49 protein-coding genes (2 of these 49 running past the window's edge) are annotated in these 56,398 nt (G+C 74.2%); 21 read left to right on the top strand and 28 right to left on the bottom strand.

The window, feature by feature from the left end; genetic code table 11:
* Nucleotides 1–666: the 5' end (the start) of a GH92 family glycosyl hydrolase gene (locus ACZ6CZ_RS09320; RefSeq protein WP_469017039.1), read on the bottom strand. 2,601 nt of this gene lie to the left of the window's left edge; 666 of the gene's 3,267 nt are visible here — the first part of the coding sequence; the start codon lies at nt 664–666; its stop codon lies beyond the left edge, outside the window.
* A 664-nt stretch (nt 667–1,330) separates the two neighbouring features.
* Nucleotides 1,331–4,129 (bottom strand): aconitate hydratase, encoded by a 2,799-nt coding sequence (locus tag ACZ6CZ_RS09315; RefSeq protein WP_469017037.1) that lies wholly within the window; start codon nt 4,127–4,129, stop codon nt 1,331–1,333.
* A 606-nt stretch (nt 4,130–4,735) separates the two neighbouring features.
* On the opposite strand from ACZ6CZ_RS09315, the gene ACZ6CZ_RS09310 reads away from it, so the two are divergent.
* From ACZ6CZ_RS09310 to ACZ6CZ_RS09290, 5 genes are all read left to right on the top strand, one after another.
* The gene (locus ACZ6CZ_RS09310) at nt 4,736–5,101 is read left to right on the top strand and encodes a hypothetical protein (protein ID WP_469017035.1); all 366 of its coding nucleotides are present in this window, start codon (nt 4,736–4,738) and stop codon (nt 5,099–5,101) included.
* Between the two features lie 108 nt (nt 5,102–5,209).
* A complete protein-coding gene (locus tag ACZ6CZ_RS09305; RefSeq protein WP_469017034.1) occupies nt 5,210–5,410 on the top strand; it encodes a DUF4236 domain-containing protein in 201 nt (66 codons plus the stop codon).
* Nucleotides 5,411–5,474: 64 nt separating this feature from the next.
* Entirely contained in the window at nt 5,475–7,004 is a 1,530-nt protein-coding gene (locus ACZ6CZ_RS09300; RefSeq protein ID WP_469017032.1) for a helix-turn-helix domain-containing protein, read from the top strand.
* A gap of 139 nt (nt 7,005–7,143) precedes the next feature.
* Complete coding sequence (locus ACZ6CZ_RS09295) at nt 7,144–7,299, top strand: hypothetical protein (RefSeq protein ID WP_469017030.1); 156 nt, start codon at nt 7,144–7,146, stop codon at nt 7,297–7,299.
* Nucleotides 7,300–7,446: 147 nt separating this feature from the next.
* On the top strand, nt 7,447–10,710 hold the full coding sequence (locus ACZ6CZ_RS09290) for an AAA domain-containing protein (RefSeq protein ID WP_469017028.1): 3,264 nt from the start codon (nt 7,447–7,449) through the stop codon (nt 10,708–10,710).
* 24 nt (nt 10,711–10,734) lie between these two features.
* Here ACZ6CZ_RS09290 and ACZ6CZ_RS09285 read toward each other — a convergent pair whose 3' ends face one another.
* The 5 genes from ACZ6CZ_RS09285 to ACZ6CZ_RS09265 form a co-directional block, all read right to left on the bottom strand.
* The gene (locus ACZ6CZ_RS09285) at nt 10,735–11,352 is read right to left on the bottom strand and encodes a TOPRIM nucleotidyl transferase/hydrolase domain-containing protein (RefSeq protein ID WP_469017026.1); all 618 of its coding nucleotides are present in this window, start codon (nt 11,350–11,352) and stop codon (nt 10,735–10,737) included.
* 98 nt (nt 11,353–11,450) lie between these two features.
* Nucleotides 11,451–12,170 carry an alpha/beta fold hydrolase gene (locus tag ACZ6CZ_RS09280; RefSeq protein WP_469017025.1) on the bottom strand — a complete coding sequence of 240 codons (720 nt, stop codon included), beginning with the start codon at nt 12,168–12,170 and terminating at the stop codon, nt 11,451–11,453.
* A gap of 21 nt (nt 12,171–12,191) precedes the next feature.
* Nucleotides 12,192–13,163 (bottom strand): alpha/beta hydrolase, encoded by a 972-nt coding sequence (locus tag ACZ6CZ_RS09275; protein ID WP_469017024.1) that lies wholly within the window; start codon nt 13,161–13,163, stop codon nt 12,192–12,194.
* 160 nt (nt 13,164–13,323) lie between these two features.
* Nucleotides 13,324–13,665 (bottom strand): GNAT family N-acetyltransferase, encoded by a 342-nt coding sequence (locus ACZ6CZ_RS09270; protein ID WP_469017023.1) that lies wholly within the window; start codon nt 13,663–13,665, stop codon nt 13,324–13,326.
* 94 nt (nt 13,666–13,759) lie between these two features.
* Entirely contained in the window at nt 13,760–14,704 is a 945-nt protein-coding gene (locus ACZ6CZ_RS09265) for a pirin family protein (RefSeq protein ID WP_469017890.1), read from the bottom strand.
* 86 nt (nt 14,705–14,790) lie between these two features.
* Between ACZ6CZ_RS09265 and ACZ6CZ_RS09260 the strand changes: the two genes are divergently transcribed.
* Nucleotides 14,791–15,291 (top strand): carboxymuconolactone decarboxylase family protein, encoded by a 501-nt coding sequence (locus tag ACZ6CZ_RS09260; protein WP_469017022.1) that lies wholly within the window; start codon nt 14,791–14,793, stop codon nt 15,289–15,291.
* A 5-nt stretch (nt 15,292–15,296) separates the two neighbouring features.
* Here the strand turns inward: ACZ6CZ_RS09260 and ACZ6CZ_RS09255 are convergent, their stop codons facing one another.
* The 3 genes from ACZ6CZ_RS09255 to ACZ6CZ_RS09245 all read right to left on the bottom strand — a co-directional run bounded on the left by ACZ6CZ_RS09255 (nt 15,297) and on the right by ACZ6CZ_RS09245 (nt 19,510).
* Nucleotides 15,297–16,310, bottom strand: a complete 1,014-nt coding sequence (locus ACZ6CZ_RS09255) for an AraC-like ligand-binding domain-containing protein (RefSeq protein WP_469017021.1) — start codon at nt 16,308–16,310, stop codon at nt 15,297–15,299.
* 229 nt (nt 16,311–16,539) lie between these two features.
* Nucleotides 16,540–18,930, bottom strand: coding sequence for an ATP-binding protein (locus tag ACZ6CZ_RS09250; protein ID WP_469017020.1), 2,391 nt, complete (start codon nt 18,928–18,930; stop codon nt 16,540–16,542).
* Nucleotides 18,931–19,084: 154 nt separating this feature from the next.
* Entirely contained in the window at nt 19,085–19,510 is a 426-nt protein-coding gene (locus tag ACZ6CZ_RS09245; protein WP_469017019.1) for a DUF6299 family protein, read from the bottom strand.
* Nucleotides 19,511–19,788: 278 nt separating this feature from the next.
* Between ACZ6CZ_RS09245 and ACZ6CZ_RS09240 the strand changes: the two genes are divergently transcribed.
* Nucleotides 19,789–19,989, top strand: coding sequence for a DUF5999 family protein (locus ACZ6CZ_RS09240; RefSeq protein ID WP_469017017.1), 201 nt, complete (start codon nt 19,789–19,791; stop codon nt 19,987–19,989).
* A gap of 28 nt (nt 19,990–20,017) precedes the next feature.
* Here the strand turns inward: ACZ6CZ_RS09240 and ACZ6CZ_RS09235 are convergent, their stop codons facing one another.
* Nucleotides 20,018–20,416, bottom strand: coding sequence for a RidA family protein (locus ACZ6CZ_RS09235; protein ID WP_469017015.1), 399 nt, complete (start codon nt 20,414–20,416; stop codon nt 20,018–20,020).
* Entirely contained in the window at nt 20,413–21,564 is a 1,152-nt protein-coding gene (locus ACZ6CZ_RS09230; protein ID WP_469017013.1) for an acyl-CoA dehydrogenase family protein, read from the bottom strand. Before ACZ6CZ_RS09230 ends, ACZ6CZ_RS09235 begins: the two co-directional genes overlap by 4 nt.
* Nucleotides 21,565–21,738: 174 nt before the next feature.
* Here ACZ6CZ_RS09230 and ACZ6CZ_RS09225 point away from each other — a divergent pair, with 174 nt between their 5' ends.
* Both ACZ6CZ_RS09225 and ACZ6CZ_RS09220 read left to right on the top strand, forming a co-directional pair.
* A complete protein-coding gene (locus ACZ6CZ_RS09225) occupies nt 21,739–23,331 on the top strand; it encodes an AMP-binding protein (RefSeq protein ID WP_469017011.1) in 1,593 nt (530 codons plus the stop codon).
* A 15-nt stretch (nt 23,332–23,346) separates the two neighbouring features.
* Complete coding sequence (locus ACZ6CZ_RS09220) at nt 23,347–24,159, top strand: PaaX family transcriptional regulator (protein WP_469017010.1); 813 nt, start codon at nt 23,347–23,349, stop codon at nt 24,157–24,159.
* Nucleotides 24,160–24,197: 38 nt separating this feature from the next.
* Here the strand turns inward: ACZ6CZ_RS09220 and ACZ6CZ_RS09215 are convergent, their stop codons facing one another.
* Nucleotides 24,198–26,525, bottom strand: coding sequence for a bifunctional salicylyl-CoA 5-hydroxylase/oxidoreductase (locus tag ACZ6CZ_RS09215; RefSeq protein ID WP_469017009.1), 2,328 nt, complete (start codon nt 26,523–26,525; stop codon nt 24,198–24,200).
* A complete protein-coding gene (locus tag ACZ6CZ_RS09210) occupies nt 26,522–27,349 on the bottom strand; it encodes an enoyl-CoA hydratase family protein (RefSeq protein ID WP_469017006.1) in 828 nt (275 codons plus the stop codon). Before ACZ6CZ_RS09210 ends, ACZ6CZ_RS09215 begins: the two co-directional genes overlap by 4 nt.
* 339 nt (nt 27,350–27,688) lie before the next feature.
* On the opposite strand from ACZ6CZ_RS09210, the gene ACZ6CZ_RS09205 reads away from it, so the two are divergent.
* Complete coding sequence (locus ACZ6CZ_RS09205; RefSeq protein WP_469017003.1) at nt 27,689–28,141, top strand: ATP-binding protein; 453 nt, start codon at nt 27,689–27,691, stop codon at nt 28,139–28,141.
* On the opposite strand, the gene ACZ6CZ_RS09200 is transcribed toward ACZ6CZ_RS09205, so the two are convergent.
* From ACZ6CZ_RS09200 to ACZ6CZ_RS09190, 3 genes are all read right to left on the bottom strand, one after another.
* Nucleotides 28,101–29,549 carry an amino acid permease gene (locus tag ACZ6CZ_RS09200; RefSeq protein WP_469017000.1) on the bottom strand — a complete coding sequence of 483 codons (1,449 nt, stop codon included), beginning with the start codon at nt 29,547–29,549 and terminating at the stop codon, nt 28,101–28,103. The two genes, ACZ6CZ_RS09205 and ACZ6CZ_RS09200, sit on opposite strands and share 41 nt — an antisense overlap.
* Nucleotides 29,550–29,646: 97 nt before the next feature.
* On the bottom strand, nt 29,647–30,654 hold the full coding sequence (argF, locus tag ACZ6CZ_RS09195) for an ornithine carbamoyltransferase (RefSeq protein ID WP_469016998.1): 1,008 nt from the start codon (nt 30,652–30,654) through the stop codon (nt 29,647–29,649).
* A 63-nt stretch (nt 30,655–30,717) separates the two neighbouring features.
* Nucleotides 30,718–31,941 carry an arginine deiminase gene (locus tag ACZ6CZ_RS09190; RefSeq protein ID WP_469016992.1) on the bottom strand — a complete coding sequence of 408 codons (1,224 nt, stop codon included), beginning with the start codon at nt 31,939–31,941 and terminating at the stop codon, nt 30,718–30,720.
* Between the two features lie 134 nt (nt 31,942–32,075).
* Here ACZ6CZ_RS09190 and ACZ6CZ_RS09185 point away from each other — a divergent pair, with 134 nt between their 5' ends.
* Together ACZ6CZ_RS09185 and ACZ6CZ_RS09180 are read left to right on the top strand one after the other, a co-directional pair.
* Nucleotides 32,076–33,089 (top strand): SPFH domain-containing protein, encoded by a 1,014-nt coding sequence (locus ACZ6CZ_RS09185; protein WP_469016989.1) that lies wholly within the window; start codon nt 32,076–32,078, stop codon nt 33,087–33,089.
* On the top strand, nt 33,086–33,985 hold the full coding sequence (locus tag ACZ6CZ_RS09180) for a hypothetical protein (RefSeq protein WP_469016986.1): 900 nt from the start codon (nt 33,086–33,088) through the stop codon (nt 33,983–33,985). The genes ACZ6CZ_RS09185 and ACZ6CZ_RS09180 overlap by 4 nt, the downstream gene beginning before the upstream one ends.
* 11 nt (nt 33,986–33,996) lie before the next feature.
* On the opposite strand, the gene ACZ6CZ_RS09175 is transcribed toward ACZ6CZ_RS09180, so the two are convergent.
* The 7 genes from ACZ6CZ_RS09175 to ACZ6CZ_RS09145 all read right to left on the bottom strand — a co-directional run bounded on the left by ACZ6CZ_RS09175 (nt 33,997) and on the right by ACZ6CZ_RS09145 (nt 41,891).
* A complete protein-coding gene (locus ACZ6CZ_RS09175) occupies nt 33,997–36,582 on the bottom strand; it encodes a polynucleotide kinase-phosphatase (RefSeq protein WP_469016984.1) in 2,586 nt (861 codons plus the stop codon).
* Entirely contained in the window at nt 36,579–38,060 is a 1,482-nt protein-coding gene (locus tag ACZ6CZ_RS09170; protein ID WP_469016981.1) for a 3' terminal RNA ribose 2'-O-methyltransferase Hen1, read from the bottom strand. The genes ACZ6CZ_RS09175 and ACZ6CZ_RS09170 overlap by 4 nt, the downstream gene beginning before the upstream one ends.
* Nucleotides 38,061–38,147: 87 nt before the next feature.
* A complete protein-coding gene (locus ACZ6CZ_RS09165; protein ID WP_469016978.1) occupies nt 38,148–39,071 on the bottom strand; it encodes an LLM class F420-dependent oxidoreductase in 924 nt (307 codons plus the stop codon).
* Between the two features lie 86 nt (nt 39,072–39,157).
* Nucleotides 39,158–39,628, bottom strand: coding sequence for a DUF6099 family protein (locus ACZ6CZ_RS09160; protein ID WP_469016975.1), 471 nt, complete (start codon nt 39,626–39,628; stop codon nt 39,158–39,160).
* A 179-nt stretch (nt 39,629–39,807) separates the two neighbouring features.
* A complete protein-coding gene (locus ACZ6CZ_RS09155) occupies nt 39,808–40,188 on the bottom strand; it encodes a nucleotide pyrophosphohydrolase (protein WP_469016972.1) in 381 nt (126 codons plus the stop codon).
* Nucleotides 40,185–41,384 carry an AAA family ATPase gene (locus ACZ6CZ_RS09150; RefSeq protein ID WP_469016969.1) on the bottom strand — a complete coding sequence of 400 codons (1,200 nt, stop codon included), beginning with the start codon at nt 41,382–41,384 and terminating at the stop codon, nt 40,185–40,187. Before ACZ6CZ_RS09150 ends, ACZ6CZ_RS09155 begins: the two co-directional genes overlap by 4 nt.
* A gap of 87 nt (nt 41,385–41,471) precedes the next feature.
* Entirely contained in the window at nt 41,472–41,891 is a 420-nt protein-coding gene (locus ACZ6CZ_RS09145; RefSeq protein ID WP_469016966.1) for a cell division protein SepF, read from the bottom strand.
* A 360-nt stretch (nt 41,892–42,251) separates the two neighbouring features.
* On the opposite strand from ACZ6CZ_RS09145, the gene ACZ6CZ_RS09140 reads away from it, so the two are divergent.
* The 4 genes from ACZ6CZ_RS09140 (at nt 42,252) to meaB (ending at nt 49,103) form a co-directional block, all read left to right on the top strand.
* Nucleotides 42,252–43,940: a hypothetical protein gene (locus tag ACZ6CZ_RS09140; protein WP_469017887.1), complete on the top strand. Its 1,689-nt coding sequence runs from the start codon at nt 42,252–42,254 to the stop codon at nt 43,938–43,940.
* Between the two features lie 182 nt (nt 43,941–44,122).
* Nucleotides 44,123–45,931: a methylmalonyl-CoA mutase family protein gene (locus tag ACZ6CZ_RS09135; RefSeq protein WP_469016963.1), complete on the top strand. Its 1,809-nt coding sequence runs from the start codon at nt 44,123–44,125 to the stop codon at nt 45,929–45,931.
* A complete protein-coding gene (gene scpA, locus ACZ6CZ_RS09130; protein WP_469016960.1) occupies nt 45,931–48,105 on the top strand; it encodes a methylmalonyl-CoA mutase in 2,175 nt (724 codons plus the stop codon). Before ACZ6CZ_RS09135 ends, scpA begins: the two co-directional genes overlap by 1 nt.
* A 5-nt stretch (nt 48,106–48,110) precedes the next feature.
* The gene (gene meaB / locus ACZ6CZ_RS09125) at nt 48,111–49,103 is read left to right on the top strand and encodes a methylmalonyl Co-A mutase-associated GTPase MeaB (RefSeq protein WP_469016957.1); all 993 of its coding nucleotides are present in this window, start codon (nt 48,111–48,113) and stop codon (nt 49,101–49,103) included.
* 103 nt (nt 49,104–49,206) lie between these two features.
* Here the strand turns inward: meaB and ACZ6CZ_RS09120 are convergent, their stop codons facing one another.
* A complete protein-coding gene (locus ACZ6CZ_RS09120; protein WP_469016954.1) occupies nt 49,207–49,893 on the bottom strand; it encodes a GAF and ANTAR domain-containing protein in 687 nt (228 codons plus the stop codon).
* Between the two features lie 142 nt (nt 49,894–50,035).
* Nucleotides 50,036–50,458 carry an ATP-binding protein gene (locus ACZ6CZ_RS09115; RefSeq protein ID WP_469017885.1) on the bottom strand — a complete coding sequence of 141 codons (423 nt, stop codon included), beginning with the start codon at nt 50,456–50,458 and terminating at the stop codon, nt 50,036–50,038.
* A gap of 233 nt (nt 50,459–50,691) precedes the next feature.
* On the opposite strand from ACZ6CZ_RS09115, the gene ACZ6CZ_RS09110 reads away from it, so the two are divergent.
* The 5 genes from ACZ6CZ_RS09110 (at nt 50,692) to ACZ6CZ_RS09090 (ending at nt 53,300) form a co-directional block, all read left to right on the top strand.
* Nucleotides 50,692–51,057 carry an STAS domain-containing protein gene (locus ACZ6CZ_RS09110; RefSeq protein ID WP_469016951.1) on the top strand — a complete coding sequence of 122 codons (366 nt, stop codon included), beginning with the start codon at nt 50,692–50,694 and terminating at the stop codon, nt 51,055–51,057.
* An 88-nt stretch (nt 51,058–51,145) separates the two neighbouring features.
* Entirely contained in the window at nt 51,146–51,700 is a 555-nt protein-coding gene (locus ACZ6CZ_RS09105) for a phosphatase PAP2 family protein (RefSeq protein WP_469016949.1), read from the top strand.
* Nucleotides 51,701–51,817: 117 nt separating this feature from the next.
* Nucleotides 51,818–52,159, top strand: a complete 342-nt coding sequence (locus ACZ6CZ_RS09100; RefSeq protein WP_469016947.1) for a hypothetical protein — start codon at nt 51,818–51,820, stop codon at nt 52,157–52,159.
* 161 nt (nt 52,160–52,320) lie between these two features.
* Nucleotides 52,321–52,692 (top strand): phage holin family protein, encoded by a 372-nt coding sequence (locus ACZ6CZ_RS09095; RefSeq protein WP_469017882.1) that lies wholly within the window; start codon nt 52,321–52,323, stop codon nt 52,690–52,692.
* Complete coding sequence (locus ACZ6CZ_RS09090) at nt 52,689–53,300, top strand: DUF3618 domain-containing protein (RefSeq protein WP_469016944.1); 612 nt, start codon at nt 52,689–52,691, stop codon at nt 53,298–53,300. The genes ACZ6CZ_RS09095 and ACZ6CZ_RS09090 overlap by 4 nt, the downstream gene beginning before the upstream one ends.
* A 63-nt stretch (nt 53,301–53,363) precedes the next feature.
* Here the strand turns inward: ACZ6CZ_RS09090 and ACZ6CZ_RS09085 are convergent, their stop codons facing one another.
* Nucleotides 53,364–55,988: an ATP-binding SpoIIE family protein phosphatase gene (locus tag ACZ6CZ_RS09085; RefSeq protein ID WP_469016942.1), complete on the bottom strand. Its 2,625-nt coding sequence runs from the start codon at nt 55,986–55,988 to the stop codon at nt 53,364–53,366.
* A 314-nt stretch (nt 55,989–56,302) separates the two neighbouring features.
* Nucleotides 56,303–56,398 carry the 3' end of an RNA polymerase sigma factor SigF gene (locus ACZ6CZ_RS09080; protein WP_469016940.1) on the bottom strand. Its footprint extends 744 nt past the window's final position, so the window shows 96 of its 840 coding nt (coding positions 745–840); its start codon lies beyond the right edge, outside the window; it ends in the stop codon at nt 56,303–56,305.

Below are 56,398 nucleotides of genomic sequence, written 5' to 3'. Positions count from 1 at the left end.
CTCGGGGTCGAGGTAGCCGCAGAAGTCGCCCGAGGTGACGGAGCCGGAGACGGTCCGGGCGGCCGGGTCGATGGTGACCGTCGAAGCGCTGGATCCCACCTCGGAGTTGGCGGTGCGCACCAGCAACGAGGCGGGCTTGTCCGCCGGGTAGGTGAAGCGGGCGGCGCCGGTGCGGGCGGTCGCGGTGAGGTCGGCGGTGACGCCGGAGGCGAGGCCCACCCGGTAGTGGCCGGGCTCGGCGCTCTCGTCGGCGTGGCTGAAGTCCGAGGCGTAGACGGCGTCCCGGGTGTCGCTCGCCGGGGAGGAGGCGACCTCGCCGGCGTACGGGAAGAACGGGATGTCGCCGCTGCCGCCCGCGCAGCCGGTGCCGGACATGTGGGTGAGGCTGAAGCCGCGGATGCGGGTGGCGTCGTACTGGTAACCGCCCGGCGCGGCCGTCCTGGTGGCGTCGCCGCGGGTGTTCTCCGGGCTCCAGGACAGCATGCCGAAGGGGACGACCGCGCCCGGGAAGACGTTGCCGCCGTTCTTGGTGCCGATCAGCGGATCGACGTAGGCCGTGGGGTCCTTGACCAGGTGCGGGGGTGGCGCGGCGGGCGCCGCGAGGGCGGGGGTGGCACCGCCGGTCGCGAGCAGCGCGGCCAGCAGCAGGGTGGGGCACAAACGCATGACGCGGCCCTTCCTCCTCGGTCGGGTCGCGCACCACGGGTCGCACAAGCCGCAGGGACAGTAGCGTGCGCCAGCGGTACCACGGAAGACCGCGTACGCCCGCGCAGGCACACCGGCGCCCCACACGGCCGTCACCCGCACGGTCTCGGTGAACTAGCTTGACATCGTTGTCCGTTGAGGCGGTAAAGTCGGAGGCGGACGATAGGACAACGTTGTCGCGCCCTCCGGCGTCGCCACAAGCCACGCTCCATCCGGGCAGGTCACTCCCACCCCCCTCACCTGCCCGGCTCGCGGACCCGGTGCCAACCGTCACCGGGTCCGCCCAGAGCCGACCGCACAGAGCCGATCGCACCGGTGACCGGTCGCCGGTCGGCCGCTCGCCCCGCGGAGAAACGTGCGGTGGGAGCGGGTCCGGTCCAGCGGGTTCCGGTCCGCCGGGTGGGAGCGCTCCCACCACACGCTTCCGGGAAGCTAGCGCGGAGTGCGGCGGCTGTAAACGCCCGGCGCGCGAGTTGTTGCGGAGACCGTCACCGAAGCCCAGGCATCGCCGGACGTCGACGAGCGCGGTACGGCGAAGGGCCGCACCCCCGGTGACGGGGGTGCGGCCCTTCGCCGCCGTGCCGGTCCGCGGGTCCGCTCGCGGACCGGACTCGCGGGGCGCCGCCTACTTGCGGATCAGGCTGCGCAGCACGTACTGCATGATGCCGCCGTTGCGGTAGTAGTCGGCCTCGCCGGGGGTGTCGATGCGGACGACCGCGTCGAACTCGACACCGCTGTCGGTGGTGACCTTGACCGTGCGCGGCGTGGTGCCGTCGTTCAGCTCGGTGACACCGGAGATGGCGAAGGTCTCCTCGCCGGTCAGACCGAGGGACTCGGCGTTCTGGCCCTCCGGGTACTGGAGCGGGAGCACGCCCATGCCGATGAGGTTGGAGCGGTGGATGCGCTCGTACGACTCGGCGATGACGGCCTTGACGCCCAGGAGCGCGGTGCCCTTGGCCGCCCAGTCGCGGGACGAACCGGAGCCGTACTCCTTGCCGGCCAGGACGACCAGCGGGACGCCCTGCTCGATGTAGTTGCGCGAGGCGTCGTAGATGAACGACACCGGCGCGTCCGGCTGCGTGAAGTCGCGGGTGTAGCCGCCCTCGGTGCCCGGCGCGATCTGGTTGCGCAGGCGGATGTTGGCGAACGTGCCGCGGATCATGACCTCGTGGTTGCCACGGCGGGAGCCGTAGGAGTTGAAGTCACGACGCTCCACACCGTGCTCGGTGAGGTACTTGCCGGCCGGGGTGTCGGCCTTGATGGCACCGGCCGGGGAGATGTGGTCGGTGGTGACCGAGTCGCCCAGCTTGGCCAGGACGCGGGCCCCGGAGATGTCGGTGACCTCGGTGGTCTCCATCGTCATGCCCTCGAAGTACGGGGGCTTGCGGACGTAGGTGGACTCCGGGTCCCACTCGAAGGTGTTGCCGGTGGGGATCGGCAGCGCCTGCCACTGGGCGTCGCCCGCGAAGACGTCCTGGTAGGACTTGTTGAACATGTCCTCGCCGATGGCGTTCGCCACGACGTCGTTGACCTCGGCCTCGGAGGGCCAGATGTCCCTCAGGAAGACCGGGTTGCCGTCCTGGTCGGTGCCCAGGGCGTCCCGGGTGATGTCCACCTTCATGGAGCCCGCGAGCGCGTAGGCGACGACCAGCGGCGGGGACGCCAGGTAGTTCATCTTGACGTCGGGGTTGATACGGCCCTCGAAGTTCCGGTTGCCGGAGAGGACCGAGGTGACGGCGAGGTCGTTGTCGTTGACGGCCTTGGAGACCTCCTCCGGCAGCGGGCCGGAGTTGCCGATGCAGGTGGTGCAGCCGTAGCCGACCAGGTTGAAGCCGACCTTGTCGAGGTACGGGGTCAGGCCCGCCTTGTCGAAGTAGTCGGTGACGACCTTGGAACCCGGGGCGAGGGTGGTCTTGACCCACGGCTTGCGGGTCAGGCCCTTCTCCACGGCCTTCTTCGCGACGAGCGCGGCGGCGACCATGACGTACGGGTTGGAGGTGTTGGTGCAGGAGGTGATCGCGGCGACGGTGACGGCGCCGTGGTCGATCTCGTACGTCGAGCCGTCGGGGGCCGTGACGGTGACCGGGTTGGACGGGACGGCCGCGCCGGTGCCCTCGCCGTGCTGCGGCGCGCCCGCGCCGTTCTCCTGGCTGCCGTAGGCCGGGGCGTCGGAGGCCGGGAAGGACTCGGCGCTGGCCTCGTCCACCGGGGAGGCGGCCGCGCCGGCGGTCTGCCCGACGGGGGCGTCGACGTAGTTGAGGACGTCCTTGGCGAACTGCTGGGCGGCCTCGGCCAGGACGATGCGGTCCTGCGGGCGCTTCGGGCCGGCGATGGACGGCACGACCGTGGAGAGGTCCAGCTCGAGCTTCTCGGAGAAGTCCGGCTCGGCCTTCGGGTCCAGCCAGAGACCCTGCTCCTTGGCGTAGGCCTCGACGAGCGCGACCTGCTGCGCGGAACGGCCGGTCAGGCGCAGGTAGTTGAGGGTCTCGCCGTCGATCGGGAAGATCGCGGCGGTGGAGCCGAACTCCGGCGACATGTTGCCGATGGTGGCGCGGTTGGCCAGGGAGGTGGCGGCGACGCCCTCACCGTAGAACTCGACGAACTTGCCGACGACGCCGTGCTTGCGCAGCATCTCGGTGATGGTGAGCACCAGGTCGGTGGCGGTGGTGCCGGCCGGCAGCTCGCCGGTGAGCTTGAAGCCGACGACGCGCGGGATGAGCATGGAGACCGGCTGGCCGAGCATGGCGGCCTCGGCCTCGATGCCTCCGACGCCCCAGCCGAGGACGCCGAGGCCGTTGACCATGGTCGTGTGCGAGTCGGTGCCGACGAGGGTGTCGGGGTAGGCCTGTCCGCCCCGGACCATGACCGTACGGGCCAGGTGCTCGATGTTCACCTGGTGGACGATGCCGGTGCCGGGCGGGACCACCTTGAAGTCGTCGAAGGCGGTCTGGCCCCAGCGCAGGAACTGGTAGCGCTCCTTGTTGCGGCCGTACTCCAGCTCCACGTTCTGCGCGAAGGCCTCGCGCGTGCCGAACTTGTCCGCGATGACGGAGTGGTCGATGACCAGCTCGGCCGGGGAGAGCGGGTTGACCTTCGCCGGGTCGCCGCCCAGCTCCTTCACGGCCTCGCGCATGGTGGCGAGGTCCACCACGCAGGGCACGCCGGTGAAGTCCTGCATGATCACGCGGGCCGGCGTGAACTGGATCTCCTGGCTGGGCTGGGCCTGCGAGTCCCAGAAGCCGAGGGCGCGGATGTGGTCGGCGGTGATGTTCGCGCCGTCCTCCGTGCGGAGCAGGTTCTCCAGCAGGACCTTGAGGCTGTACGGCAGGCGGGCCGAGCCCTCCACCTTGTCCAGCCGGAAGATCTCGTACGACTCGTCGCCCACCTGCAGCGTGCTGCGGGCGTCGAAGCTGTTCGCCGACACGACAGTCTCCTTCATTGATGTGCGCGTACCACCACGATCCTGCCGCCACGGCGTCTCGGCCGGTCCGCTGAGGCAAGGCTAAGTTAGGGTCGCCTTACCGGGGTGGCGGCTGCGGTGCACCTTCGGCAGATATCTCGATGTCGAGATAACTCTAGTACATGAGGCCGCGATGGTCATGCCCGGGCTTCGCCGCGCCGTTCCGCGTCGCACCCCACCGTTCCGCGTCGCACCCCGCCGGCCGGCGGCGGCCCGGCCAGTGGGTGGTGGCGGTGGCGGGGGCGGTCCGGCTACGCATGGCCGGTAGCCGTCTGGTCGGGGGGCGGCGTCCGGCTCCGCATGGCCGGTAGCGGTCTGGCCCCGGGGGCGACGGCACGAGGAGGCCGGCCGGCAGCGGTCCGGCCCGGGGGCGACGGCACGAGAAGGCCGGCCGGCAGCGGTCCGGCCCGGGGGCGACGGCACGAGAAGGCCGGCCGGCAGCGGTCCGGCCCCGGGGGGCGGTACGAGAAGGCTGGCCGGTAGCGGTCTGGTCCGGGGGCGGCGGCACGAGGAGGCTGGCCGGTCGAGGAGCCGGGCGCGGGCCCGGCGCACCGACCGGAGGGAATCGCCATGGGACAGCTCGTGCGCCGCACGACGGCGGTGGGCGTGGCGGCGGTGGCCGCGGGGGCCGTCGCGCTCGGGGCGCCGGCCCCGGCCGCGCAGGCGTCGACCACGACCCACTGCCCGACATCGAACTCGATCGCCTTCCTGCCGGCCGGCAGCGGCTACCTGTTCCCCAACCTCATCACGTCGGTCTCGGGCTGCGGATTCGCCGACGGCGGCGCGCCCTACCACTTCACCGTGGACACGGCGACGTCGAACGCCCAGACACCCACGGGGCAGCACACCTACGTCGTCCACAACCTGTCGGTGGTCTGCTCGTCCGTGACGGTCAACGGCGACTCCCTGTTCGCCTCCGGGTGCCAGCCGGGCTGAACCTCCGGGGGCCGGCAGGAAGTAGCGCCGCGCCTGCCATTGCCGGGCGCGGCGGGGGTATCCGTCGGATGCCGGGGCCCGCCCGGCGTCCGAGGGAGGGAGAGATCCGTGCCGCTCACGTTCCGCAAGAGCTTCCGCATCCTGCCCGGGGTGCGACTGAACATCAACAAGCACTCCTGGTCCATCACCACCGGCGGCGGCAGCCACGGCCCGCGCCACACCCACAGCAGCACCGGACGTCGTACGACATCGATGGATCTGCCCGGACCTTTCGGGTGGCGCCGCACCAGCCGCAGCAAGGGGCACTGACGCCGCGTCACCCGAACGGACCCCTCAGGAGGTGCCATCTCATATCTGAGATAACCTCAACCCCATGGCAGACGATTACCTCGTACGCATCGGCAAGCTCATCCGTGACGCCCGGCAACACCGGGGCTGGACACAGGCACAGCTCGCGGAGGCGCTCGGCACCAGCCAGAGCGCCGTCAACCGCATCGAGCGCGGCAACCAGAACATCAGCCTTGAGATGATCGCCCGCATCGGTGAGGCCCTGGACAGCGAGATCGTCTCACTGGGCTACGCGGGCCCGATGCATCTGCGGGTCGTCGGCGGGCGCCGGCTGTCCGGCGCCATCGACGTCAAGACCAGCAAGAACGCCTGCGTGGCCCTGCTGTGCGCCTCGCTGCTCAACCAGGGGCGCACGGTGCTGCGCCGGGTGGCCCGCATCGAGGAGGTGTACCGCCTGCTGGAGGTGCTCAACTCCATCGGCGTGCGCACCCGCTGGATCAACGACGGCGTGGACCTGGAACTGGTGCCCCCGGCCGAGCTGGAGATGACGGCGATCGACGCCGAGGCGGCCGTGCGGACGCGGTCCATCATCATGTTCCTCGGCCCGCTGCTGCACCGCGTGGACCGCTTCAAGCTGCCGTACGCCGGTGGCTGCGACCTCGGCACCCGGACCATCGAGCCGCACATGATCGCGCTGCGCCGGTTCGGGCTCGACGTCGCGGCCACCGAGGGGCAGTACCACGCGGTGGTGGACCGCTCGGTGCGGCCCGGCCGCCCGATCGTGCTGACCGAGCGCGGCGACACCGTGACCGAGAACGCGCTGCTGGCGGCCGCCCGGCACGACGGCGTCACGGTCATCCGCAACGCCTCCTCCAACTACATGGTCCAGGACCTGTGTTTCTTCCTGGAGGCGCTGGGCGTCGAGGTCGAGGGCATCGGCACCACCACGCTCACCGTGCACGGCGTGCCGAACATCGACGTCGACGTGGACTACTCCCCCTCCGAGGACCCGGTCGAGGCGATGAGCCTGCTGGCCGCCGCCGTCGTCACCGAGTCGGAGCTGACGGTGCGCCGGGTGCCGATCGAGTTCCTGGAGATCGAGCTGGCGGTCCTCGAGGAGATGGGCCTCGACCACGACCGCACGCCCGAGTACACGGCGGACAACGGCCGTACCCGCCTGGTGGACCTCACCGTCCGGCCCTCCAAGCTGGAGGCGCCGATCGACAAGATCCACCCGATGCCGTTCCCCGGCCTGAACATCGACAACGTGCCGTTCTTCGCGGCCATCGCGGCGGTCGCCCAGGGCCAGACCCTGATCCACGACTGGGTCTACGACAACCGGGCGATCTACCTCACCGACCTCAACCGCCTGGGCGGCCGCCTGCAACTGCTGGACCCGCACCGGGTCCTGGTCGAGGGCCCCACCCGCTGGCGCGCCGCCGAGATGATGTGCCCGCCCGCCCTGCGCCCCGCCGTGGTCGTCCTGCTCGCCATGATGGCCGCCGAGGGCACGTCGGTGCTGCGCAACGTCTACGTCATCAACCGCGGCTACGAGGACCTCGCCGAGCGCCTCAACTCCATCGGCGCCCAGATCGAGATCTTCCGGGACATCTGACCCTCCCCGAGCCTCCCCCGGCACAACTCCGCCCCACCCCCCTCCTGGCCCCCGCCCAGGCGAGCCAGGAGGGGACCGTACCCGGTGCGCGCCCGCGCATCATCACCCTCACCGCTCCCCCGGCCGCCATAGTGGAGCCATGCCCTCCAGCCCGCAGCACCCCGCGCCGGCACCGAGCGGTCTCCCGGACCCGGTCGCCGAGGACCTCGCGCTGTACCGGGAGAAGTTCCTGCGGCGCCTGCCGGAGTCGCTGGACGAGTGGCAGGGCCCGACCCAGGGCACCGTGGAGGCGTAGCCACCCGTCGTGGCATGTCACGGAACCGGCATGGTGCCCGCGGGAGCGCAGGCAGCTCCTGCTGGGTAGGGTCGGCGCGGGATCTGCCGGCGGGACGGGGAGCGGGGGCGACGACGGGTGGGGTGGCGCGAGGAGATCGCCGCGGCCTTGGACGAACTGGTGGCGCTCACGGGCGGCACGGACAGGCCGCCGCGCTGGCAGCGGGTGGGACGGGCGGTTCGCATCAAGGAGGCCGGCTGGTACGCGGTGGACCTGCGCGGCTCCGACATCGGACCGGACCAGCTGGACGCGCTACGACTCGCGGGGCCGCAGCCCGAGAGCATCGAGACGGACGGCTTCACCGTCTCGGAGACGGTGCAGAACGGCTCCCTGCTGACGCTGAAGGTCGCCGAGTTCGCCGACCTCACGGACGCGTATCTGTGGTTGCTGAAGCAGCCGCCGACCTTCCTCGTCACCGCCCTGCGCGACGGCATCGCCGGACAGGGCGAGGCGCCCCTGGCGAGCGCCCTGGCCGCGGGTTCGATCGGCGGCACACCCGCTCCCCTGCCGGATCCCCCGGGGTTCCACCGGGCGCAGGGGGACGCCTACCGCGCGTGCCTGGGTCAGGGCGGAGTACATCTGGTGTGGGGTCCGCCGGGCACCGGCAAGACGACCGTGCTGAAGCGTGCCATCGGCGACCTGATCGCCCGCGGTGACCGGGTGCTGCTGGTGTCCGCCACCAACATCGCCGTCGACAACGCGCTGTCGGGTGTGGTGAAGGAGAACAGGCACGCCCCGGGTGACATCGTCCGCGTGGGTCCGCCCCAGTTGCGCGAGATCGCCGACGACCCCGCGGTGTCGCTGCCGCTCATGGTGCGCCGGCGCCTGGCCGAGACCGCCGAGCGGCGGCGCGGCATCGAGGCCGCTCTGGTCGACATCCGGGCTCGTGCCGCCGAACTGACCGCGCTGGACGCCTCACTCGTCCGTTTCGATCCGGCCGCGTACTTCGACGCGCTGAAGCTGCTGCGTACGCCGGGCCAGGACCCGGTGTCCGTGCGGAAACGGGCGGAGAGGGCCGCGACCCTGCTGGAGGAGGCCCTGGCGCAGCAGGAGGCCGCGCAGCAGGCCGCGGTGGCGGCCCAGCGGAACCGGGACGCGGCGCAGGAGTCGCGCCGGAAGTGGTCCGAGGCCGACCGGCTGCATGGGGAGCAGTCCCGCGTCCTCCTGGCCGCGCAGCGCGAGCAGGCCGATGCCCTGGCGGCCGAGGAACGCTCTCGCGAACTGCGCGGGCAACTGAGGCAGCTCGACGCCCAGCGGCCGATGGCCCGGTGGCGTGACCGGGAGAAACGGCAGGAGCTGCGAGAGCGACTGGCCGCCGCCGAGGAGGAGGTCGTCCGCACCCGCCGGGAGGCGCAGGCCGCGCGCGTCATGGCCGAGACGCACAGCGCCGCGCTGGGGAAGGAGCTGACGGACCTGGTCGCCGGCATCACCCACACCCCCGAAGAGATCACGGCCCTGGAGCAGGCACTCGCCTCGGCGCAGTCCACGTACAGGTCCGCCCAGGACCTCGTGGCCACCCGCCGCCAGGAGACCACGCTGCTGGAACAGGCCGTCCTGCGCGCTCTGGACGCCGCTGAACTCACCGCTCGCGCCGAGCAGGGGGACTGCCCCGCCCGCCACGCCCGCGCCGAGCGATTACGGCCCCGGGTGACCGCCGACACCGCTCGCCGTCCCGCGCTGGAGGCGGAGTTCGGGCAGATCGAGGAAGAGTACGAACGCCTCGCCCGGAACGCCGGGGGTGAGATCGTCAAAAACGCGAGGCTGGTCGCCACCACGCTCGCCCGGTTCCGCACCAACAAGGCCGTGTTCGAGGGCCCGTACGACGTGGTCCTGGTCGACGAGGCAGGTGCGGCGACGCTGCCCGAAGTGATCCTCGCGACGGCGAAGGCGACCCGCACGGCCGTTCTGCTCGGCGACTTCATGCAGCTCGGCCCAGTCGTCGAGGACCGGCTGAAGGACCTCGACCGCCCGGACGTCAAGCGCTGGTTGCTCCCGGACGTCTTCCAGCACTGCGGCATCCAGGACCCCGAGGACGCCCGGCGGCACCCGGCCTGCGTCACCCTGACGGAGCAGCACCGCTTCGGCCCGGCGGTGATGAACCTGGCCAACTCCCTCGCGTACGGAGGCATGCTGCGGGGCGGCAAGCAGACCGCGGCACCACGGCCCCCCGACGACCCGGAGATCGTCGTCGTCGACACCGACGGACTGCACGAACTGGCCCGGCCCCATCTGACCGGGCGCCGCAGCGGATGGTGGCCGGCCGGGTCGCTGATCGCCAGGGCGCTGGTGGACCACCACCGCGCGAAGGGTGAGGACACCGGCATCGTCACCCCGTACGGCGTGCAGGCGGAGGCGACCCTGGAGGCCTTGCGGGACGTGGAGGGCGGCGGCCGCCCGCTCGCGGAAGTGGGTACGGCGCACCGCTTCCAGGGCCGGGAGTTCCCCGTCGTCGTCTTCGACACGGTAGAGGGCGCCGACGGCCGGGACCTGTGGATGTCACTGGCGCACCGGGAGCCGGGCGCGTCGGACTGGGCGCGCAACGGCGTACGCCTGTTCAACGTGGCTGCCACCCGTGTCCAGACCCGCCTCTACGTCATCGGCAGCTGGGAGCGCATACGCTCCGCGAAGGCGGGCACGGCCTTCTCCCGTCTGGCCGCGCTGGTCGGCACGCCGGGTGTACGGCGCCTGCGGGCCGGTCATCTGATCACTCCGCCGCACGAGGACGCGCCCGGCCGTGGCGACTTCGGCGCCGCCCTCGCCGACGTACTCGCCCGGCACGTCGAGATCAGGGGCATCGACGACGAGACGACGTTCTTCAGCACCTTCGAGGACGAGATCCGCACCGCCCGCGCCTCGGTCTGGCTGTGGGCTCCGTGGGTGGCGAACCGGGTGCGCGCCATCCTGCCACTGCTGCGCGAGGCTGCCGGTCGCGGCGTGCGCGTGAGCGTGTTCATCCGCGACGACACGGACCGGCTACAGGCCCGCCCGGAGAACCAGGCTCTCATCGCGGACCTCCGGGCCGTCGTCCACACGGTCGTCCCCGTCAACGTCATGCACCAGAAGATCGCGGTGATCGACGAGCGTACGGTGATGATCGGCAGCCTCAACACCCTCTCCCAGTCGTGGACCCGTGAGGTCATGGTGACGATCCAAGGCGGCCACTTCGCGCGCAAGCTCCTGGAGCACGAGCACGCCGAACTGTTCGCCCGCCCGCCGAAGTGCGCCCGCTGCGGCGGTGACAGCGTCGAACTGCGCCGCCGCACGAACGGCGTCTGGTTCTGGCGCTGCTACGACACGGGATGCAAAACCGGGCGGAACGGCCGCAGCGACGCCTGGAACCAGGACATCAGGACGGACGGGGGTGCGCACTGACGCCTGGACCGGTGTGGGCTGAGGTCACAGACTGGCGAGCAGCGCGTCGAGCGGTGCGGGGGTCCGGTCGGGGGTGAGTGCCTCTACGAGGACTCGGCCGTACTGGATCTTGCGGCCCTTCTTGGTGCCGAGGAAGCGCCGCAGTTGCTGGGCGGCGGTGCGGCCGCGCTGGGCGGGCTGGTGCAGGAAGGTCTCCAGGGGCCGCAGGTCGCCCTGGGCGCGGACGAGTTCGGCGACCCGGGTCACACCCAGCGCGCGGATGAGTTCGTCCTCCAGGTCCGCCGCGCAGACGAAGAACCCCTGGTCGGGGGCGCCCGCCCGCTCCAGCGCGCGGGTGTAGTAGCGGCGTTCCGCGGCGTCGCACAGGCCGGTGAGGCGGAGGTCCAGGCCGGGCGGGCCGAGGAGGGCGGCGAAGCGGCCGACGCTCATCGCGCCGCCCATCGGCAGCACGCAGACCCCCTCGGCCGCGAGGTCCCGGCCGCGGCTCGCGGCCAGCGCGTTCACCGCCGCGGCGTCGCTCGGTCCTTCGAGCAGCACGGCCGTCCGGACGGGTACCCGCCCGGCCAGCTCGCGCGCGGTGTCGCCGGGGCCGCCGGCCGCCCACGCGGCGACCGCCTCCCGGAAGGACTCCATGTCGGCCATGGGACGAGTGTCGGCCCTGTCCGCCGGCAGCGGTAGGCATTTTTCGCCGGCCGGGCGGTGATCGGTTCCCGGGGTCGGGCGGGGCGTACCCCGAGGGGTCAGCCGGTGGCGCGTACCGCTTCGCGGATGAGTTCGGCGACCCGCTTCGGCTGGGAGAGGGCCACCGCGTGGGAGGCGCCCTCCGCTTCGACCACGGTCGCGCCGGCCCGTTCGGCGCCGAAGCGCTCGACCTCCGGGTTGATCGCCCGGTCGGCGCCGGCCACCAGCGCCCAGGACGGCTTGGTCCGCCACGCCGCCGCCGTGGCGGGCTCCTCGAACGCCGCGGCGGCGAGCGGGCGCTGGGCCACCGCGAGGACTTCGGTGATCTCCGCGGGCACGTCGGCGGCGAAGACGGACGGGAAGGCGTCGGCGGCGATGGTGACCTCGACGGCCGGCTCCCCGTCCGCGCCGGGGTACGTCCACTGCTCGAGGTTGCTCACCAGCGGCGAGGCGGGGAAGCGGCCCTGGAGTTCGCCGAGGCTCTCGCCCTCCTCCAGCACGTAGGCGGCGACGTAGACGAGTCCGACGACGTTCTCGGCGGTGCCGGCGACGGTGATGAGGGCGCCGCCGTAGGAGTGGCCGGCCAGGACGACGGGGCCGTCGATCCGGGCGGCGACGGAGGCGACATAGGCGGCGTCGGACGCCAGGCCGCGCAGCGGGTTGGGCGGGGCGATCACCGGGATGCCGTGGTGGCGCAGTTCGGTGATGACGCCGGACCAGGAGGCCGCGTCGGCGAACGCGCCGTGGACGAGGACGACGGTCGGGGTGGAGGTGCTCATGGTCGCGGTGCTCCTCGGAACTCAGGCGGTGTGCAGGGCGGCGTGCAGCGTGCCGGTCGCGAGGCGGATGGCGGCCTCGGCGGCGTGGGTCTCGCGCAGGGCGTCGAGCATCACGAAGTCGTGGATGATGCCCTGGAAGCGGACGGCGGTGACGGGCACGCCGGCCGCGCGCAGCTTGTTGGCGTACGCCTCGCCCTCGTCGCGCAGCACGTCGGCCTCGCCGGTGATGACCAGGGCCGGGGGCAGGCCGGTGAGCTGCTCGGTGGTGGCGCGCAGCGGGGAGGCGGTGATCCGGGCGCGTTCGGCCTCGTCGGTCGTGTACTGGTCCCAGAACCACTGCATGCCGTCGCGGCGCAGGAAGTAGCCGGTGGCGAACTGGTGGTAGGAGCCGGTGTCGAACGCGGCGTCGGTGACCGGGTAGAACAGCACCTGCTGGACCAGCGGCAGCCCGCCGCGCTCCTTGGCCATCAGGGTCAGGGCGGCGGCCATGTTGCCGCCGACGGAGTCACCGGCCACGGCCAGCCGGGAGGCGTCCAGGCCCTTGGCGGCGCCCTGTTCGACGATCCAGGTGGCCACCGTCCAGTTCTGCTCGATGGCGACCGGGTAGCGGGCCTCGGGCGAGAGGTCGTACTCCGGGAAGACGACGGCCGCACCGGCGCCCACGGCGAGTTCGCGGACCAGGCGGTCGTGGGTGTGGGCGTTGCCGAACACCCAGCCGGCGCCGTGGATGTACAGGATCACCGGCAGGGTGCCGGTGGCACCGGCGGGCCGGACGACGCGCGCCCGGACGCTGCCGGTCGGGCCGCCGGGGACGGTGACCCACTCCTCGTCCACGGCCGGCTTGTCGATCTCACCGGACTGCACCTCGTCGACGGCCTTGCGGCCCTCCGCGGGGGCCAGGTCGAACAGGTAGGGCGGTCGGGCGGTGGCCTCGGCGAAGGCGGCGGCCGCGGGCTCCAGCACGGGCTGGACCGGCTCGGCTGCGTCGGACATGTACGTCTCCTGTGGGTCGACTCGGCGCCGGTTGCCCCGGCGGATACGGACGCGACCGGACGGCGAGCGCCTCGGGCCGGCGTCCCTCACGCTAGGACCCTGCCGGCGGGCCGCATTGACCGTGAGCGCACCACCGGTGGCCCCTCAGTGCACGGAGACCTCAGCCGAGTTCCGTCTCCAGCCAGCGCAGCACGTCCGGGGTCACCGGGTCGGTGATGTCGGCGAACTCCTGGTGCCGGGTCAGGAACTTCGCCACGTACGGGCAGACGGGGACGATCCGCAGGCCCTGGGCGCGTACGTCGGTCAGCGCCTCCTGGACGAGCCGGCCGGCCAGGCCCTGCCCGGCGTGGGCGTCGTCGACCTCGGTGTGGTGGAAGACGCGCTGTGCGCCGCGGTCGCGGTAGGCGGTCAGGCCGGCGCGTGCGCCGTCGACCAGGATCTCGTAGCGGTGCCGGGCGTCGTTGCGCTCGACGGTGGCCGCGGGGGCGGGAGGCTGGGTCACGGGGACCCCTTTCGGGTCGGACGGGCGGACGCGGGCGGCGGCCCGGCGCGGATCGGACGTGGTACGGGGCGGATCAGAGGCGGGGCGGGGCGGATCAGGCGTGGTGCGGCGGGGTGCGGAGCGGAGGGTTGCGGCGCGGGGCGAGGGTGGCGTTCGGCAGGGCGGGGGCGGGCAGGCGCTCGCCCGGGTATCCCTCGACGGTGCCGAAGCGCGCGGAGGCCCGCTGCCAGTCCTCCCGCGCCCGGGCGATGTCGTCGTGGCTGCGGCCGACGAAGTTCCACCAGATGACGATCTCCTCCTCGAACGGCGTCCCGCCCAGCAGGATCGTGCGGGCGGTGTCGTCGGACTCGTTGACCAGCGTCAGGGTGGCGTCGCCGGGCGGGACGTAGCCCAGTTCCGCGGGGCGCAGCGCGGTGCCGCCCACGCGGACGTCCCCCCGGTCGACGAGGACGCCGTGCTCGAAGCCGGGGTCCACGGCGAGGGTGAGCGACGCGCGCGGGGCGAGGGTGATCTCGGCGCCGAGCAGGGGGGTGAACGTCGGCACCGGTGAGACGGCTCCGGCGAGGGCGCCCAGGAAGACCCTGATCTCGGCGCCGTCGGTCCGCACCGGCTCGGGCACGTGGTGCCGGAACTCACGGCCGGTGCGCCGGTGTTCGGCGGGGAGCGCGACCCAGAGCTGGACGCCGTGCAGGACGGTCGTGCGCGGGGTGGAGACCTCGGTGTGGCTGATGCCGTGTCCGCCGGTCATCAGGTTCAGCTCCCCGGGGCGCACCAGGGCGTGGCTGCCGAGGCTGTCGCGGTGTTCGATCTCCCCGCTGAACAGCCAGCTCACGGTCTGCAGTCCGGTGTGCGGGTGCGGGGCGACGTCCATGCCGCCGGTGCGGGCGACGTCGTCGGGGCCGTAGTGGTCGGCGAAGCACCAGGCGCCGATCAGGGTGCGGGCGCGCTGCGGGAGGGTGCGCCGTACGGTCATGGCCCGGGGGCCGCCCAGAGGCACGTCACGCGGGGTGAGCACCTCCACGTCGCCGAGGTCGCCCATGACGGTCACCGCTTTCACGATAGTTTCATCTTCAACAATCACGTCCGATCATACGACCGCGGACGGTGACGGTACAGGAGCCCAGGTTGAGCAGCCGGACGACGGGGGCCGCGGCGGAGCGGATCTTCATCGACAAGCAGAGCCCCGACGCCTACCACGCGCTGACGCGGACCTCCGAGGCCGTGCGCGCGACAGCGGCCGGGGCCGGTCTGGACCGCGCGCTGGTGGAGCTGGTCAACCTCCGGGTGTCGCAGCTCAACGGCTGCGCCTACTGCCTGGACCTGCACACCCGGGCCGCCCTGCGCGGCGGTGAGACGACGCAGCGGCTGGGCGTGCTGGCGGCCTGGCGGGACACCGAGCTGTTCACGCCCGCCGAACGGGCCGCCCTGGCGCTGGCCGAGGCGACGACCCTCCCCTCGGACGCCGCCGCGCAGACGGCCGCCTGGACCGCCGCCCGCGCGGTGTTCACCGACGACCAGCTCTCCGCGGTGATCTGGGTGGCGATCACCATCAACGCGTTCAACCGGGTCTCCATCCTGAGCAGGCACCCGGTGCGGGCGGCGCAGGCCCCTCCCCCCCGCCCCTGACCGGCTCACGCCGCGGCGCCCTCGGCGCCGGCCCCGGCGTCCTTCTCGGCACCGCCCGCGGTGCTGCCCGTGAGGCGCAGGTTGCGCCATTCGCGCGGGGAGACGCCGTAGGCACCGCGGAACACCCGGCTGAAGTGCGTGGGGTTGGCGAAGCCCCAGCGCTGCGCCACCGCCGAGACGGTCGGCGCCGTCCGCCCGGCACGGGTCAGTTCACCCGCGCACTCCTCCAGCCGCCGCCGCTGGATCAGCCGGCCGACGGTGATGCCCTCGCCCTCGAACAGGCGGTGCAGGTAGCGCACGGAGATGTGCATCGCCGCCGCCACGGACTCCGGGGACAGCGCGGGGCTGGCGAGATGGCGGTCGATGTGCGCGCGGACCCGCAGCACCAGCTCACCGCGCGCCGACTCCTCGTAGGCCGTGCCGTTACAGGTCCGTTCGGCCACCAGGGTGGTGAAGAGGTCGACGACGCCCGCGGCCAGCCGGCCCGCCACGGCCGCGGAGTAGGTGTGCGCCGACGCCGCCAGGGTCGCCAGGAAGGGCACCAGCACCGCGCCGAACCCCTCGGTGCCGCGCACGGCGGTGCCGGTGATCCGCCGCAGGTCCTCCTCGGGGAGGTTCAGCACCCGCCGGGGCAGCTGGAGCACCCGGGCGGTGAACGGCCCGGGATGCTCCAGGCGGTACGGCCGGGCCGTGTCGTACACCACCAGGTCGCCCTCCCCCGCCGTGACCCGGTGGCCGTCCTGGACGAGCACGGCCGCGCCGGACGTCTGCACGCCGACCGCCAGGAACGAACCCGGCGACCGGGCGATGTGCCGGGGCGTACGGCTGATGCGGTGCGCGCCGGCCTCGATGCCGGTGATGCGCAGATAGCCGAGGCGGCCGGTGCTGACGCGGCCCGCGAACGGACCGCCGCCGTGCGCGGTGACGGCCACGGGCACCAGCGCTTCGCTCATCGCCTCCCGCCAGCGCGCGAGTTCGTCCCCCTCGGACACCGAAGCCGTCTCCGTCACCGGACTCACCTGGTTCTTCCCTCCACCCCTGGACCTCCGGCCCCTGAACCGGCGGGAACCGGGCCGGCGGCACACCGGCACGTCCCCCCGGACCCGCCGCCTCCAGCCAAACAGGGGGCCGGCCCGCGCTCCAGGCACAACAGGGGCAGAAAGCGGTTCCGGCGGTGCCGCCGCGGCCGCCGTGCGCTGACGGAACGGTCCCGTGCGCGCAGGGAACCGAACGGTGGCCGCTGCGGCACTACCGTGGCGACGGGGGCGGGGCCAGGACACCCAGGCCGGCCAGCCGGGCGCGGGCGTCGGCGACGCGCTGCGGGTCGGCGTCGAGGCCGAGGCCGACGCAGCGGCTGAAGGCCTGCCGCGCCTCCCCGGGCCGGCCGGCCGCCAGCAGCGCCTCACCCAGACGGGTGAGGCAGCGGCTCAGCAGGGCCGTGTTGCCGCTGTCGTCACTGAGGTCGACGGCCGTCCGCAGATGGGCGACCGCGTCGTCCCAGCGCTCCATGGCCAGGTACGTCCGGCCGATGCCGGCGTGCACGTTGAGCCGGCTCATGGCGGCGATGTGGGGTTCCAGCCGGTCGGCCGCCTCGTCCAGGAAGGCGAGGGCGCGCAGGTCGGCGGCGAGCGCCTCCTCGGTCCGGCCCGCGTCCAGCAGGGCGACGCCGAAGGCGGTCATGGCCTGGAGGGTGCCGTGGAGGTCGCCGGCGACCTCGAACAGCCGGGCGGCCTCACCGCAGGAGTCGACGGCCCCGCGGTGGTCGCCGAGCAGGCGTTGCGCCCAGGACGTGTAGTTGTGCGCCCACGCCTGCTGAGCGGGGTCGCCGGCCCGGTCGGCCGCGCGCAGCGCCTCGGCGGACCGGACGAGGCTGTCCTGGGGCCGGCCTTCGCAGACCAGGAGGGCCCAGGCGTGGTAGTTCAGCTGGGTCGCCTCGACGAGGGGGTCGCCCAGGACCCGCGCGGAGCGGGCGGCCGTACCGAACACCTCCGGCCAGTGGCCCCAGAAGATCCACAGGTCGGAGAACCAGTGCAGGGCCTCCGCCACCTCCACCACCGTGGCGTGCTCGCCGGCCGCGGCGGCCGCGCGCAGGGCGGGCAGCCAGTTGGCTCCCTCGGCCTGCAGCCAGTGGCGGGCCCTGTCGGCGGTGGACAGGTCCACCGTGCCCTGCCCGGCCGGGTCCGGGGCGCCGTGCCCGGGCTCGAACCAGCGCCCCGCGACGACCGCGGTCCGCAGCAGCCACCTGTGCAGCGCCGCCCGGGCCCGGGCGACGTCCCCGGCGCTCTCCTCGGCCTCCAGCCGGGTGCGGGCGTAGAGGCGCAGCAGGTCGTGCAGGCGGTAGCGGTCCCGGTCCGTGCCGAGCAGCCCGGCCTCGACCAGTTCCTCCAGCGTGTCCTCGGCGTCGAACAGCCGCTGCCCGGTCAGTTCGGCCGCGCAGGCGGCGCCGGCGTCCGGGCCCGGGACCAGCGCCAGGCGGCGGAAGAGGCGGGCGGCGGCCGGGGTGAGCTGGCGGTAGGAGAGGTCGAAGGCGGCCGCCACCCTGAGGTCCCCGGCGGCCAGCGCGTCCAGGCGCCGCTCCTCCAGCGCCAGCCGGTCGGCCAGCCGGCGCACGCTCCAGCCGGTGCGGGTGGCCAGCCAGTTGCCCGCCACCCGCAGGGCCAGTGGCAGGTGGCCGCAGCCGCGGGTGACGTCGGCGAGGGCGGCCGGGTCGGCGGCGGCGCGTTCCGCTCCGACCAGCGCGGTCAGGAACTCGGCGGCCTCGCCCGCGCCGAGTTCACCGAGCGCCAGCCGGTGCACGCTCTCCAGGCCCGTGAGCATACGCCGGCTGGTCACCAGCACCATGCCCGCGCCGCTGCCCGGCAGCAGGGGGCGTACCTGGGCCTCGTCGCGGGCGTTGTCCAGCACCAGCAGGCAGCGCCGGTCGGCGAGCAGTTGCCGGTAGAGCGCCGGATGGCCCCGGGGTCCGGCCTTCGCGAGGTCCCGGTCGGCCACCTGGAGGGCCTTGAGCACGCCCAGCAGGAGTTCGGCCGGCTCGGGCGGGTCGTCGTCCATCCCGCGCAGGTCCACCACGAGCTGCCCGTCCGGGAAGCGCTCGGCGAACTCGCGTGCGGCGTGCAGGGCGAGGGTGGTCTTCCCGGTGCCCGGCGGCCCGCACACCACCACGACCACCGGCTGCCCGGCGGCACCCCCGCGGCCGTCCCGACGGCCATCACGGTCACGGTCGCCCTGATGCTCCCGGCCGTCCCGGTCGCTGCGGCCGTCCCGGTCGCCACGGCCCGCCTCGGGGTGCCGGGCCGCCGCGCGGCCGGCGAGGTCCGCGAGGTGTGCCAGTTCCCTGCCCCGGCCGACGAAGTCGTCGATGCCGCGCGGGAAGGACCGTACGCCCACCGGGCTGTATCCGGTGCTGCGCCCGGCGCGTGCCGCCGTCAGCAACCGGTCCCGTTCCTTCTCGTCCAGTCCGAGGCCGTCGGCGAGCGCCGCCACGGTCCGCCGCTGCGGCGCGGCCCGCCGTCCCCGTTCCAGGTCGCCGATGCCGCGCACGCTCACGCCCGACGCCTCCGCCAGGCCCTCGATGGTCAGCGACGCGGACAGCCGCAGGTCCCGCAGCAGCGCACCGAACGCCATCGGTTCGTCCGTCACAGCCCCTCCCCTTCGGGCCCCGTGTTCCTGCCGGAATCCCGTGACCTGGGGAAATAGTAGTGCGACGGGGGCCGGAGGCACCGCGGGCGCCGGTCCGCGGCCCACCCGGCACGACGGCCCGGCGGCGCGGCGGTCCGGCGGCCCGGGCCCGCGCTCAGCCCTGGGTGATCTGGACGTCCTGCTGCCGGACGGCGTGGAAGGCGGGCAGCGGCAGCCCGCCGACGGGACGCAGCTCCAGCACCGTGGCCTCGACATGCGCGGCGCCCGGCTTCAGGGTCCGCGAGGTGACCATGCCGGAGTTCTGCCAGCGGTGCTCGGCGCCGTCGCAGCGGGCTCCGGTGCCGCCGATGCCGTGCGTGAGGCGGGGGTCGCCCTGGCTGAGCGAGGAGCTGATGAACACGGGGCCCGTGCTGCCGGTGCAGCGGTAGGTGCCGGAGAGGGTGACCGTGCCGTCGGGCGCGAGGCGGACGACCGGGTCGACGGTCACCGACTCGTCCGGGCCGGCGGCCGCGGGGCCGGCGGCGGTGAACAGCAGCGCGGCCCCGGCGAGGGCCGCCGTGAGGGCGGGGCGTACGAGCATGGTGCCTCCCGATCAGGGGTGTGGGGACCTCCACCTGTACCCGCAGGCCGGGCCGGACGGCGTGACGTCACCCCATCGGTGGCGCGTCACCATCGCCCCCACCCTCACCACGTTCACCACGGCCACCGGGCCGTCCGCGAGGTGTCCGTGACGTGTCCGCGTGCTGTCACACTCCGCTGGATCCCGTTCCGAGGAGCGCGCGAGGGGAGCATGGTGGACTCGTGCCGGGCGGCGACCATGCCGTCCCTGCACCCAACACACCGACGTGGAGGTGCGCCATGTGCTCCCACCAGCCCCTGTGCCCCGCGAACGACACCGGCACCGACACCCCGCACTCCCTGGCGGCCCACCCCGAGCAGGGCTGGACCCTGCTGTGCGACGGGGCGATCGTCTTCGACGACACGGGCGAACTCCACCCCGACGGCAGCGTCGTCCCGCCCCGCCGGGGCCCGGCCGAGCGGCTGACCGTCGCCGCCTGACCGGGCGGCGGGACGCCGGCGGCAGGCCCTACGGCAGCACCGCGAACCCGTCCAGCTCCACCATCGCCCGTTCGTCCCACAGCCGTACGACCTCGACGACCGCCATCGCCGGATAGTCACGGCCGGCCAGGTGCCGCCAGACGCGCCCGAGGCGGGGCGCGTCGGCGCGGTAGCCGGCCACGTCCGTGGCGTAGACGGTGACGCGCGCGAGGTCGGCGGGCGTGCCGCCGGCGGCGCGCAGCGCGCCGAGCAGGTTGCCGAGCGCCTTCTCGAACTGCTCGGGGAGCGTGTCGCCCACGATCGTGCCGTCGGTGTCCAGGGCCGTCTGCCCCGCGAGGAAGACCAGGCGGGTGCCGGTCGCGACGACCGCGTGGGAGAAGCCGGAGGGCGGCGACAGCTCGGGCGGGTTGACGCGCTCGGTCGTCACGGAGCCTCCCGGTCCGGGGTGGACGGCGTGGTGCGGGGCGCGTACAGCTCCTTGGCGATGATGCCGCGCTGGACCTCGCTGGCGCCCTCGTAGACGCGGGGGGCGCGCACCTCGCGGTAGAGGTGTTCGAGGAGGTGGCCGCGGCGCAGCGCCCGGGCGCCGTGCAGCTGGACGGCGGTGTCGACGACGTACTGCGCGGTCTCGGTGGCCAGCAGCTTGGCCATGGCGGCGCGCCGGGGCACGTCGGGCGCGCCCGCGTCGTACGCCGTGGCCGCCGCGTACACCATGAGGCGGGCCGCCTCCGTGCGCAGGGCCATCTCGGCGACCTGGTGGGCGACCGTCTGGAGGTCCATCAGCCGGCCGCCGAAGGCCTGGCGGTGGCGGGTGTGGGCGAGCGTGGCGTCCAGCGCGGCCTGGGCCATGCCGACGGCGAAGGCGCCGACGCTGGGCCGGAAGAGGTTCAGGGTGCCCATGGCGACGGCGAAGCCCCGGTCCGGTTCCCCGAGGACGTCGGCGGTGGTGACCGGCACGGCGTCGAAGTCCAGGGCGCCGACGGGGTGCGGGGAGAGCATCTCCAGGGCGCAGCCGCTGAGTCCGGGCCGGTCGGCGGGCACCAGGAAGGCGGTCACGCCGCGGGCGGCGGCGCCGCGCGTGGTGCGGGCGAAGACCGTGTAGAAGTCGGCTTCGGGGGCGTTGGAGATCCAGCACTTCTCCCCGGTGAGGCGCCAGCCGGAGCCGCCGTCCGGTTCGGCGGCGAGGGACAGCGCGGCCGCGTCCGAGCCGGCCCCCGGCTCGCTCAGCGCGAAGGCGGCCACCACGCTGCCGTCGGCCACGCCCGGCAGCCAGCGCTCGCGCTGGGCGCGGCTGCCGTGGCGGTGCACCGGGTGGGCGCCCAGGCCCTGGAGGGCGAGGGCGGTCTCGGCCTCGGTGCAGGCCTGGGCGAGGGACTCCCGCATCAGGCACAGGTCGAGCGCGCCGGAGGTGAACAGGCGGGCGAGCAGCCCGAGTCGGCCGAGTTCGGCGAGGAGCGGGCGGTCGACGCGGCCCGCTTCGCCCTTGTCGGCGAGCGGGCGCAGCCGTTCGGCGGCCAGGGTGCGCAACTCGGCGCACCAGGCGGCCTGTTCCGGTTCGAGCGAGAATGCGGGCACTGCCGGTCCTCCCTGCGGTGCGGGCCGCCGCGGACGTCGCCGCGGCCCCTTGCCGTACCGCCGATCTGGGTCCCGCGATGACGATATCGCGCACCGTTGACTGCCGTCACCAACACGATACGCTCCTGGTGCGAGCCCACCACCACGCCCGTTCCGGCAAGGGGGCGATCCGCCATGAACGTCTCGGCCCACGTCGACACCTTCGCGCGCGACCACCTCCCGCCGCCCGGCCAGTGGCCCGAGCTGCGCTTCGACCTGCCCGAGCTGCGCTACCCCGACCGGCTCAACTGCGCCGCCGAACTCCTCGACCGCGCCGACCCCGGCCGCCCGGTGTTCCGCACCCCGTCCGGTCCCGTGTGGACCTACGGCGAGCTGCGCGCCCGCGTCGACCGCATCGCGCACCTGCTCACCGGTGACCTCGGCGTGGTGCCCGGCAACCGGGTCCTGCTGCGCGGTCCGACCACCCCGTGGCTGGCCGCCTGCTGGCTCGCGGTGCTGAAGGCGGGCGCCGTCGCGGTCACCGTGCTGGCCCAGCAGCGCCCGCGGGAACTGGCCACCATGTGCGAGATCGCCCGGGTGCGGCACGCCCTGTGCGACGTGCGGGCCGTCGACGACCTGGCCGAGGCCGGGGTTCCCGGGCTGCGGATCACCACGTACGGCGGCGGCGCGCCGGACGACCTGCTGCGGCGCCCGGCGCCCGCCGCGCCGTACCGGGCCGTCGACACCGCCTGCGACGACGTGGCGCTGATCGCGTTCACGTCCGGCACGACGGGCCGTCCGAAGGGGTGCATGCACTTCCACCGGGACGTGCTGGCGACGGCGGACACGTTCTCCCGGCACGTGCTCAGGCCCCGCGCCGACGACGTCTTCGCGGGCAGTCCCCCGCTCGGCTTCACCTTCGGCCTCGGCGGTCTCGTGGTCTTCCCGATGCGCGCCGGGGCCAGCGCCCTGCTGCTGGAGCAGTCCGGTCCCCGGCAGCTGCTGCCGGCGATAGCGCGGCACCGGGTCTCCGTCCTGTTCACCGCGCCGACCGCGTACCGGGCGATGCTCGGGGAACTGGACGGCCACGACGTCTCCTCGCTGCGGCGCTGTGTGTCGGCCGGGGAGAACCTGCCCGCCGTCACCTGGCGGTCCTGGCACGAGCGGACCGGGCTGCGGGTGATCAACGGCATAGGCGCCACCGAGCTGCTGCACATCTTCGTCTCCGCCGCCGACGAGGACATCCGCCCCGGCACGACCGGCGTCGCGGTGCCGGGCTGGCAGGCGCGGGTGCAGGACGCGGACGGCGCGCCGGTGCCCGACGGCGAGCCGGGACTGCTCGCGGTGCGCGGCCCGGTCGGCTGCCGCTACCTCGCCGACCCGCGCCAGCGCGACTACGTCCGCGACGGCTGGAACCTGACCGGTGACACCTACGTCCGCGACGCCGACGGCTACTTCCGGTACGTGGCGCGCGCCGACGACATGATCGTCTCGGCCGGGTACAACATCGCCGGGCCCGAGGTGGAGGAGGTGCTGCTGCGCCATCCGGACGTGGTGGAGGCGGCGGTCGTCGGCCGGGCGGACGCGGCGCGGGGGCAGGTGGTCGTCGCCCACACCGTCCTGCGCGGCGGTGCCCGCCCGGACCCCGAGGCGCTGCGCGCGTTCGTCACGGCCGAGCTGGCGCCGTACAAGTGCCCGCGCGAGTTCGTGTTCCTGGACGCCCTGCCGCGCACGGCCACCGGCAAGTTGCAGCGTTTCCGGCTGCGCAGCGGACAGGACCGGCAGTGACGCCGACGACCTAAGATGATCAACGTGTCCGAGCAGCACGCCCCCAGGTCCCTCATCGTCACGTTCTACGGCGCGTACGGCCGCTCCGGGTCCGGCCCCGTACCCGTGGCCGAGCTGATCCGGCTGCTGGCCGCCGTCGGCGTGGACGCGCCGTCCGTGCGCTCCTCGGTGTCCCGGCTCAAACGGCGCGGGCTGCTGCTGCCCGCCCGCACCGCGCAGGGCGCCGCCGGGTACGAACTGTCCGCCGAGGCGCGGCAGTTGCTGGACGACGGCGACCGGCGGATCTACGCCACCGCGCCGCCGGAGGACGAGGGCTGGGTGCTGGCGGTGTTCTCGGTGCCGGAGTCGGAACGGCAGCGGCGGCACGTGCTGCGCTCCCGGCTGTCCGCGCTGGGCTTCGGCACCGCGGCCCCCGGTGTGTGGATCGCCCCGGCCCGGCTGTACGAGGAGGCCCGGCACACCCTGTGCCGGCTGCGGCTGGACCCGTACGTGGACTTCTTCCGCGGGGAACACCTCGGGTTCGCCGCCACCGCCGACGCGGTCGCCCGCTGGTGGGACCTGACCGCGATCGCGAAGGAGCACGAGCGGTTCCTGGACGCCCACGCGCCCGTGCTGCACGCCTGGGAGGGGCGCGCGGACACCCCGCCCGAGGCGGCCTACCGGGACTACCTCCTCGCCCTCGACTCCTGGCGGCACCTCCCCTACACCGACCCGGGGCTGCCCGCCCGCCTGCTGCCCGCCGACTGGCCGGGCGCCCGGTCGGCGCGGGTGTTCCGGGCGCTGCACGAGCGGTTGCGGGACGCGGGGGCGGCGTTCCTCGAGGTCTGAGCCGCACCGGTCGGGGGCGGGCCCCGGGCGCGGGCCGGTCAGCCCGGGGGGCGGTCCCCGAGGGTGAGCCGGGGCCGGGGGGCGTCCGTGCGGCCGGTCGGCGGGCGCCTGCTGCCGGCCCGGTAGGGCTCGGGCCAGACGACGCCCGGGCCCTCGTAACCCTGCTCGGCGGCGGCGTGCAGCGTCCAGTGCGGGTCGTACAGGTGCGGCCGGCCCAGTGCGCACAGGTCCGTCCGCCCGGCCAGGATCAGGGAGTTGACGTCGTCCCAGGAGGAGATCGCGCCGACCGCGATCACCGGTGTCCCGGTCTCGAGCCGGATGCGCTCGGCGAACGGCGTCTGGTACGACCGCCCGTACTCGGGCCGCTCTTCGGCCACCACCTGGCCGGTCGACACGTCGATCGCGTCGGCGCCGTGCGCGGCGAAGGCGCGGGCGATGCCGACGGCCTCCTCGGCGGTGGTACCGCCCTCGGCCCAGTCGGTGGCCGAGATGCGGACCGTCATGGGCCGTTCCTCGGGCCACACCGCGCGTACGGCGTCGAAGACCTCGAGCGGGAACCGCAGCCGCCCGGCCGGTGAGCCGCCGTAGGCGTCGGTGCGCCGGTTGGTCAGCGGGGAGAGGAACCCGGAGAGCAGGTAGCCGTGGGCGCAGTGCAGTTCGAGCAGGTCGAAGCCGGCCCGGGCGGCCCGGCGGGCGGCGGCCGCGAACTGTTCGCGCAGGTCGGTGAGTTGTGAGCGGGTCAGTTCCCGGGGGATCTGGCCGTCCGGCCGGTAGGGCAGCGGGGAGGCGGCCACCAGCGGCCAGTTGCCGTGCGTCAGCGGCTGGTCGATGCCCTCCCACATCAGCCGGGTGGAGCCCTTGCGGCCGCTGTGGCCGAGCTGTACGCCGATGGCGGTGCCGGGCGCCTGGCGGTGCACGAAGTCGGTGATCCGCCGCCACGCCTCGCCCTGTCCGCCGGTGTACAGACCGGTGCAGCCGGGGGTGATCCGGCCCCGCTCGCTCACGCACACCATCTCGGTCATCACCAGCCCCGCCCCGCCGAGGGCACGGGCGCCGAGGTGCACGAGGTGGAAGTCGCCGGGGACGCCGTCGGTGGCGCGGTACATGTCCATCGGGGAGACGACCACCCGGTTGCGCAGGGTGAGGCCGCGCAGCCGGAACGGGGTGAACATCGGGGGTGTGCCGGGCGGGCAGCCGAACTCGCGCTCGACCGACTCGGTGAAGCGTGCGTCGCGGAGCCGGAGGTTGTCGTGCGTCACGCGGCGGCTGCGGGTGAGCAGGTCGAAGGCGAACTGGCGCGGCGGCCGGCCCAGGGCGCGGGGCAGCTCCTCGAACCACTCCAGGCTGGCCCGGGCGGCCCGCTGGGTGGAGGCGACGACGGGCTTGCGCTCCTCCTCGTAGGCGGCGAGCGCCTCGGCGAGGACGGGGTGCCGGTCCAGGCGGGCGGCGAGGGCGAGGGCGTCCTCGACGGCGAGCTTGGTGCCGGAGCCGATGGAGAAGTGGGCGGTGTGGGCGGCGTCGCCGAGCAGCACCAGGTTGCCGTGCGACCAGCGCTCGTTGACCACCGTGCGGAAGGTGGTCCAGGCCGGGGCGTTGCCGCGCAGGGGCCGGCCGCCGAGCGCGTCGGCGAAGATCTTGGCGCAGCGCTCGACGGACTCCCGCGGGTCGGGCGCGTCGAAGCCGGCCGCCCGCCAGACCTCCTCGCGCATCTCGACGATCACGGTGGAGGCGTCGGCGGCGTAGGGGTAGCCGTGCAGTTGCAGCACGCCGTGCTCGGTCTCGGCGACCTCGAAGCGGAAGGCGTCGAAGGCGACGTCGGCGGCGAGCCAGATGTAGCGGCAGCGGTGTGCGCTCACCCGGGGGCGGAACACCTGCGCGTAGGCGGCCCGGGTCGCGCTGTGGACGCCGTCGGCGGCGATGACCAGGTCGTGGCCGCGGGCGAGCGCGGCCGGGTCCGGCGCCGGGGTGCGGAAGCGCAGCTCGACGCCGAGGCCGCGGCAGCGTTCGTGGAGGATCTCCAGGAGCCGCTGCCTGCCGAGGGCGGCGAAGCCGTGGCCGCCGGAGGTGAGGCGGGTGCCGCGGTGCACGATGTCGATGTCGTCCCAGCGGACGAACTCCTGCCGGAGGGCGGCGTACACGACCGGGTCGGCGTGCTCGATGCCGCCCAGGGTCTCGTCGGAGAGGACGACGCCGAACCCGAAGGTGTCGTCGGGGGCGTTGCGCTCCCAGACGGTGACCTCGCGGCCGGGGTCGAGGCGTTTGAGCAGGGCCGCCGCGTAGAGGCCGCCGGGGCCGCCGCCGATGACCGCGACGCGCAGGGGGCGGCCGGCCGCCGGCGTGGGGTGGGGGTGCGCGGGGGCGGTCACCGTCCGCTCCACTCGGGGGGCCGCTTCTCGGTGAAGGCGCGGTGGAACTCGGCGTAGTCCTCGCCGTGCATCAGCAGCGCCTGGGTCGCCGCGTCCAGCTCCACGGCCGCCGCCAGGGGCATGTCGAGTTCGGCGGTGAGCAGCGCCTTGGTCTGGGCGTACGCCAGGGCCGGGCCCTCGGCCAGGCGGCGGGCCAGCGCCTGGGCGGCCTCGTCGGCCCGGCCGTCCCCGGTCACCTCGCTGAGCAGGCCGATCCGCTCCGCCTCGGGCGCCCGGACCGGCTCGCCGAGCATCAGCAGCCGGGTGGCGTGGCCGAGGCCGACGACCCGGGGCAGCAGGTAGGCGGCGCCCATGTCGCCGCCGGACAGCCCGACCCGGGTGAAGAGGAAGGCGAACCGGGCCGAGGGGTCGGCCACCCGGAAGTCCGCCGCGAGCGCCAGCACCGCGCCCGCGCCGGCCGCCACCCCGTGCACGGCGGCGATCACCGGGAACGGGCACTCCCGCACCGCCCGCACGACCTGCCCGGTCATCCGGTTGAAGTCGAGCAGCCGGGCGGTGTCCAGGGCCAGGGTGGCGCCGATGATCTCGTCGACGTCACCGCCCGAGCAGAAGCCGCGGCCCTCCCCGGCCAGCACCAGGGCGCGCACGGACCGCTCCCGGGACAGCTCGGCGAGCAGGTCGCGCAGGTCGGCGTAGGCCTCGAAGGTGAGGGCGTTGAGTTTCTCGGGGCGGGCGAGGGTGACGGTGGCGATCCCGTCGGCGCGGGTGACCCGCAGGTGCTTCCAGTGCGGGGTGGGGGCGGCGGAGCCGGTGAAGGGACTCATGACGTGCGGCCTCCTGCCTAGGCGGCGGTGCCTCAGGTGCGCTGCTCCACGAAGTTATCACTCATTCGTGACTGCCGTCACGACTGCGCGATAGCCCTGTCGGGGGCGCGGCAACGCCCGTCACGTGCGTCACTGCCCGTCACGTGCGTCACCGATCGTCCACGGCGCTGTAACAAGCGGGGGCCGCCGCGGGAGGCGGGGCGCCGCCGTGGGTAGGCCGCCGGTACCAGGGCCGGCCGGGCGGCGGGCCCCGGTCGAAGGCCCGTCCGGTGCCCGTCGAGGGAGCCTGTGGCCGGGCGCCGTACCCTTGCTTCAGTCGACGGCAGGACAGCCTGCTCCATGAACGGACTCGCCTTGTACGAACCCTCCTCCGTGCCCGCCTCCTGGCGCATCGCGCTGCCGCACACCGCCGCGGCGGTGCCCGTGGCCCGTGCCCTGGTCCGGTCGGCGCTGTCGGAACGGGCGCACGCGCCCGACTGCGACACGGCGGAACTGCTCACGGCGGAGCTGGTGGCAAACGCGGTGGAGCACACCGCCGGGGCCGGGCCGATAGAGCTGGTGGTGGAGGTGCGGCCGACCGGCTGCCAGGTCGAGGTGCACGACCCGGACCCGGCGCCGCCCGGCCACCTCACGCGTCCGGTGATCGAGGAGCCCGACCCCTGGCAGGAGGGCGGGCGCGGCCTGCTGCTGATCCGCGCCCTCAGCTCGTCCTGCGGTCACCGCCCCACCGCGTCGGGCAAGGCGGTGTGGTTCAGACTGCCTGCCGTACCGCGGCAGCGGCGTCCGGCGTGACCTCGTCCGCCGGGGCCTCGGCGAGCGTGGAGTGCCGGCGACCGTAGCCGGCGTAGACCAGCAGGCCGACCGCGAGGAACACCGCGAACTGGACCCAGGTCGTCCAGCCCGTCTCGTACATCAGGTACAGGCAGCAGCCGATGCCCAGCAGCGGGACGACCGGGTAGAGCGGCACCCGGAAGCTGCGGGACAGACCCGGCTCGCGCCGGCGCAGGGCGATCACGGCGAGGTTGACGACGGCCATGACCGCGAGCGTGCCGATGGTGCACAGGTTCATCACGGCGTCCAGGGAGGCGAACGCCGCCGGGACCGCGAAGACGACGGCGACGATCAGGGTGCCGGCGACCGGGGTGGAGGTGCGCGGGGAGACCTTCTCGAAGACCCGCGGGATCAGTCCGTCGCGGGACATCGACATCAGGATGCGGGTCTGGCCGTACATCACGGCGAGCACCACGGAGGCGATGGCGACGACCGCGCCGAAGGCGATGACCCCGCCGCCGACCGCCGACCCGGTGACCTCGTTGACGACGTACGACAGCGCTGCGGGCCGGCCGCCGACCTGGTCGCCGCCGATGGCGCCGATCGCGGCGAGCGCCACGGCGCAGTACAGCAGGGTGACCACGCCCATGCAGACGAGGATCGCGACGGGGATGTCGCGCCGCGGGTTCTTCGCCTCCTCGCCGGCGGTGGTGATCGCGTCGAAGCCGATGTAGGAGAAGAACGCGGCCGTGGTGCCCGCGCCGATGCCGCCGAGGCCGGCCGGGGTGAACGGGGTGAGGTTGCCGTCCCGGAAGGCGCTGAAGCCGATGACGCAGAAGGCGAGCAGGATGACGAGCTTGACGGCGGCCATGGCAGCGGTGGCCCGGGCGCTCTCCCGCACCCCGCGCACCAGCAGCACCGACGCCATGGCTATGACGATCACCGCGGGCAGGTTGACCAGGCCGCCGTCCCCGGGCCCGGCCGACAGCGCGGCGGGCAGCTCCAGGCCGGTGAGGCTGTGCAGCAGTTCGTTGACGTACTGGCTCCAGCCGACGGCGACGGCCGAGATGGAGATGCCGTACTCCAGCAGCAGGCACCAGCCGACCAGGAACGCCGTGGACTCGCCCAGGCCCGCGTAGGCGAAGGAGTACGAGGACCCGGAGACCGGGATCGCGCCGCCCAGCTCGGCGAAGGAGAAGGCGGTGAAGACGCAGGTGATCGCGGCGAGGACGAACGAGACGACGACGGCGGGGCCGGCCTGGGCGACGGAGTCGGACAGGCCGACGAAGATGCCGGTGCCGACGATCGCGCCGACGCCGAAGCAGATGAGCTGGAAGAGTCCCATGGTGCGCTTGAGGCCGTGGCCCGCGCGGTCGGCGCCGGATTCGGCGATGAGCGCGCCGGGGGACTTGATGCGGGGAGCGGGCATGCGGGTGGTGCTCGTTTCTGGTGGTGCGGGCGACCGGTCGGTCGCGACAGGGGCCTGGGCTGGGGTGGTGCCGGGCCGCTGAGCAGGATAAGGCCCCTCAGGCCAGGGTGGCCACGAGCAGCGCCTTGATGGTGTGCAGCCGGTTCTCGGCCTCGTCGAAGACGATCGAGTGCGCCGACTCGAAGACCTCGTCGGTGACCTCCAGCGAGGCGAGCCCGTAGGTGTCGTGGATCTCCCGCCCGATCGTGGTGCCGAGGTCGTGGAAGGCGGGCAGGCAGTGCAGGAACCTCACGTCCGGGTTCCCGGTGGCGCGCAGCACGTCCATGGTCACGGCGTACGGCGACAGGGCGGCGATCCGCTCGGCCCACACCTCCTTGGGCTCGCCCATGGAGACCCAGACGTCGGTGGCGACGAAGTCGGCGCCCCGCACGCCCTCGGCGACGTCCGCGGTGAGGGTGATGACGGCGCCGCTGCCCTCGGCCAGCTTGCGGGCGCGGGCCACGACCTCCTCACCCGGCCAGTACTCCTCGGGCGCGACCAGGCGCACGTCCATGCCCAGCAGGGCGCCGGTGATCAGGAAGGAGTTGCCGATGTTGAAGCGGGCGTCGCCCAGGTAGGCGAAGGCGGTGGCGTCGAGGGGCTTGGCGCAGTGCTCCCGCATCGTCAGCACGTCGGCGAGCATCTGGGTGGGGTGCCAGTCGTCGGTCAGGCCGTTGTAGACGGGCACGCCGGCGTGGGCGGCCAGCTCCTCCAGGTGGGCCTGGCTGTCGCCCCGGTACTGGATGGCGTCGTACATCCGGCCGAGGACGCGCGCGGTGTCCTTCACGGACTCCTTGTGGCCCATCTGCGAGCCGGACGCGTCGAGGTAGGTGGTGACGGCGCCCTGGTCGGCGGCGGCGACCTCGAACGCGCAGCGGGTGCGCGTCGAGGTCTTCTGGAAGATCATGGCGATGTTCCGGCCGGTCAGGTACCGCTGCTCGGTCCCGGCCTTCTTGGCGGCCTTCAGTTCGGCGGCCAGCTCGATCAGGCCGAGGAACTCCTCCCGCGTGAGGTCCAGCTCCTTGAGGTAGTGGCGGCCGGCGAGGGCGGTCGGGACTGTCGCCATGGGGGGCGCTCCGGGGTGACGGGGAACAGGGAACGCTGGAAGTCTATACGACCTTCAACATTTCTATACAGGATCGCGTTCGACGGGACAGCTCATGCAGCGCGGTCCGCCCCGCCCCCGGCCCAGTTCGCTGCCCGGGATCTCGATCACCTCGATGCCCTGCTTGCGCAGATGCGTGTTGGTGGTGGAGTTGCGCTCGTAGGCGACGACGACGCCGGGCTCCACGGCGAGGACGTTGCAGCCGTCGTCCCACTGCTCGCGCTCGGCGGCGTGCACGTCCTGGGTCGCGGTCAGCACCCGGATCTCGCTCAGGCCCAGGGCCGCGGCGATCGCCCGGTGCATGTGCTCGGGCGGGTGGTCGGTGACCTTCAGCTCCTTGTCACCGACGCCCGGCTCGATGGTGTACGACCGCAGCATGCCGAGCCCGGCGTACTGCGTGAAGGTGTCGCCGTCGACCATCGTCATCACCGTGTCGAGGTGCATGAACGCCCGCCGCTTGGGCATGTCGAGCGCCACGATCGTGCGGGCGGAACCGGCCTCGAACAGCTCGTACGCCAGCATCTCCACCGCCTGCGGGGTGGTGCGCTCGCTCATCCCGATCAGGACGGCCCCGTTGCCGATCACCAGGACATCGCCGCCCTCGATGGTGGAGGGGAAGTCGGACTGGCCCCGGGACCAGACCCGAAACGTTTCGGCACGGAACAGCGGATGGTGCCGGTAGATCGCCTCGAAGTGCACGGTCTCACGCTGCCGGGCGGGCAGCCGCATGGCGTTGATCGCCACGCCGTCGTAGATCCAGGCCGAGGTGTCCCGGGTGAAGAGGTGGTTGGGCAGCGGGTCGAGCAGGAAGTCGTCCAGGTCCATCACGTGGAAGCGCACCGAGGCGGGCTCGGCGTGGGCGTCCAGGAACTCCCGCTTGGTCATCCCGCCGACCAGTGCCTCGGCCAGCTCGCGGGCCGGCAGCTCGTCGAAGGCCGCCCGCAGGTGATCGGTGGCGAGCGGGCCGTACTCCTTCTCGTCGAAGACCCGGTCCAGCACGAGCGACCGGGCGTCGGGGACCGCCAGTGCCTCGGCGAGCAGGTCACCGAAGAGGTGGACGGTGACCCCGCGGTCGCGCAGCACGTCCGCGAACCCGTCGTGCTCGGCGCGCGCCCGGCGCACCCACAGCACGTCGTCGAAGAGCAGGGCGTCCTTGTTGCTGGGGGTGAGCCTTTTGAGCTCGAGATCCGGCCGGTGCAGGATGACGCGGCGCAGCCGCCCGGCCTCGGAGTCGACGTGGTATGCCATGCCTTCATCCTGACCGGCAGGACCCCCCTTCACCCCCCGCTCGGCGGATTCCGCGCCCCTCCTGTTCTCGTCCCATTGACGAGAATGAGCGGTGCCGCTTATCGTCTTCATGACGAGAAACGAGGAGGGGTCCCATGGCCGACATCACCCGGCGCCTGGGCTGGCGTCACCTGCGCGGCGCTCCGACGGCGCACGTCCGGCACCACCGCTCGGGCCGGCTCGCGCACGACGGCACCGGGCTCAGCTTCTGGTTCCGCCCGCGGTCCGCCGCGCTCTCCGAGGTGCCGGTCGACGACCGCGAGCTGGCCATGACCTTCCACGCCCGCACCTCGGACTTCCAGGACGTGACGGTGCAGGCGACGGTCACCTACCGCGTCGCCGACCCGGCCGCGGCCGCCGCCCGCCTCGACTTCTCCCTCGACCCGGACACCGGGGCGTGGCGGGGCACCCCGCTGGAACAGCTCGGCACCCTGCTCACGGAGACCGCCCAGCAGCACGCGCTGGACGTGCTGGCCCGGACCCCGCTCGCGGCGGCGCTGGCCGACGGGGTGCCACTGGTGCGCGAACGGGTCGCGGCGGGCCTCGGCACCGAGCCCCGGCTGCCGGCCACCGGCATCGAGGTGGTGGCGGTGCGGGTGCTGGCGCTGCGGCCGGAGCCCGAGGTGGAGCGGGCGCTGCGCACCCCGGCCCGCGAGCTGATCCAGCAGGAGGCCGACCGGGCGACGTACGAGCGGCGGGCGGTGGCGGTGGAGCGGGAGCGGACCATCGCCGAGAACGAGCTCGACAGCCGGATCGAACTGGCCCGCCGTGAGGAGCAGCTGGTCGACCAGCGCGGCACCAACGAGCGCCGGGAGGCCGAGGAGCACGCGGCGGCCGACGCCGTACGGGCCGGGGCGGAGGCGGCGCGGTCGGTCAGGCTCGCCCAGGCGGAGGCGGCGGCGGTGCGCGAGGTGGGCGAGGCCCGGGCCCAGGCACAGGCCGCCTGGCTGCGGGTGCACGCGGAGGCCGGCGTGGACGGCGTGGCCACCCTGCACGCCCTCACCGGGACCCGGCTGGCCGAGAACCTGCCCCGGATCGACAGCGTGACCGTGTCGCCGGACGTCCTGACCGGGCTGCTGGCGCGGCTGGGGGCGGGGGAACCGGCGTGAGTCTCGCACCGCGCGCCGTGCTGGTGCACCGCACCACGGAGTACGAGGAGCTGGTGGCCCGGCACGGCACACACGGCCAGGCCGCCTTCTTCCTCGCCTCCCGGGGCCGGGACATCGGCGAGATCGCCGACCGGCACCACCGCGCCCGGCGGGCCCTGGCCGAGGTGCTCGCGGCCGTCCCGCCCGACTGGCGGCGCACCCGGGTGGAGCGGGCCGACCTGGACCGGTTCCTGTTCGCCCCGGAGGACGTCGTCGTGGTGGTCGGCCAGGACGGGCTGGTGGCCAACGCCGCCAAGTACCTGACCGGCCAGCCGGTGGTGGGCATCGACGCCGACCCCGGCCGCAACCCCGGCGTCCTGGTGCGCCACCGCCCCGGGCAGGCGGCCGCGCTGCTGGCCGCCGCGACCGCCCGGGGCACCGCCGCCGAGGAGCTGACCATGGTGGAGGCCGTGGCCGACGACACCCAGCGGCTGGTGGCCCTCAACGAGATCTACCTCGGCACACCCGGCCACCAGACCGCCCGCTACCGCCTGGGTCTCGACGGCGACAGCGGTGCCGTCGAGACCCAGGCCTCGTCCGGGGTACTGGTGGGCACCGGGACGGGGGCCGGCGGGTGGCTGCGGTCGGTGTGGCGGGAGCGGGGCGGCCCGCTCGCGCTGCCCTCCCCCACCGAGGACCGGCTCGTGTGGTTCGTCCGGGAGGCCTGGCCGTCACCGGCGACCGGGACGTCCCTGGTGGCCGGCGACCTCCCGGCCGCCGCGGCGCTGACGCTCACCGTGGAGTGCGACCGTCTCGTCGCCTTCGGCGACGGCATCGAGACGGACGCGCTCCAGCTCACCTGGGGCCAGACCGTCCGGGTCGGGGTGGGCGAGCGGCGCCTGCGGCTGGTCGGCTGACGCCGGCCCGCTCACAGGCGCGGGTCCACCGGCTCCGACTCCAGCGCCAGCACCCCGAACACCGCCTCGTGCACCCGCCACAGCGGCTCCCCCTCCGCCAGCCGGTCCAGCGCCTCCAGACCGAGGGCGTACTCGCGGATCGCCAGCGACCGCTTGTGGTTGAGGAACCGCTGCCGCAGCCGCTCCAGGTTGCCCGGACGCGTGTACTCGGGACCGTAGACGATCCGCAGGTACTCGCGGCCCCGGCACTTGACGCCCGGCTGCACCAGCCGGCCCTGCTCCCCGCGCACCAGCGCGCCGACCGGCTTGACGACCATGCCCTCGCCGCCCCGGCCGGTCATCTCCAGCCACCAGTCGACGCCGGCCCGCACCGACTCCGGGTCGCCGGTGTCGACGTACAGCCGCCGGGTGGTGCGCAGCAGGCCGGTGGTGTCGTGCCCGACGAGCCGGTCGATCAGGGCGAGCTGCTCGTCGTGCGGTACGGCGGCCAGGCTGCGCCCGGGCGCGGCCAGGATCTGGAACGGGGCGAGCCGCACCCCGTCCAGGCCGTCGGTGGGCCAGCAGTAGCGGCGGTAGGCGTCGGTGAACGCGGCCGCGTCGGCGGCCCGTTCGCGCTGCCGGTCCAGGAGCGCGCCCACGTCGACCCCGCGCCCGGCGGCCCCCTCCAGGGCGGCCAGCGCCCCCGGGAACACCGCCGCCGAGGCGGCGCCCACGGCCGCGTACTGGCTGCGCAGCAGGCCGGCGGCCTTCAGCGACCAGGGCATCAGCTCCGCGTCCAGCAGCAGCCAGTCGCCGCCGCCCGGGGACCGGTCCGCCGAGGCGAGTTCGTCCCACAGCCCGGCCGCTTCGACCGCCGCGCGCACCCGCCCGAGGATCTCCTCGGTAACCGCCGGGTCGTCGAAGAACGGCCGTCCGGTGCGGGTGTACAGCGCCCCCGTCGGGCCGTCCACCCCGAACCGGGCCCGGGCCGCCGCGGCGTCGCGGCACACCAGGAGCACGGCCCGCGAGCCCATGTGCTTCTCCTGGCACACGACCCGGGCGACCCCGTCCTCGGCGTACTGCACGAACGCCTCCAGCGGGTGCTCCAGGTAGCCCTCGACGCGGGAGGTCGGCGTCGGCGCCATGGTCGGCGGCAGGTACGGCAGCAGGCGCGGGTCCACCGCGAACCGGCTCATCACCTCCAGGGCCGCCGCCGCGTTCTCCTCCCGCACCGACACCCGGCCCGCGTGCCGGGTCTCGACGGCCCGGCGGCCGTGCACGTCGCCCAGGTCCAGCGGCCGCCCGTCGTGCCCGCCGGGCGCCTCGGTACGCAGCGGCCTGGCCGGTTCGTACCAGACCCGCTGCGCCGGTACGTCGACCAGCTGCCGCTCCGGCCAGCGCAGCGCGGTGAGCTTGCCGCCGAAGACCGCGCCGGTGTCCAGGCAGATGGTGTTGTTCAGCCAGGTCGCCTCCGGGACCGGGGTGTGCCCGTAGACCACGGCGGCCCGGCCGCGGTAGTCCTCCGCCCACGGGTAGCGCACCGGCAGCCCGAACTCGTCGGTCTCCCCGGTGGTCTCGCCGTACAGGGCGTGCGAGCGCACCCGGCCCGACGTGCGGCCGTGGTACTTCTCCGGCAGACCGGCGTGGCAGACCACGAGCCGGCCGCCGTCGAGGACGTAGTGGCTGACCAGCCCCTGGAGGAACGCGCCGACCTCGGCCTTGAACCCCTCGCTCTCGCCCTCCATCTGCGCGATCGTCTCGGCGAGTCCGTGCGTGTGCCGCACGGCGCGGCCCTTGAGGTAGCGGCCGTACTTGTTCTCGTGGTTGCCGGGCACGCACAGCGCGTTGCCCGAGCCGGTCATGGACATCACCCGGCGCAGCACGCCCGGGGTGTCGGGGCCGCGGTCGACCAGGTCGCCGACGAACACGGCGGTACGGCCCTCGGGGTGGACGCCGTCGGCGTAACCCAGCTTCGCCAGCAGCGCCTCCAGCTCGGCCGAGCAGCCGTGGATGTCGCCGATGATGTCGAACGGGCCGGTGAGGTGGGTCAGGTCGTTGAACCGCTTCTCGGTGACGACCGAGGCCCGCTCGACCTCCTCGGCGCCGCGCAGCACGTGCACCTTGCGGAAGCCCTCGCGCTCCAGCTGCCGCAGCGAGCGGCGCAGTTCCCGGATGTGCCGCTGGACGACCCGGCGGGGCAGGTCGGCGCGGTCGGGGCGGGCCGCGTTGCGCTCGGCGCACACCTGCTCGGGCACGTCGAGCACGATGGCTATGGGCAGCACGTCGTGCGCCCTGGCCAGCTCGATCAGCCGGCGCCTGCTGTCCTGCTGCACGCTGGTGGCGTCCACGACCGTGCGGCGGCCGGCGGCCAGCCGCTTGCCGGCGATGTAGTGCAGCACGTCGAAGGCGTCCCGGCTGGCACCCTGGTCGTTCTCGTCGTCGCTGACCAGGCCGCGGCAGAAGTCCGAGGAGATCACCTCGGTCGGCTTGAAGTGCCGCCGGGCGAAGGTGGACTTGCCGGAGCCGGAGGCGCCGATGAGGACGACCAGGGAGAGGTCGGTGACGGGCAGGACCCGCCCCTGTGCCCGCGCCTGCGACTGCGTCGGTGTGCCGGTCATGCCGTCCTCGCCTCCTGTCCGCTCGTGGCCGTGCTGTCGTCGCCGAGGCCGAACACGGCCATCTGGGTGGGCGGTCCGACCTCCGGGTCGTCGGGTCCGACGGGTGCGAACCGCACGCGGTACCCGTGCCGTGCGGCCACCGCCCGCGCCCAGTCGCGGAACTCCTCGCGGGTCCACTCGAAGCGGTGGTCGCCGTGCCGGACGTGCCCGGCGGGCAGCGACTCCCAGCGGACGTTGTACTCGGCGTTCGGGGTGGTCACCAGGACCGTGGCCGGGCGCGCGTGCCCCAACACCGCGTACTCAAGGGCGGGCAGCCGGGGCAGGTCGAGGTGTTCGATCACCTCGCTGAGCACGGCGGCGTCGTAGCCCTTGAGCCGCTTGTCGGTGTAGGTCAGCGAACTCTGCAGGAGCCGGACGCGGGACGCCTGCCGCTCCCCCATGCGGTCCAGCTTCAGGCGCCGGGCGGCGATGGTGAGCGCGCGCACGGAGACGTCGACGCCGACGATCTCGGTGTGGCGCGGGTCCGCCAGCAACTCCCGCAGCAGCTGGCCCTGTCCGCAGCCGAGGTCGAGCACCCGGGCGGCGCCGGCGTCGCGGAGCGCGGCGACGATCGCCTCCCGGCGGAGCACGGCGAGCGGGGTCGGCTTCTCCTCCGCCTCCGTGTCCTCCGCGACGGCGTTGTCGAGGTCAGCGGCCTCGCTGTCGTCGGCCTCGGCCAGCCGCACCAGCTCCAGCCGCCGGCCGGCCTCCCGGGTCAGCGACCAGCGCCGGGACAGGTAGCGGCTGGTGATCAGGTGCTGCTCCGGGTGGCCGGGCAGCCAGCCCTCGCCGGCCCGCAGCAGCTTGTCGACCTCGTCCGGGGAGACCCAGTAGTGCTTGGCGTCGTCCAGGACCGGCAGCAGCACGTACAGGTGGCGCAGCGCCTCGGCGAGCGTGAGCGTGTCGCTGTCCAGGACCAGGCGCACGTACCGCGAGTCGCCCCACTGCGGGAACGCGGCGTCCAGCGCCACCGGTTCGGCCTCGACGGCCCAGCCGAGGGGCTCGAACAGGCGCCGGACCAGTGCCGGACCGCCGCGGGCGGGCAGTGCGGGCACCTCGACGCGCAGCGGCAGCGGCTCGGCGGCGCGTTCGGGGCGGGCGGTGCACACGCCGCGCATCGCGCTGGAGAAGACGGCGCTCAGCGCGACGGCGAGCAGCGAGGACGCGGCGTACGGCCGGTCGTTGACGTACTGCGCCAGCGCCGCGTCGGCGGCGCCGCCGCGGCCCTTGCCCTTCCCCCGCCGGACCAGCGCGACCGCGTCCACCTCCAGCAGCAGCGCCGCCGTGCAGCGCTCGGCGCCGGCCTCGGGGTAGAGGACGTGCGCGGTGCCGTGGGAGGTGGAGAACGCCTGGGCCTTCTCGGGGTGCTTGTGCAGCAGGAAGCCGAGATCGGTGGCCGGGCGGTCGGGTGTGCCGGTCGTGGTGATGGTCAGGAACATGCCCCGAGTCTCCCGGCCCGCCCCCGCCCTGACCACCGGTTTTTCTCACCGGTGTGCTCGGGCGCGGGGGCCGGGGACCGGGGTGCGTCAGGTCAGCTGCGTCTGGACCTGGGAGGAGATCAGCTCCAGGTGGTCGAGGTCGTCCAGGTCGAGGAGCTGGAGGTAGACGCGCCGGGAGCCGGCCTCGGCGTACCGGCCGATCCTGTCGACGACCTCGGCCGGGGACCCGGCCAGCCCGTTGGCCTTCAGCTCCGCCACCTCGCGGCCGATCGCGGCGGCGCGGCGGGCGACCTCCTGGTCGTCCCGGCCGACGCAGACGACGAGGGCGTTGGAGTAGATCAGCTCGTCCGGCTTGCGGCCGGCCGCCTCGGCGGCGGCCCGCACCCGGCCGAACTGCCGCTCGCTGTCCTCGACGGAGGCGAACGGGACGTTGAACTCGTCGGCGTACCGGGCGGCGAGCCGCGGGGTGCGGGTGGCGCCGAGGCCGCCGATGAGCACCGGGATCTTCGCCTGGGCGGGCTTGGGCAGCGCCGGCGAGCCGGTGAGGTCGTAGTGGGTGCCGTGGAAGTCGAACGTCCGGCCCGCCTCGGTGGCCCACAGGCCCGTGACGATGGCCAGCTGCTCCTCCAGCCGGGCGAACTTCTCCTTGGGGAACGGGATGCCGTACGCCCGGTGCTCCTCCTCGAACCAGCCCGCGCCCAGGCCGAGTTCGACGCGGCCGCCGGACATCTGGTCCACCTGGGCGACCTGGATGGCGAGCACGCCGGGCAGGCGGAAGGTGCCGGCCGTCATGAGGGTGCCGAGGCGGATGCGGCGGGTCTCGCGGGCCAGCCCGGCCAGCGTGATCCAGGCGTCCGTGGGGCCGGGGAGCCCGTCGCCGTCACCCATGCGCAGATAGTGGTCCGAGCGGAAGAAGGCGTCGAAGCCGAGGTCCTCGGTGGCCTTGGCCACGGCGAGCAGGGTGTCGTACGTGGCCCCCTGCTGGGGCTCGGTGAAGATGCGAAGGTCCATGGGTCCATCCTGCCTGCCCGTGCGGCCCGCGGGCCGCACGGGCACCGGTCCGCGGCGTGCTGCGCGCCCCCGGCTCCGGGCGGCTCTCACCCCGCTTCCCGCTCGGTCAGCGCCTCGTCGCGCGCCGCCAGCTTCCGCAGCATCTCCAGGACCCGGTCCCGGGACTCGTCCGCCGCGTCGATCGCCTCCATGCACTGCCAGTACGTCGCCTCGTCGGCGGCGCCGCTGGCCATGCCCACCAGGGCGATGCCGACCTCGCCGAGCAGGCCGCCCAGGCACAGCAGCGTCTGGCGGGCGTCGTCGAGACCGGTGAGCTGGGCGGCGCGCAGGTGCCCGGGGTCGAGGTCCGGGGCGTCCAGGACACCGCAGCCCCGGCCCGCCAGCTCGGTCAGGCCCAGCGCCTCGCCGCGCAGCTCGGGCGGGCCGGAGACGGCCAGGCGGCTGCCGATCGCCTGCGCGAGGGCCTGCGCCTGCCAGACCTCCGCCATGACCTCCGGCACCTCGGCGCCCGCCATCAGTGCGCGCCTGCTCGTCACGATGAGCCGCACCGCGTCCATGGGCTGCCCCCGTTCGCCGGACGCGCTCCGCGCACGCCCTCCACGTCAACTCCCTTGTTCACTACCCAGAGTGAGAGGCCGTGAGACGAAAAGCCAGAGGAAGGCGGAAAATTGCGGACAACAATTCGGAGTCGGGCGGCTTTTTGACTACGCTCAGTGACTATCGCGTCGGAGGGTCCCTAGGGTCCGTCCGCCGGTCGGGGGCTCCGCGGGGCGCCGGGCCGGGACTGTGCGCCCGCCGCGGGGAAGCGGCTCTCGTTGCGGTCGATCTTGGCGTCCAGGGCGGCCAGCGGGTCGATGCCGAGGACCTGGCAGAACTGGAGGAGATAGGCGAGCACGTCGGCGACCTCGTCGGTGACGCGGTGCGCGGCGGCGGGGTCGTCCATGACGCGGGCCGACTCCTCGGGCGTCAGCCACTGGAAGATCTCCAGCAGTTCGGCGGCCTCCACGCTGAGGGCGGCCGCCAGGTTCTTCGGGGTGTGGTACGGCTGCCAGTTCCGCACGGCGGCGAACTCGGCCAGCCTGCGCTGCAGTTCCGGCAGGTCGGGGTGTTCCGTCACGGGCTCAGGTCTACCACGCTCACCCCGGCGGTCCCGGCCGCCCAGGAGGCGTCGCTGACCGCGCCGACGCACCGGATGTGGCCGCGCTCGCCCATCCGCACGGCCGTGCGCAGCAGTGCGGCGCGCTGGCGCGGGTCGAGGGCGTGGTCGAAGCCGTCGGCGAGCACGGTCAGGGTGCGCAGGGCGTCGGGCACCTCGCCGGGCGCGTCGACGTCCAGCACGCCGGAGCCGGTGAGCAGGACCAGCGCCAGCGCGAGGTAACGCAACTCGCCGTCACCCAGCCGTCCGAGGTCCGTGCGCACCCCGTCGCCGCGGTCCAGCAGCGCCCGTACGGTGCCGTCGCCCAGCGGCTCGGCGAGCAGATCGGCCACCGGCCCGGCGCAGCCGGCACCCAGCACCTCGACGAGCTGGGCATGGCGGCGGCCGCACTCGGCGCGGGTGCGCCACAGGACGTCGGCGAGGTTGTCGCAGCCGGACAGCAGCCGGCCCGAGCCGAGGAGGGCGGGCCCGCGCATCCGGCCGGGGCGCGGATCGCAGGCGAACACGGAGCGCAGGGCGACCACCATCTGCTCGGCGGCGGCGAGCACCCGGCGCTGGCCGTCCGTCTTGCCGGCCACCCGCAGCGGCAGCAGGGCGGTGCCGAGCCGGTCGTCGGGGAGCGGGGCGCGGGTCACCGGGGCGGAGCCCGCGGTGTGCCAGGCGGCCTGCACGGTGCGGCGGCCCGGGTCCCGCAGGGCCGTCTCCAGCAGGACGACGCCGCCCGCGGTGAGCCGTTCGCCGACGATCCGCAGCTCCGGCTCGGCCTGCACGGCGACGTCGAGGCGGACCGGCCCCTGCGCGCCGCCCGCGGTGCACCCGATCCGGAAGCCCCGCCGGCGCTGGGCGTCGGGCCGGGCCCGCTCCGGCACACAGGCGCCCGGATCCCGGAACACCTCCGCGAGCGGCGCCCCGCCGGCCAGCCCGGCCAGCGCCTCGTAGGCGCGCAGCGCGGTCGACTTGCCCGCCCCGCTGGGCCCGGCCAGCAGCGTCACCGCTCCCAGCGCGAACGCGGCCCCGCGCAGGCCGGCGAACGCCGACAGCCGCAGCTCGGTCACCCGGGGCCGGATGTCGCCATCGGCATCGGCATCGGCACCCGGCGGCGCGGGCGCGGGCAGGTACGCGGGCACGGGCGCGGGACGGACGGGCGGCGGGGCCATGTGGCCGACGTTAGGGCGCCGGCCGCGCGGCGAACCGTTCCGCCCGGGGCGCCTTCCTACGATCGGGGGACGCCGGGCGTGTCCGGTTCAGAGGCCGGAGGCGCCCGCGTCCTCCATCAGGCCGCTGACCTCCGTGCCGGGCGGGGTGAGCAGGAACACGTTGCGGTCGACCCGGTGCATGCCGCTGCCCAGGCCGAAGACGACGCCGGTGCTGAAGTCCAGGACGCGCTTGGCCACGTCGGGCTCCGCGCTGGACAGGTCGAGCAGCACGGGCGCGCCCGCCATCAGCGTCTCGGCGACCTCCCGGGCGTCGGCGAAGACGTTGACCCGCAGCACCACGAACCGGCGCCGGGTCTCGGTCTCGGCGTCCGGCAGCGAGCGGTGGCGCACCGCGGACGGCCAGGCGTCCCGGCCCCGCAGCGGCACGACCTGGGCGAGCCCTTCCCACTGTTCATCGGTGACGTCGTAACGGCTCACCGGCTCCCCCCGACCTGACTCGCATTCCATGCCTGCACCAGCCAATTCTTACGCCAAGTCACCCGTTCAGCCCAACAGCGACACGAAGCGCGACCGCACCGGTCCACGGCGCCGGGTGCCATCACGCGGGCGTACGGGCGCAGTTGGGGTGGATCGCCGCGGGCGAACCGGCAAGAAACGCCAAAAATGGTCCGGTTCGCACAGGTTCGTATGGATCAATGGTCCATCAGAGGGTTCTTACCGCCCTCACACTCGACTCTTCGGCTTCCGCGACATCCCGCTCACCGCTCCCCGCTAGCGTCTCCTGCCGTGCACGTGGCAGAGACACAGGCAGCGATCCGGCAGACGGCACCCGGGCGGTGGACGCGCTCCACCCGGGTCACCCGACAGGTGGGCCCGGACGAGCCCGGACCACCTGCGCAGTGGCACCGCGTGCTGACCCTGCTGGCGGGCGTCAGCCTGTTCATCGGCACCCGGTCGGTGTGGTCGCAGGCCGCCACGCACCGCCCGGCCCTGGCCGCGGTCGTCTCCCTCTGCTACGCCTCGATCCTGGTGACCGGCGTCCTCGCGCTCACCGTCCGCCGGGCGCGCTCGCTGGCCCGGCTGGACCTGGTGGTGCTGCTGACGGCGGTGACCCTCACGCTGTGCGCCTGGGTGCTCAACCACACCGGCAGCGACGAGGCGTTCCTCACCGCCCGCGCCGCCCGGGAACTGGCCGCCGGGCACCCCGTGTACGGCCGGCCCTGGCCGTCGCTGTTCAAGGGCACCGGCATCCCCCTCACCCCGACGATGGACGGCGGCTACGACTACACGTACGGCTATCCCCCGCTGGTGCCGCTGCTGACCGCCCCCCTGCTGTGGCTGGGCCGCGGCGGCGCCCCGGCGACGGCGGTGGCCACCGGCGCGCTGATCGCCGGGACCGTCGCGCTGTGGCGGCTGCTGCCGGCGCCGTGGCGGCCCGCGGCGACGATGGCCTGCCTCGGATTCGGCTTCCTGCCCACCTACGCCCGGCTCGGCTACCCGGCGATCACCGCCCTGGCCCTGCTGATCCCGGTGGTGGTGCACTGGCCGCGGCTGGGGCGGGGCGGGCGGCTCGGCGGGGCCGGTCTCGCCCGGGCCGCCTGCCTGGGGGCGGCCTGCGCGGCGCAGCAACTGCCGTGGTTCGTCACGCCGTTCCTGCTGGCCGGGATCTACGCCGTGCGCCGGGGCGAGCTGGGGCGGCGGGCGGCCGGGCTGGTGCTGCTGCGCCTGACCGGGACCGCCGCCGCCGTATGGCTGCTGATCGACGCGTACTTCGTGGTGCGCCAGCCCGGCCCCTGGCTCGGCGGGATCGCCCTGCCGCTCACCCAGGGCGCGGTGCTGCACGGCCAGGGCCTGGTCGGCGTCTCGCTGTACCTCACCCACGGCAGCGACCGGCTGGGCTGGTACTCGCACGCCAGCATGGTGTGCCTGGCGGCCCTGCTCGCGCTGTTCGCGCTGTTCGTACGGCGGCTGGGCCCCGCGGCGACCGTCCTGCCCTGGTGCGCGTTCTTCCTGGCGACCCGCTCCCAGGACGGCTACTACCTGATGATGACCCCGCTGTGGCTGGCGGCGGCGGTCACCGTGCCCCCGGCGGAGTTCGCCGGGGCCTGGCAGCCGCGCTCCTGGCTGCCGGCCGGCGCCCGGCGCCGGCCGGCGCTGCTGGCGGCGGCCGCGCTGCTGCTCGCCCCCGTACCGCTGAGCGCGCTGGCGGCGGTGACCGGCGAGCCGCCGCTGCGGATGGGGGTCACGGCGCAGCGGCGGGTGTCGGCCCACACCCTGTCGGGGCTGACCCTGCGGGTGACCAACACGGCGGGCGGGGCGCTCACCCCGCACTACATGCTGACGACCGGCCACGGGATGAGCCGGTACTGGACGGTGGTGCGCGGTCCGGCCAGACTCGCCCCGCACACCACCGCGACCGTCGGCATCCGCCCGGCCGGCGGCCGTTTCACCCTGCCCGCGGCGAAGGACGCCCCGCTCCGGCTGCGGGCGTTCACCGGCGACCCGCAGACGCTCTCCACCGAGGACGTACGGTTGGCCGGAACCCGCGGCGGCTGAGGCCCCGGAACAGCCCCGCAGAAGGCCCGGAAGGGGACCGGGAATGGCCCGCGCGGGGCCCGCGACAGGCCCGGACCGCAACCGGTCCGGAGGCTGCGAGGCCCAGGTCACAGCCCGAGAGAGGGAAACGTCACAACCCCTGCTCTGCTACCACTTGAGCGCCCTGGCCTAGCATCCGAGCCATGACGGTCCTGCCTGACGACGGGCTCTCCCTGGCCGCCGAGTTCCCTGACGCGACACACGAGCAGTGGCAACGCCTGGTCGAGGGCGTACTGCGCAAGTCGGGCAAGGAAGTCTCTGGCGAGGCAGCTGAGGACGCCCTGTCCACGACGCTGGAGGACGGGCTGCGCACCCGGCCCCTGTACACGGCGCGTGACTCCGCGCCCGATCCCGGCCTGCCCGGTTTCGCCCCCTTCGTACGCGGTGGTCGCCCCGAGGGCAACACCACGGGCGGCTGGGACGTGCGGCAGCGGCACGCTGCCCTCGCCGACGGCGCCGTACTGGCCGACCTGGAGAACGGCGTCACCTCGCTCTGGCTGGTGCTGGGCCAGGGCGGCATCCCGGTGCCGTCGCTCGCCCGGGCCCTCGACGGCGTCCTGCTGGACCTCGCCCCCGTCGTCCTCGACGCGGGCCGGGACACCGAGGCCGCCGCCGGGGCGCTGCTCGCGCTGTACGAGGAGCGCGGCGTCGACGCGAAGGCGGTGCGCGGCAGCCTCGGCGCCGACCCGCTGGGGTACGAGGCCCGCACCGGCGGCGGACTGGAGTTCGCACCGTTCGCCGCGCTCGCCGGGCGCTGTGCCGAGGCGTACCCGGGCCTGCGCGCGCTGACCGTGGACGCGCTGCCGTACCACGAGGCGGGCGGTTCCGCCGCGCAGGAGCTGGGTGCCTCCCTCGCCACCGGGGTGGCCTATCTGCGCGGGCTGACGGAAGCCGGCCTCGGTGTGGAGCAGGCCGTGGCGCAGCTGGAGTTCCGCTACGCGGCCACCGCCGACCAGTTCCTGACCATCGCCAAGCTGCGCGCGGCGCGCCGGCTGTGGGCGCGGGTGGCCGAGGTGTGCGGGGCGCCGGACGCCGGGGCGCAGGTGCAGCACGCGGTGACCTCACCGGTGATGACGACCCGCCGCGACCCGTGGGTGAACATGCTGCGCGCGACCGTGGCGACGCTGGCCGCCGGGGTCGGCGGCGCGGACGCGGTGACGGTGCTGCCGTTCGACCACGCGCTGGGCCTGCCGGACGCGTTCGCCCGCCGCATCGCCCGCAACACCTCCACGATCCTGGTCGAGGAGTCCCACCTGGCCCGGGTGATCGACCCGGCGGGCGGCTCCTGGTACGTGGAGCGCCTCACCGACGAACTCGCCCAGGCGGGCTGGGAGTTCTTCCGGTCGATCGAGCGGGACGGCGGTCAGGCGGCCGTACTGCGCTCCGGGCGGCTGCGCGAGGAGCTGGCGCAGACCTGGCGGGTGCGCTCGGAGCGGCTCGCCCGGCGGCGCGAGCCCATCACCGGCGTCAGCGAGTTCCCGCTGCTGGCGGAGCGCCCGGTGGAGCGCGAGCCCGCCCCCGAGCCGCCCTCCGGCGGCCTTCCCCGGGTGCGCCGGGACGAGGCGTTCGAGGCGCTGCGGGCCCGCTCCGACGCGCACCTCGCGGCGACCGGCTCCCGCCCCCGGATCTTCCTGGCCACGATCGGCTCGCCCGCCGCCCACACGGCGCGCTCGTCCTTCGCCGCCAACCTCTACCAGGCCGGCGGCATCGAACCGGTCACCGAGGGCCGCTTCGAGGACAGCGGCGCCACCGAGGCCGTGCTGTGCTCCAGCGACGCGCTGTACGCCGAACAGGCCGAGCAGGTGGCCGAGTTCCTGCGCGCCGCGGGCGCCCGGCACGTCGCCCTCGCGGGCCGGCCCGCCGGGTACGCCGGCATCGACAGTCACGTCTTCGCGGGCTGCGACGCCGTCGCCGTGCTGTCCGCGACCCTCGACCGCATGGGAGTGTCCTGATGGGAATCCCCGACTTCTCCGGCATCGAGCTGGGGACCCCGGTCGCCGACGGCAGCGACGGGGAGTGGCGCACGGCCGTCAAGCGGGCGACCGGCGCGGAGGAACCGCTGTGGGAGACGCCCGAGGGCATCGGCGTGAAGCCGCTGTACACCGGGCGTGACCTGGAGGGCCTGGACTTCCTCCGGACGTACCCCGGCATCGCGCCCTATCTGCGCGGGCCGTACCCGACGATGTACGTCAACCAGCCCTGGACGATCCGGCAGTACGCGGGCTTCTCCACCGCCGAGGAGTCCAACGCCTTCTACCGGCGCAACCTCGCCGCCGGCCAGAAGGGCCTGTCGGTCGCCTTCGACCTGCCCACCCACCGCGGCTACGACAGCGACCACCCGCGCGTGACCGGCGACGTCGGCATGGCGGGCGTGGCGATCGACTCGATTCTCGACATGCGGCAGCTGTTCGACGGCATCCCGCTGGACCGGATGAGCGTGTCGATGACGATGAACGGTGCCGTGCTGCCGGTGTTGGCGCTGTACATCGTGGCGGCCGAGGAGCAGGGTGTGCCGGCCGAGAAGCTGGCCGGGACCATCCAGAACGACATCCTCAAGGAGTTCATGGTCCGCAACACCTACATCTATCCGCCGAAGCCGTCGATGCGGATCATCTCCGACATCTTCGCGTACACCTCGCAGCGGATGCCGCGCTACAACTCCATCTCCATCTCCGGCTACCACATCCAGGAGGCGGGCGCGACGGCCGACCTGGAGCTGGCCTACACCCTCGCCGACGGGGTCGAGTACCTGCGGGCGGGCCGGGACGCGGGCCTGGACGTGGACGCGTTCGCGCCCCGGCTGTCGTTCTTCTGGGCGATCGGCATGAACTTCTTCATGGAGATCGCCAAGCTGCGCGCGGCCCGTCTGCTGTGGGCCAAGCTGGTCGGCCAGTTCGAGCCGAAGAACGCCAAGTCGCTGTCGCTGCGCACCCACTCGCAGACCTCGGGGTGGTCGCTGACGGCGCAGGACGTGTTCAACAACGTCACCCGCACCTGCGTGGAGGCGATGGCCGCGACCCAGGGCCACACCCAGTCGCTGCACACCAACGCCCTCGACGAGGCCCTGGCGCTGCCCACCGACTTCTCGGCGCGCATCGCCCGCAACACCCAGCTGCTCATCCAGCAGGAGTCGGGCACCACCCGGGTCATCGACCCCTGGGGCGGCAGCGCCTACGTGGAGAAGCTGACCTACGACCTGGCGCGCAAGGCGTGGGCGCACATCCGGGAGGTCGAGCAGGCGGGCGGCATGGCCCAGGCCATCGACGCCGGCATCCCCAAGCTGCGCGTGGAGGAGGCGGCCGCACGCACCCAGGCCCGCATCGACTCCGGACGCCAGCCCGTCATCGGCGTCAACAAGTACCGGGTCGCCACCGACGAGCAGATCGACGTCCTCAAGGTCGACAACTCCTCGGTGCGCGCCCAGCAGATCGAGAAGCTGCGGCGGTTGCGCGCGGAGCGGGACGAGCGCGCGTGCCAGGACGCGCTGGACGCGCTGACCCGGGCGGCCGGCGGCGACGGCAACCTGCTGGAGCTGGCCGTGCACGCGGCCCGCGCCAAGGCCACCGTCGGCGAGATCTCCGACGCCCTGGAGAAGGTGTACGGCCGCCACGCCGGGCAGATCCGTACCATCTCCGGGGTGTACCGCAACGAGGCAGGACAGTCCCCGAACGTGGAACGCACCCGGACCCTGGTGGACGCCTTCGAGGAGGCCGAGGGGCGCCGGCCGCGCATCCTGGTCGCCAAGATGGGCCAGGACGGCCACGACCGCGGCCAGAAGGTGATCGCCACCGCCTTCGCCGACCTCGGCTTCGACGTCGACGTCGGCCCGCTGTTCCAGACCCCCGACGAGGTCGCCCGCCAGGCCGTCGAGGCCGACGTGCACATCGTCGGCGTGTCCTCGCTGGCCGCCGGCCACCTCACCCTCGTCCCCGCGCTGCGCGAGCGGCTCGCCGACGAGGGCCGCGACGACATCATGATCGTCGTCGGCGGCGTCATCCCGCCGCAGGACGTGCCGACCCTGCTGGAGATGGGCGCCACCGCCGTCTTCCCGCCCGGCACGGTCATCCCCGACGCCGCGCACGACCTCGTCAAGCGGCTGTCGGCCGACCTCGGCCACGACCTGTAACCCCCATGGCAGCGATCGATCTCGACACGTATGTGAAGGGTGTGCTCGACGGCAAGCGGGCGCTGGTCGCCCGTGCCATCACGCTCGTCGAGTCCACCCGGCCGCAGCACCGGACGCTGGCGCAGGAGCTGCTCACCGAGCTGCTCCCGCACAGCGGCCGGGCGCGGCGGATCGGCATCAGCGGGGTGCCGGGCGTGGGCAAGTCGACGTTCATCGACGCGTTCGGCACGATGCTGACGGCGCTGGGGCACCGGGTGGCGGTGCTGGCCGTGGACCCGTCGTCGACGCGGACCGGCGGCTCGATCCTCGGCGACAAGACCCGCATGGAACGCCTGGCCGTCGACCCGGCCGCCTTCGTCCGGCCCTCCCCCAGCGCGGGCACGCTGGGCGGGGTGGCCAAGGCGACGCGGGAGTCGATGGTGGTGATGGAGGCCGCCGGGTACGACGTGATCCTGGTGGAGACCGTCGGGGTCGGCCAGTCCGAGACCGCGGTCGCCGACATGGTCGACTCGTTCCTGCTGCTCACCCTGGCCCGCACCGGTGACCAGCTGCAGGGCATCAAGAAGGGCGTCCTGGAGCTGGCCGACGTGATCGCCGTCAACAAGGCGGATGGGCCGCACGAGCGGGACGCGCGGGCCGCCGCCCGGGAATTGGCGGGCGCGCTGCGGCTGATGCACGGCAAGGACGCGTTCTGGACGCCGCCGGTGCTCAGTTGCAGCGCCCGTGAGTCGGCGGGCCTGGACACCGTCTGGGAGCGGTTGGAGCAGCACCGCACGCTGCTGGAGTCGACCGGGCGGCTGGCGGACAAGCGGCGCGAGCAGCAGGTTGGCTGGACCTGGGCGATGGTGCGCGACGAGCTGCTCGGCCGGCTGCACGCCGACCCGGCGGTGCGTGAGGCCGCGCCCGCCCTGGAACGGCAGGTCAGGGAGGGCTCGCTGACCGCGACCCTGGCCGCCGAACGCATCCTGCGGGCCTTCGGCGGACCGGCGGGACGGTGACGAGGTCCGGCGGGAGGGTGACGGGGTCCGGCGAGTCGGTGACGGGTGTGGCGGACCGGCACGGTCGCGGGGCCCGGCGTACCGGCCGGGAGGGCGCGTCGGGTCAGGACAGGCCGCCCTTCTCGCAGACCAGCCGGGCCACCTCCCGGAGCTTGACGTTGTTCTCCTGGGAGTAGCGGCGCAGCACGTCGAAGGCCTGCTCCTCGGCGAGGCCGTGCGAGCCCATGAGGATGCCCATGGCCTCGCCGATGACGTGACGGGTGGCGACCGCCTCCTCCAGCTGGGCGTGGGAGCGCGCGCTGGAGAAGGCGACCGCGGCGTGCGAGGCGAGCAGCCAGCCCGCCGTCTCGCTGGCCTCGGTGAACACGCCGGGCCGGCGCGAGTAGATGTTCAGCGCGCCCAGGTCCTCGTCCTCGGTGAACAGCACGAAGCCCATCATGCTGCCGATCCCGAGCTTGCGGGCCTGCGGCACGTAGGCGGACCAGCGTGGCTCGGTGCGGAAGTCGGCGATCCGGAACACCCGGTGACCGTCCGGCTCGCGGGCGGCGTCGTAGCAGGGTCCCTCGCCCAGGCGCTCCTGGAGCCGGTCGCTGTCGATGACGAGCCGGTCCGTCGGGGCGAGCGTCCGCGCTCGGCCGCGCCGCACGACGAGGATGCCGGAGGCGTCGCAGCCCTCGACGAGTTCGGTGGCGGAGGCGGTGATCCGCGCCAGGGTGTCGTCCACCGTCTCCTGGGCCAGGAGGTCGCGTGCCAGGATCGCCATGTCCTGCGCGAAGGCTTGCCAGTCCATGCGGTCCTCCGTCTCACCGACGGGACCGGGACGACGTCCTGCTCCTGGTCCCACCACCATCCCCATGCTGGCAGGGCGGGGGCCGCCGGCGCAGCCGGTGACCGGCGGCGCGGGCCCGCTGGACCGGGGCCGGTGGGAGGGGTCAGCTGGGGCGGCGGCCGGCCACGCTGCCGCCGGGATCGTCCGCCAGCGCGATGCGGGCCGTGATCCGCTTGCCGACCGGCTCGCGCTGCGCCTCGAATCCCTGGGCGACGGCCATCACGATCTCCAGCCCGTGCTGGCCCACCCGCCCCGGGTCGGCGGCCCGGGCGATCGGGAGCACCGGATCGCTGTCCCAGACCATCACCTCCACGACCGAGCCGTCCACGCGCAGGTCGAGCAGGACCGGCCCGGGAGCGTACTTGCGGGCGTTGGTGACCAACTCGCTGACCACCAGCTGGGTCAGGTCCATGGCACGCGCCGAGACCGGAATCCCGTACTCCGACTGCACCCGGCCGAGGAAATCGGCCGCGAGACGGCGGGCCTGGGCGATGCACGCCCCGTCGCCGTCCAGCGCCGCACTCATCCGCAACAGGTCGGAATGTGGCACTGTGTGCCCCTCTCCCAGAGGAGCTGCATCCATCCCGACCGCCCTCACTACCCCGTTCATACGCCCGCGTATACCCGCCTCGGCCCGGTGCACGCCCGCGCACTTCCGGTTGGCTGAGCCAATCAGGTGTGCCACCCGTAGGATGCGGGGCAGACTTCCGGCCAGGACCGTTGGCCGGAGATTAACCGAGCGTTCTTGCTGAGGGAAGTGTGGCAGACGACCACAGAACACCGGGCCCCGACCGCCTGACGGTCACCCGTGCCCGCACGGACGGCATCGACGTCGTCACGGCGACCGGCGAGATCGACCACCACACCGGGGATCCCCTCCGCCGGGCGCTGGCGCCCGCCGACGACGCCACGCCACCGCGGACGGTGCTGAACCTCGGCGGGGTGACCTTCATGGACTCCAGCGGCATCAACATCCTCATCGCCGCCCACCACGCCGCCCGCGAGGCCCGGGGCTGGCTGCGGCTGGCGGCCCCGACGGGCTCGGTGCTGCGCACCATGCAGATCGTCGGCCTGGACGACGTCATCGACTGCTACCCCACCCTGCACGACGCCCTCGGCGTCTGACACCGCCACCGCGCCGGGCCCGGGACCTTCCGGCGGGCGGTGGGGCCGCTTGCGGTGTGAGCCGTGCGCACGGGGACATCCGCAGGTCATGAACGTGCTGACAGGCGTGCGCGAAGTGGACCGGGTAGTGACGCAGCAGGCGGCGAGCCGCATCCCGCCGGGGGTGGCCGATGTCCTCTCCGCGGTGGAGGAGGCGGCGTCGGGCAGCAAGCTGTGGTGGGGCGCGGCGGCGGCGATGGCCGCGTTCGGCGGGCGGCGCGGCCGCGGCGCCGCGGTCGCCGGGCTGTCGGCCCTGGCCGTGGCGCAGCTGGTCTCCAACGGGCTGTGCAAGCAGCTGAACGACCGGTCCCGGCCGCCGAAGGAGTGGATCCCGCACGACGAGGTCGACGACCGTCCCGACTCCGCCTCCTTCCCCTCCGGGCACACCGCGGCCGCGGTCGCCTTCACCGCGGCCGTGGGCCGGCTGTGGCCGGCCGCGGGCGCGGTGTGCGCGGTGCCCGCCGCCCTGGTCGCCGTCGAGCGGGTGCAGTCCGGCGCCCACCACCCCAGCGACGTGGTCGGCGGCGCCGCCGTCGGCCTCGCCGCCGCCCGGCTCGTCCGGCACGCGCCCTGGCCGGCGCGGCGCACCGAGCGGCGCCGCTGACGGAGCGGACGCCGCGCCGGATCGGCCGGGCCGCCGCAGGCATGAACCCGCTCGCCGGGGAGAACAGTGGAGGCGAGGACAGGGGCACACCCACCACCCGTCGAGGGGGAAACCGCCATGCGGGCGATCACGCCGCGCGACGCACTCGCCGTCACCGCCGCCGCGTTCCTGGGCGCCGTCGTGGCCGCACGCTGGTGGGCGGGCCGCCGGCCGGACCCGTACCCGGGTGCGGACGTCCTGGTCGAGGACCGGGTCGGGGAACTCCACCTGGCCTTCCGGGAGGGCGACAGCCCCGCCGACGGTGCCCCGGAGGACGTACTACGGCAGTACTGGAGCCTGCTGCACCCGCTGTCCCTCTCCGCGGACGGCGGGCCGGACGGCGAGCAGGGCGGCGACGGCGGGAAGCCCGCCCCGCTGACCGCCACAACGCCCCGGAACCGTCCCTCCCCGCTGTCCTGAAACGGGCCGTTCGGGGTACTCGCCCTCTCGTAAGGAGAGCCGGGCGGCAATGGCGCAGCCCGGCTCACCGCAGAGACGGGCGGGAGGTGATCACCGTGACGAGTACGCAGCCGCACCCCACCGGCACCGGCCACAGGGCGCCCGGCGCCGGGTCCGAACCGGTGAGCGAACTGGTACAGCGGGCCTCGCAGCAGCTGACCGAGCTGGTGCGTGGCGAACTGCGCCTGGCGCAGGCGGAGATGAAGGAGAAGGGCAAGCGGTACGGCAAGGGCGGCGGCCTGTTCGGCGGCGCCGGCGTGGTCGGATTCCTCATGCTGGAGGCCCTGGTGGCCACCGTGATCGCGGCACTGGCGGTCCCGCTGCCGGTATGGGCGGCGGCGCTCATCGTCACCGCCGTCCTGGGCGTGATCGCAGGGGTGCTGGCCATGAGCGGGAAGAAGCAGGTCAGCCAGGCCGCACCGCCGATCCCTGAGCAGACGGTCGAGAACGTGAAGGCCGACGTGGCCGAGATCAAGGAGAGCGCACACCGATGACACAGCCGCCGCACGACGAGCAGACCGCCGCCAACCCCGAGGAACTGCGCGAGCAGGTCGAGCGGACCCGCGCCGAACTGGGCGGGACCGTCGAGGCGCTCGCGGCCAAGACCGACGTCAAGGCCCGCGCCCAGGAGAAGGCGGCCGAGGTGAAGGTGCAGGCCGCCGCCAAGGCCGGGGAACTGAAGGACCAGGCCACGGTCAGGGCCGGCGTGCTCAAGGAGCAGGCCACCGTCAAGGCCGGCGAGCTGAAGGACCAGGCCACGGTCAGGGCCGGCGTGCTGGTGGAGCAGGCCACCGCCAAGGCCGGTGAGCTGAAGACGCAGGCCGCCGCCAAGGCGGAGGACGTGCGGACCAAGGCCACCGACCTGGCCCAGCAGGCGCAGGAGCGGCTGCCCGACCCGGTCAAGGACAAGGCCGCACTGGCCACCGCGCAGGCCCGGGAGAAGGCCGCGCAGGCCGGCCGCCTGTGGGAGGAGAAGGCGCCGGAGCCGGTGCGGCAGAAGGCGGCCCAGGGTGCCCGGCTGGCGCGGGAGAACCGCAACGCGCTGCTGGCGGCCGCGGGCGTGGCCGTCCTGGCGTGGCTGACCTTCCGCCGCAGGGGCTGACCCGGACGGAACGCGAGGGGTGCCGGACGGGATGACCGACCGGCACCCCTCGGCCGTGCCGTGTCAGTCGAGGGTGAGGGGATGTTCGGCCCAGATGGTCTTGCCGTCCGGGGTGTAGCGGCTGCCCCAGCGCCGGCACAGCTGCGCCACCAGGAACAGCCCCCGGCCGCCCTCGTCGGACAGCCGGGCCCGGCGCAGCCGCGGCTGGGTCTGGCTGTTGTCGCCCACCTCGCAGACCAGCGTCTGGTCGTGGATGAGACGCAGCACGACCTCACCGCCGCCGCCGTAGCGCACGGCGTTGGTGACCAGTTCGCTGGTGACCAGCTCGACGGGGAACTCCAGGTGCTCGAGGCCCCAGTCCCTGAGCCGGCGCTGCACGTGGTGCCGGGCGCCGGCCACCTCGGTGGGGTCGCCGGTGAAGCGCCAGGTGGCCACCGATGAGGCGGGCAGCCGGCGGACCCGGGCCAGCAGCAGCGACAGGTCCCGGTTCAGCGGGGCGGTGATCAGCCGCTCCCGGACCAGGCGGCTGGCCTCGGAGGCGGAGGAGCGGCCCTGCGCCGCGTCGGTGAGCGCCTCGCACAGCATCCGCTGCCGCATGTCGAGGGTGTCGCCTCCCCGGCCGGCCAGCAGCGCGGTGCTGTGGAAGGCCAGCAGGCTGCCGGGTTCGAGGACCAGGCTGACCGGCTCGAAGGGCAGCCGACCGTTGCCCAGCACCGGGCCGGGGGTCAGCTCGACCAGTGCGGCGGGCTCACCGGGGACCGCGAGGGCGGGCGGCGGATGTCCGGCGCTGGCCATCTCGCACCGGCCGTCGACGGGATCGTAGACACAGTAGAGGCAGGTCGCCGCCAGGCCCGGGCGGGGCGCACCGGCCGGGGCCGCCCCGGCGGCGGCGCGGGAGCCGTGGCCGTCTCCGCCTACGTCTCCGTCACCGTCCTCGTCGTCATCCTCCCCTTCCTCGAACGCGTCGTCGGCGAAGGTGTCGCCGGCGCGTTCCTCGGCCGCGAGCCGGACCACGAGGTCGTCGAGGTGGGTCAGCAGCTCCCCCGGTCCGAGGTCGAGGTCGGCGAGGGTGTGGATGGCCGTGCGCAGGCGGCCCATGGTGGCCGCGGCGGCCAGCCCGCGGCCGGGCACGTCACCGACGGCGAAGGCGATGCGCGAGGACGACAGCGGGATCACGTCGAACCAGGTGCCTCCGACGTCCTTGGCGCTGGCGGCGGGGAGGTAGAGGCCCACCGTGTGCGCCGCGCTGGTCTCCTTGATGTCCCGGGGCAGCAGACTGCGCTGGAGCGCCTCGGCGGTGCGGTGCTCGCGGGTGTAGCGGCGGGCGTTGTCGAGGGCGAGCGCGGCCCGTGACGCGATCACCTGGGCCAGGTCCGCGTCGCTGCGGCCGAACAGCGCGGCCCTGCTCGTACGCCACATCACCAGCGCGCCCAGCGGCCGTCCCCGGGCCACCAGCGGCGCGACGAGGTAGGACACCGCGGACGGGGGCAGGAGGAGGCGGGCCCGGTCGGGGTCGTTCGCCAGGTCGTCGAACCAGTCGCTCACGTCGGCCTTGTACGCGGCCCGTCCGCTGCGCAGGTGGTCGCTCTCCAGCGTGCCGACGCGGAACGACGCGCCCGGCGGGTGAATCTCCGCCGGCCAGGGGCCCCGGGAGGAGGCCACGGCGACCCTGCGCAGGGCGGAGGCGGGCCGCAGTTCCTGCGGTTCCACGCCGCGCAGCACGCTGTGGGTGAGGTCGACGGCGGCCAGGTCGGCGAAGCCGCCGCTCACCATGACGTCCGCCAGCTCCTGAGCCACCCGGGTGACGTCGAGACTGGCGCCGATGCGGTCGGCCGCGGCCTGGAGCAGCATCATCCGCTGCTGAGCCACCTGCTGCTCGGTGACCTCCGTGAAGATCATCGCCACGCCGCTGGGCGCGCCGCGGGCGTCGTGCAGGCGGAAGGCCGAGAACGACACCACCCGCTCCAGCTCGGGTGCGTCCCGGCGCCGGGCCGCGTGCACCCAGTCGATCAGCGGCTCCCCGGAGCCGGCGACCCGCTCCAGCTGCTCCCGGACGGCCGCGGCGTCCTCGGGCACCAGGACCTCCTCGATGCCCCGCCCCATCGGCGCGACCCGGACCCCGGCCTCGGTGGGCGGCCCCATGTAGGCCGGTGTCAGGTTGAGCCGGGTCACGTTCAGATCCATGTCGCGGATGGAGAGGCCCACGCGCTGCTGCTGGAACAGCGCGCGCACCAGGTCCTCGTCCTCCTCGCGGCGCTGCGCGGCGGCCAGCGGGAGCAGCCGCACGCAGAAGTACTCCTCGCCGTCCGAGGTCAGCGGGTGAACCTCGGCCCGCAGCGGGACGTCCCGCGAGCCGCCGCCGCGCAGCACGACCGTCCGCGACGCGGAGAGTGCTGCGTGGGTGCGCAGCCGCGGCCAGGAGGCGGGCTCCCGCAGCAGCTCCGTCAGGCACCGCCCGTGCGCCCACCGGCCGGGCCGTCCGGTGAGCCGTTCGACCTCGCCGCCGCACATGAGCACGTGACCGCCGGCGTCCACCACGAACAGGGCCTCGTCCTGGGTGAACGGATCACCGGGGGGCCGGGGGGCCGCGCCGGAGCGTCCCGGACCACCGGCGCCACCGGCAGCACCGGCACCGCCGGCGGCACTCGGGTCGCCGGGATCGCCCGGGGAGGTGTTCGGGTTCGCCATGCCGCTGCGCTTCCGCCCGTCAGGTGTCCGTTTCCTCCCCCCATTCAAGAGCCTCCGTGATCGGTGTGCGCGGCGGAGGGGGCCGGTGCGACGGCGCGGCGGCACGCCACCGGCGGGCCCGACCGGCCTCGCGCGGCCGGCCTCGCGCGGCCGGCCTCGCGCGGCCGGCCTCGCGCGGCCGGACGCACGAACGGGCTCGCCCGGGGCGGGTGCCCCGGGCGAGCCCGTGAGAGTGCGGCGCGGACGGCGTCGGCCGGCGGTCCGCGGTGCCGGGTCCGGTCAGCTGTGACGGCCGGGCTCGGTGACGGCCATGCTCAGTGGTCGCTGAGCATGCCTTCGCGCAGCCGGCCCAGCAGGCGGGAGATCAGCCGGGAGACGTGCATCTGGGAGACGCCCAGGCGCTCGCCGAT

The organism is Streptomyces sp. NPDC041135 (genome assembly GCF_055592085.1).
This window is presented reverse-complemented; position numbering and strand designations above follow the sequence as displayed.

What these genes read in the sequence shown, in the direction of transcription:
- ACZ6CZ_RS09205 (WP_469017003.1), top strand. Translation starts at nt 27,689, where the DNA reads ATGAACGGACTCGCCTTGTACGAACCCTCCTCCGTGCCCGCCTCCTGG.
- ACZ6CZ_RS09145 (WP_469016966.1), bottom strand. Translation starts at nt 41,891, where the DNA reads ATGGAATGCGAGTCAGGTCGGGGGGAGCCGGTGAGCCGTTACGACGTC.
- ACZ6CZ_RS09090 (WP_469016944.1), top strand. Translation starts at nt 52,689, where the DNA reads ATGACACAGCCGCCGCACGACGAGCAGACCGCCGCCAACCCCGAGGAA.
- ACZ6CZ_RS09160 (WP_469016975.1), bottom strand. Translation starts at nt 39,628, where the DNA reads ATGGACGCGGTGCGGCTCATCGTGACGAGCAGGCGCGCACTGATGGCG.
- scpA (WP_469016960.1), top strand. Translation starts at nt 45,931, where the DNA reads ATGGGAATCCCCGACTTCTCCGGCATCGAGCTGGGGACCCCGGTCGCC.
- ACZ6CZ_RS09190 (WP_469016992.1), bottom strand. Translation starts at nt 31,941, where the DNA reads ATGGCATACCACGTCGACTCCGAGGCCGGGCGGCTGCGCCGCGTCATC.
- ACZ6CZ_RS09285 (WP_469017026.1), bottom strand. Translation starts at nt 11,352, where the DNA reads ATGGCCGACATGGAGTCCTTCCGGGAGGCGGTCGCCGCGTGGGCGGCC.
- argF (WP_469016998.1), bottom strand. Translation starts at nt 30,654, where the DNA reads ATGGCGACAGTCCCGACCGCCCTCGCCGGCCGCCACTACCTCAAGGAG.
- ACZ6CZ_RS09240 (WP_469017017.1), top strand. Translation starts at nt 19,789, where the DNA reads ATGTGCTCCCACCAGCCCCTGTGCCCCGCGAACGACACCGGCACCGAC.
- ACZ6CZ_RS09105 (WP_469016949.1), top strand. Translation starts at nt 51,146, where the DNA reads ATGAACGTGCTGACAGGCGTGCGCGAAGTGGACCGGGTAGTGACGCAG.
- ACZ6CZ_RS09265 (WP_469017890.1), bottom strand. Translation starts at nt 14,704, where the DNA reads ATGGGCGACCTCGGCGACGTGGAGGTGCTCACCCCGCGTGACGTGCCT.
- ACZ6CZ_RS09120 (WP_469016954.1), bottom strand. Translation starts at nt 49,893, where the DNA reads ATGGACTGGCAAGCCTTCGCGCAGGACATGGCGATCCTGGCACGCGAC.
- ACZ6CZ_RS09135 (WP_469016963.1), top strand. Translation starts at nt 44,123, where the DNA reads ATGACGGTCCTGCCTGACGACGGGCTCTCCCTGGCCGCCGAGTTCCCT.
- ACZ6CZ_RS09295 (WP_469017030.1), top strand. Translation starts at nt 7,144, where the DNA reads ATGCCCTCCAGCCCGCAGCACCCCGCGCCGGCACCGAGCGGTCTCCCG.
- ACZ6CZ_RS09310 (WP_469017035.1), top strand. Translation starts at nt 4,736, where the DNA reads ATGGGACAGCTCGTGCGCCGCACGACGGCGGTGGGCGTGGCGGCGGTG.
- ACZ6CZ_RS09175 (WP_469016984.1), bottom strand. Translation starts at nt 36,582, where the DNA reads ATGACCGGCACACCGACGCAGTCGCAGGCGCGGGCACAGGGGCGGGTC.
- meaB (WP_469016957.1), top strand. Translation starts at nt 48,111, where the DNA reads ATGGCAGCGATCGATCTCGACACGTATGTGAAGGGTGTGCTCGACGGC.
- ACZ6CZ_RS09300 (WP_469017032.1), top strand. Translation starts at nt 5,475, where the DNA reads ATGGCAGACGATTACCTCGTACGCATCGGCAAGCTCATCCGTGACGCC.
- ACZ6CZ_RS09165 (WP_469016978.1), bottom strand. Translation starts at nt 39,071, where the DNA reads ATGGACCTTCGCATCTTCACCGAGCCCCAGCAGGGGGCCACGTACGAC.
- ACZ6CZ_RS09275 (WP_469017024.1), bottom strand. Translation starts at nt 13,163, where the DNA reads ATGTCCGACGCAGCCGAGCCGGTCCAGCCCGTGCTGGAGCCCGCGGCC.
- ACZ6CZ_RS09280 (WP_469017025.1), bottom strand. Translation starts at nt 12,170, where the DNA reads ATGAGCACCTCCACCCCGACCGTCGTCCTCGTCCACGGCGCGTTCGCC.
- ACZ6CZ_RS09150 (WP_469016969.1), bottom strand. Translation starts at nt 41,384, where the DNA reads ATGGCCCCGCCGCCCGTCCGTCCCGCGCCCGTGCCCGCGTACCTGCCC.
- ACZ6CZ_RS09200 (WP_469017000.1), bottom strand. Translation starts at nt 29,549, where the DNA reads ATGCCCGCTCCCCGCATCAAGTCCCCCGGCGCGCTCATCGCCGAATCC.
- ACZ6CZ_RS09185 (WP_469016989.1), top strand. Translation starts at nt 32,076, where the DNA reads ATGGCCGACATCACCCGGCGCCTGGGCTGGCGTCACCTGCGCGGCGCT.
- ACZ6CZ_RS09210 (WP_469017006.1), bottom strand. Translation starts at nt 27,349, where the DNA reads ATGAGTCCCTTCACCGGCTCCGCCGCCCCCACCCCGCACTGGAAGCAC.
- ACZ6CZ_RS09115 (WP_469017885.1), bottom strand. Translation starts at nt 50,458, where the DNA reads ATGAGTGCGGCGCTGGACGGCGACGGGGCGTGCATCGCCCAGGCCCGC.
- ACZ6CZ_RS09225 (WP_469017011.1), top strand. Translation starts at nt 21,739, where the DNA reads ATGAACGTCTCGGCCCACGTCGACACCTTCGCGCGCGACCACCTCCCG.
- ACZ6CZ_RS09220 (WP_469017010.1), top strand. Translation starts at nt 23,347, where the DNA reads ATGATCAACGTGTCCGAGCAGCACGCCCCCAGGTCCCTCATCGTCACG.
- ACZ6CZ_RS09100 (WP_469016947.1), top strand. Translation starts at nt 51,818, where the DNA reads ATGCGGGCGATCACGCCGCGCGACGCACTCGCCGTCACCGCCGCCGCG.
- ACZ6CZ_RS09245 (WP_469017019.1), bottom strand. Translation starts at nt 19,510, where the DNA reads ATGCTCGTACGCCCCGCCCTCACGGCGGCCCTCGCCGGGGCCGCGCTG.
- ACZ6CZ_RS09085 (WP_469016942.1), bottom strand. Translation starts at nt 55,988, where the DNA reads ATGGCGAACCCGAACACCTCCCCGGGCGATCCCGGCGACCCGAGTGCC.
- ACZ6CZ_RS09170 (WP_469016981.1), bottom strand. Translation starts at nt 38,060, where the DNA reads ATGTTCCTGACCATCACCACGACCGGCACACCCGACCGCCCGGCCACC.